Origin of the sequence: Glutamicibacter sp. (assembly GCF_050701915.1) — a bacterium.
GTDB lineage: Bacteria > Actinomycetota > Actinomycetes > Actinomycetales > Micrococcaceae > Glutamicibacter.
Window position 1 is genome coordinate 1 of sequence record NZ_JBOGEG010000031.1, and the last position, 41,632, is coordinate 41,632.

General features: G+C 59.0%; 30 protein-coding genes. 17 read left to right on the forward strand and 13 right to left on the reverse strand.

The window, feature by feature from the left end; translation table 11 throughout:
* Nucleotides 1-57: 57 nt before the first annotated feature.
* Nucleotides 58-894, reverse strand: coding sequence for a 3-methyl-2-oxobutanoate hydroxymethyltransferase (gene panB, locus ACRDT3_RS15130; RefSeq protein ID WP_431493762.1), 837 nt, complete (start codon nucleotides 892-894; stop codon nucleotides 58-60).
* Nucleotides 895-1,030: 136 nt separating this feature from the next.
* Between panB and glnA (ACRDT3_RS15135) the strand changes: the two genes are divergently transcribed.
* From glnA (ACRDT3_RS15135) to ACRDT3_RS15150, 4 genes are all read left to right on the forward strand, one after another.
* Nucleotides 1,031-2,371 carry a type I glutamate--ammonia ligase gene (gene glnA / locus ACRDT3_RS15135; RefSeq protein ID WP_431493763.1) on the forward strand — a complete coding sequence of 447 codons (1,341 nt, stop codon included), beginning with the start codon at nucleotides 1,031-1,033 and terminating at the stop codon, nucleotides 2,369-2,371.
* Between the two features lie 52 nt (nucleotides 2,372-2,423).
* Nucleotides 2,424-5,450, forward strand: a complete 3,027-nt coding sequence (locus ACRDT3_RS15140) for a bifunctional [glutamine synthetase] adenylyltransferase/[glutamine synthetase]-adenylyl-L-tyrosine phosphorylase (RefSeq protein WP_431493764.1) — start codon at nucleotides 2,424-2,426, stop codon at nucleotides 5,448-5,450.
* A gap of 9 nt (nucleotides 5,451-5,459) precedes the next feature.
* Complete coding sequence (locus tag ACRDT3_RS15145) at nucleotides 5,460-5,942, forward strand: DUF1990 family protein (protein WP_431493765.1); 483 nt, start codon at nucleotides 5,460-5,462, stop codon at nucleotides 5,940-5,942.
* Between the two features lie 104 nt (nucleotides 5,943-6,046).
* Nucleotides 6,047-6,517, forward strand: a complete 471-nt coding sequence (locus ACRDT3_RS15150; RefSeq protein WP_431493766.1) for a nucleoside deaminase — start codon at nucleotides 6,047-6,049, stop codon at nucleotides 6,515-6,517.
* Nucleotides 6,518-6,681: 164 nt separating this feature from the next.
* Here ACRDT3_RS15150 and glnA (ACRDT3_RS15155) read toward each other — a convergent pair whose 3' ends face one another.
* A complete protein-coding gene (gene glnA / locus ACRDT3_RS15155) occupies nucleotides 6,682-8,106 on the reverse strand; it encodes a type I glutamate--ammonia ligase (protein ID WP_400288257.1) in 1,425 nt (474 codons plus the stop codon).
* A 433-nt stretch (nucleotides 8,107-8,539) separates the two neighbouring features.
* On the opposite strand from glnA (ACRDT3_RS15155), the gene ACRDT3_RS15160 reads away from it, so the two are divergent.
* Nucleotides 8,540-8,818: an RDD family protein gene (locus ACRDT3_RS15160; RefSeq protein ID WP_431493767.1), complete on the forward strand. Its 279-nt coding sequence runs from the start codon at nucleotides 8,540-8,542 to the stop codon at nucleotides 8,816-8,818.
* A gap of 70 nt (nucleotides 8,819-8,888) precedes the next feature.
* Here ACRDT3_RS15160 and ACRDT3_RS15165 read toward each other — a convergent pair whose 3' ends face one another.
* The 3 genes from ACRDT3_RS15165 to lipB all read right to left on the reverse strand — a co-directional run bounded on the left by ACRDT3_RS15165 (nucleotide 8,889) and on the right by lipB (nucleotide 11,515).
* Nucleotides 8,889-9,638: a DUF4191 domain-containing protein gene (locus ACRDT3_RS15165; RefSeq protein WP_431493768.1), complete on the reverse strand. Its 750-nt coding sequence runs from the start codon at nucleotides 9,636-9,638 to the stop codon at nucleotides 8,889-8,891.
* A 169-nt stretch (nucleotides 9,639-9,807) separates the two neighbouring features.
* On the reverse strand, nucleotides 9,808-10,806 hold the full coding sequence (gene lipA, locus ACRDT3_RS15170; protein ID WP_431493769.1) for a lipoyl synthase: 999 nt from the start codon (nucleotides 10,804-10,806) through the stop codon (nucleotides 9,808-9,810).
* A 34-nt stretch (nucleotides 10,807-10,840) separates the two neighbouring features.
* Nucleotides 10,841-11,515, reverse strand: a complete 675-nt coding sequence (gene lipB / locus ACRDT3_RS15175; RefSeq protein WP_431493789.1) for a lipoyl(octanoyl) transferase LipB — start codon at nucleotides 11,513-11,515, stop codon at nucleotides 10,841-10,843.
* Between the two features lie 195 nt (nucleotides 11,516-11,710).
* Here lipB and ACRDT3_RS15180 point away from each other — a divergent pair, with 195 nt between their 5' ends.
* A complete protein-coding gene (locus tag ACRDT3_RS15180; protein WP_431493770.1) occupies nucleotides 11,711-13,105 on the forward strand; it encodes a serine/threonine protein kinase in 1,395 nt (464 codons plus the stop codon).
* Nucleotides 13,106-13,183: 78 nt separating this feature from the next.
* Here ACRDT3_RS15180 and ACRDT3_RS15185 read toward each other — a convergent pair whose 3' ends face one another.
* From ACRDT3_RS15185 to ACRDT3_RS15200, 4 genes are all read right to left on the reverse strand, one after another.
* Nucleotides 13,184-13,534 carry a hypothetical protein gene (locus ACRDT3_RS15185; protein ID WP_431493771.1) on the reverse strand — a complete coding sequence of 117 codons (351 nt, stop codon included), beginning with the start codon at nucleotides 13,532-13,534 and terminating at the stop codon, nucleotides 13,184-13,186.
* Between the two features lie 111 nt (nucleotides 13,535-13,645).
* Complete coding sequence (gene sucB, locus ACRDT3_RS15190; protein WP_431493772.1) at nucleotides 13,646-15,355, reverse strand: 2-oxoglutarate dehydrogenase, E2 component, dihydrolipoamide succinyltransferase; 1,710 nt, start codon at nucleotides 15,353-15,355, stop codon at nucleotides 13,646-13,648.
* A gap of 117 nt (nucleotides 15,356-15,472) precedes the next feature.
* Nucleotides 15,473-16,852, reverse strand: a complete 1,380-nt coding sequence (lpdA, locus tag ACRDT3_RS15195) for a dihydrolipoyl dehydrogenase (protein WP_431493773.1) — start codon at nucleotides 16,850-16,852, stop codon at nucleotides 15,473-15,475.
* 281 nt (nucleotides 16,853-17,133) lie between these two features.
* The gene (locus ACRDT3_RS15200; protein WP_431493774.1) at nucleotides 17,134-18,648 is read right to left on the reverse strand and encodes a leucyl aminopeptidase; all 1,515 of its coding nucleotides are present in this window, start codon (nucleotides 18,646-18,648) and stop codon (nucleotides 17,134-17,136) included.
* 255 nt (nucleotides 18,649-18,903) lie between these two features.
* Here ACRDT3_RS15200 and ACRDT3_RS15205 point away from each other — a divergent pair, with 255 nt between their 5' ends.
* The 4 genes from ACRDT3_RS15205 (at nucleotide 18,904) to ACRDT3_RS15220 (ending at nucleotide 23,780) form a co-directional block, all read left to right on the forward strand.
* Complete coding sequence (locus ACRDT3_RS15205) at nucleotides 18,904-19,866, forward strand: proteasome assembly chaperone family protein (protein WP_431493775.1); 963 nt, start codon at nucleotides 18,904-18,906, stop codon at nucleotides 19,864-19,866.
* Nucleotides 19,863-21,125, forward strand: coding sequence for an MFS transporter (locus ACRDT3_RS15210; protein ID WP_431493776.1), 1,263 nt, complete (start codon nucleotides 19,863-19,865; stop codon nucleotides 21,123-21,125). Before ACRDT3_RS15205 ends, ACRDT3_RS15210 begins: the two co-directional genes overlap by 4 nt.
* An 85-nt stretch (nucleotides 21,126-21,210) precedes the next feature.
* Complete coding sequence (locus tag ACRDT3_RS15215) at nucleotides 21,211-22,314, forward strand: DUF4192 family protein (protein WP_431493777.1); 1,104 nt, start codon at nucleotides 21,211-21,213, stop codon at nucleotides 22,312-22,314.
* A 254-nt stretch (nucleotides 22,315-22,568) separates the two neighbouring features.
* Nucleotides 22,569-23,780, forward strand: a complete 1,212-nt coding sequence (locus ACRDT3_RS15220) for an RNA polymerase sigma factor (protein ID WP_431493778.1) — start codon at nucleotides 22,569-22,571, stop codon at nucleotides 23,778-23,780.
* 125 nt (nucleotides 23,781-23,905) lie between these two features.
* Here the strand turns inward: ACRDT3_RS15220 and ACRDT3_RS15225 are convergent, their stop codons facing one another.
* Complete coding sequence (locus tag ACRDT3_RS15225; protein WP_431493779.1) at nucleotides 23,906-24,130, reverse strand: DUF7455 domain-containing protein; 225 nt, start codon at nucleotides 24,128-24,130, stop codon at nucleotides 23,906-23,908.
* A 221-nt stretch (nucleotides 24,131-24,351) separates the two neighbouring features.
* On the opposite strand from ACRDT3_RS15225, the gene ACRDT3_RS15230 reads away from it, so the two are divergent.
* Nucleotides 24,352-26,460, forward strand: a complete 2,109-nt coding sequence (locus ACRDT3_RS15230) for a DNA gyrase/topoisomerase IV subunit B (protein WP_431493780.1) — start codon at nucleotides 24,352-24,354, stop codon at nucleotides 26,458-26,460.
* Nucleotides 26,461-26,531: 71 nt separating this feature from the next.
* Here the strand turns inward: ACRDT3_RS15230 and ACRDT3_RS15235 are convergent, their stop codons facing one another.
* A complete protein-coding gene (locus tag ACRDT3_RS15235) occupies nucleotides 26,532-27,494 on the reverse strand; it encodes a M56 family metallopeptidase (RefSeq protein WP_431493781.1) in 963 nt (320 codons plus the stop codon).
* Nucleotides 27,495-27,517: 23 nt separating this feature from the next.
* Nucleotides 27,518-27,889 carry a BlaI/MecI/CopY family transcriptional regulator gene (locus ACRDT3_RS15240; protein ID WP_066144398.1) on the reverse strand — a complete coding sequence of 124 codons (372 nt, stop codon included), beginning with the start codon at nucleotides 27,887-27,889 and terminating at the stop codon, nucleotides 27,518-27,520.
* Between the two features lie 398 nt (nucleotides 27,890-28,287).
* Here ACRDT3_RS15240 and ACRDT3_RS15245 point away from each other — a divergent pair, with 398 nt between their 5' ends.
* From ACRDT3_RS15245 to cydC, 3 genes are read left to right on the forward strand one after another with little or no spacing between them, the layout of a single operon-like run.
* Complete coding sequence (locus ACRDT3_RS15245; RefSeq protein ID WP_431493782.1) at nucleotides 28,288-29,886, forward strand: cytochrome ubiquinol oxidase subunit I; 1,599 nt, start codon at nucleotides 28,288-28,290, stop codon at nucleotides 29,884-29,886.
* Nucleotides 29,887-29,910: 24 nt separating this feature from the next.
* Entirely contained in the window at nucleotides 29,911-30,936 is a 1,026-nt protein-coding gene (gene cydB, locus ACRDT3_RS15250) for a cytochrome d ubiquinol oxidase subunit II (RefSeq protein ID WP_431493783.1), read from the forward strand.
* Nucleotides 30,937-30,962: 26 nt separating this feature from the next.
* Entirely contained in the window at nucleotides 30,963-34,292 is a 3,330-nt protein-coding gene (gene cydC, locus ACRDT3_RS15255; RefSeq protein WP_431493784.1) for a thiol reductant ABC exporter subunit CydC, read from the forward strand.
* A gap of 71 nt (nucleotides 34,293-34,363) precedes the next feature.
* Here the strand turns inward: cydC and ACRDT3_RS15260 are convergent, their stop codons facing one another.
* Nucleotides 34,364-36,997 carry a DNA gyrase/topoisomerase IV subunit A gene (locus ACRDT3_RS15260; RefSeq protein WP_431493785.1) on the reverse strand — a complete coding sequence of 878 codons (2,634 nt, stop codon included), beginning with the start codon at nucleotides 36,995-36,997 and terminating at the stop codon, nucleotides 34,364-34,366.
* A 98-nt stretch (nucleotides 36,998-37,095) separates the two neighbouring features.
* On the opposite strand from ACRDT3_RS15260, the gene ACRDT3_RS15265 reads away from it, so the two are divergent.
* From ACRDT3_RS15265 to ACRDT3_RS15275, 3 genes are read left to right on the forward strand one after another with little or no spacing between them, the layout of a single operon-like run.
* Nucleotides 37,096-39,756 (forward strand): GNAT family N-acetyltransferase, encoded by a 2,661-nt coding sequence (locus tag ACRDT3_RS15265; RefSeq protein ID WP_431493786.1) that lies wholly within the window; start codon nucleotides 37,096-37,098, stop codon nucleotides 39,754-39,756.
* A 51-nt stretch (nucleotides 39,757-39,807) separates the two neighbouring features.
* A complete protein-coding gene (locus ACRDT3_RS15270; RefSeq protein WP_431493787.1) occupies nucleotides 39,808-40,395 on the forward strand; it encodes a DUF5998 family protein in 588 nt (195 codons plus the stop codon).
* Nucleotides 40,396-40,397: 2 nt separating this feature from the next.
* Complete coding sequence (locus ACRDT3_RS15275) at nucleotides 40,398-41,582, forward strand: alkaline phosphatase family protein (protein WP_431493788.1); 1,185 nt, start codon at nucleotides 40,398-40,400, stop codon at nucleotides 41,580-41,582.
* The last annotated feature ends 50 nt before the right edge of the window (nucleotides 41,583-41,632 follow it).

A 41,632-nucleotide genomic window follows, 5' to 3' on the forward strand; every position in this document is an offset into this window, starting at 1 on the left:
GCCTAGATGGACAACATCGAGGCAGCGCACCACTTTGCTATATGGCGTTAGTCGGCTTCATTCCTTGAATTCGTACTCTGCCGACGGGAACGTACCGGCAACCACGTCATGGTGGTACTCGCGTACAGCGTTGCCGACAACTTCACGCAGATCCGCGTACTTCTTCACGAAGCGCGGGGTGCGGCCCCCTCCAAGGCCCAGCATGTCCTGCCAGACAAGTACCTGTCCGGTGGTGGAGTTGCCAGCTCCGATGCCGATGGTCGGGACCTTCAGCGCGGCATCGATTTCGGCAGCGACCGGGCTCGGCACCATTTCCATCAGGATGCAGAAAGCGCCTGCTTCCTGCAATGCCTCAGCGTCGTGCTTCATCTGCGCAACTGCGTCGCCACGGCCCTGCACGCGGTACCCGCCCAATGCATGCTCGGACTGCGGGGTGAAGCCGATGTGCCCGATGACGGGAACTCCGGCAAGCACCATGGCGCGAACATGCTCGGCGTACTGCGCGGTGCCTTCCATCTTGACCGCGTGGGCATGGCCTTCCTTCATCAGGCGCACCGCGGTGGCAACGGCCTGGGCAGGGGACTGCTCGTAGCTGCCAAATGGCAGGTCGGCGACGACCATGGCGCGCTTGGCCCCGTTGGCGACAGCTTTGGTGAACATGATCATTTCGTCGAGGGTGATCGGCAGCGTGGACTCGTAGCCGAGTACGGTATTGGCAGCAGAGTCGCCAACCAACAGCATCTCGATCCCGGCCGAATCAAAAATTTCGGCCATCATTACGTCATATGCAGTTAACATCGCGAATTTTTCGCCATTGTCCTTGGCCTGCTGCAAATGATGAAGTCGGATACGGGACGGGCCTTTTTCAGGGTTCCCTAGGTATGGTTGTGGCATGAATCGACTTTATCGCACTTGGACAGGGCGATGCTGATCGTTGGGACGGTTCTGAACCGATATAGTGTTGCCACAGGTCAATTTTCTTACCGGTTGTGATCAGCGCCGGATATCAGAATCCCAAAGGTGGTGGAAAATGGATCGTCAGCAGGAATTTGTACTGCGCACCATTGAAGAACGCGACGTTCGATTTGTGCGAATGTGGTTTACCGACGTCGTTGGTTCGCTTAAGTCCGTGGCGTTGGCTCCTGCTGAAGTTGAAGATGCTTTCGAAGAAGGTCTGGGCTTTGATGGTTCCTCCATTGATGGACTGTCCCGGATCTCCGAGTCTGACATGTTGCTTCAGCCAGATCCTGCCACCTTCCAGATCCTTCCGTGGCGCGGCGAGGTTGAACCGACCTCCCGCATGTTCTGCGACATCCTGACCCCTGAGGGCCAGCCGTCCAGTGCCGATCCGCGCCAGGTGCTCAAGCGCCAGCTGGCCGAAGCCTCGAATATGGGCTTCACTTGCTACACCCACCCGGAGATCGAATTCTATTTGCTCGAGAACGATCAGCTGGATGCCAATGGCCGTCCCCAGCCGATCGACAACGGTGGCTACTTCGACCACGTGCCAGATGGCGTGGGCCAGGACTTCCGCCGTGCCTCGGTAACCACGCTGGAAGCCCTGGGCATTTCGGTGGAGTTCTCCCACCACGAAACAGGTCCAGGCCAGAACGAAATCGATTTGCGCTACGCAGATGCGTTGCAGACCGCCGACAACATCATGACCTTCCGTACCGTCATCAAGGAGATGGCGATGCAGAAGGGCATCCACGCAACGTTCATGCCCAAGCCTTTTGCTGACCATCCGGGCAGCGGCATGCATACCCACTTCTCATTGTTTGAAGGTGACGCGAACGCGTTCTTCGAAGCCGGCCGTGAATACCAGCTCTCCGACGTGGCTCGCTCCTTCATCGCCGGCATCTTGCACCATGCGCCGGAAATGACCGCCATCACCAACCAGTACGTGAACTCGTACAAGCGCTTGTGGGGTGGCGGCGAAGCGCCGAGCCACCGTTCGTGGGGGCACAACAACCGTTCGGCACTGGTCCGCGTACCGCTGTACAAGCCGGGCAAGGGCCAGTCCGCCCGCGTGGAATACCGCGGGATCGACTCGGCAGCCAACCCGTACCTCGCCTACGCAGTATTGCTGGGCGCTGGCCTGAAGGGCATCCGCGAAGGGTATGAGCTGGAAGAGCCAACCGAGGACGATGTCTGGAGCCTGTCCACGGCAGAACGCCGCGCTTCGGGCCACGTTCCGCTGCCTGGCAGCCTGCACGATGCATTGCGCGCCATGGAAGAGTCGGAACTGATGGCCGAGATCCTTGGCGAGCAGGTATTCAACTCGTTCCTGTCGAACAAGCGCACCGAATGGGAAGAGTACCGCCAGGTCATCACCCCATACGAACTGAACAAGTATTTGGGAATCCTCTAGAGACATCGCCGCGTGAAGCTGCGCGGCGAAATGCGGGAGAACACGAGACACCATGCCGGAAGTACCCTCGCGAGCATTGATCAACGCTGGCTTCAGCGACATCGAACGGGCCAAGAATTTCCTTCAATCCAAGGAACTGTCCAAGATTGATCCCAGCCTGATCGTGAGCAAGATGGCGCATGCGCCAGATCCGGACCAGGCACTGCTGCTGGCCCTGCGATTGGTTGATCGGCACCCGGAAGTCATCGATATCTTCATGGAGCCGGACAGCTGCCAGGGGCTAGTCAGGCTCCTGGGCAGCTCTTCTGCGTTGGGCGAGTTCCTCATACGTTGTCCCCAGGCCCTGGGTATTGTCCGCCAAGCCCCACCTGGTGAATTCGTTTCCGTGCCCGCGGAACAGCTTGTCCAGGACCTGCTGGCTTCCATCGAGGCCAAGGAATCAGACGGCGGACACTGGATCTCTTCCTATACCGGTGCTGAAGCACGCCAGCGTTTGCGCACCGCCTACCGCAAAGCGTTGCTCTCACTGGCTCACCGGGACTTGGGTTCCACCCAGCCGCAACGCATTTTGCCCAAGGTCGCCGCCGAACTGGCCGACATGGCTGGAGCCGCGCTGGAAGGGGCACTGGCCATTGCCCGGGCCGAAGCCGCAGAACAATATGATGCCGCCGATGTCGATCGGGTAAAGATCACCATCATTGGCATGGGCAAGTGCGGTGCACGTGAACTGAACTACATTTCAGACGTCGATGTCATTTACGTTCACGATTCGGCCTTGGGTATTGATGAAGATCTGGCAGCTGCGATCGCGACGGTGATCTGCGGCAACACCGCGCGTGCACTGATGGTGACAGGTCCTGAGCCAATGCTCTGGGAAGTAGACGCGAATCTGCGCCCCGAGGGCAAGGACGGGGCCTTGACCCGTACGCTCTCTTCCCATGAAGCGTACTACCGGCGGTGGGCCCACTCATGGGAATTCCAAGCCCTGCTCAAGGCCCGTGCCATTGCCGGCGACAAGGAACTGGGACGCTCTTATGAGCGCATGGTCTCGCCAATGGTGTGGTCCAGTTCCGAACGTGAAGGGTTTGTCGAATCCGTTCAGGCCATGCGCCGACGCGTCAGCGACAACATCGATAAGCAAGATGTTGTGTGGCAGATCAAGCTGGGTCCCGGTGGGCTGCGCGATGTCGAGTTCACCGTCCAGCTGCTCCAACTCGTCCATGGACGTGTTGACCCCGCCATCCAGGTGCCAACCACCACCCTGGCCATCCAGGCGATGAGCGACATCGGATACATTGGCCGCGATGATGCGACGAACTTCGATGACTCCTACCGTTTCCTGCGCTTGCTGGAGCACCGGATCCAGCTCAGCCAGTTGCGCCGAACCCACCTGATGCCCCGTGTCGAAAGCGCCCAGCGCGTGCTTGCACGCTCGATCCGTGGTGCTGGAGACCTACAGCTCAGCAGCCTGGAGAAGCTGATGCGCCGCTGGAATGAAACCAAGCGCATGGTGCGTTCGCTGCACGAGCGTATTTTCTACCGTCCACTCTTGGTCAGTAGCTCCAACCTCTCAGCCGATGACGTCAAGCTCACCGCTGAATCCGCGCAAGCCCGCCTGCGCGCCCTGGGCTATCTCGATCCGAAGGCCGCAATGCGGCACATTGAAGCCTTGACCGGTGGGGTCTCCCGCAGTGCGTCATTGCAACGGCAGTTGCTGCCGGTGCTCTTGGACTGGTTTGCCCGCGGGGTGGATCCGGATGCTGGATTGCTGGGCTTCCGCCGACTCAGCGAAGCACTGGGCAAGTCCCATTGGTTCCTTGGCATGCTGCGCGATACCAACGCCGCTGCCGAGCGACTGAGCCACTTGCTCTCCAATACGCGCTTCCTGACCGACCTGCTGGCCAATGAGCCGGCCGCCGCCGCCTGGCTGGGCTCTGATGCGTCCTTGTCGCCGCAGACATTCGAGAACCTGCTTCAGCAGAACACGTCCATCATCCATCGCACCAAACAGCCAGAAGCTGCCATCCGCATGATCCGCATGGTGCGCCGCCGCGAGTTCTTGCGTGTCGCGCTTGCCGACGGTGCTGGCCTGCTGACCGTTGATGAAGTCGGTGAGGCCCTCTCGAATATCGACGCCGCCATGGTTGACGGGGTGCTGAAGGTCCTCCTGGCTGCCGACCAAGCCAAGCATGGGGAACATGCCGTGGTTTCGGTCATTGCCATGGGCCGCCAAGGCGGTCGGGAAATCGGTTACGGCTCTGATGCAGACGTCCTGTTTGTGCAGCGCCCGGTTCCTGGTGCCGCGGCTCAAGCCGCTCAAGAACAAGCGCTTCGAGTAGTTACCGACTTGGTGTCGTGGACCGCCAAACCGTTGAAACCGGCAATTCCAGCTGAAGTGAAATTGAAAGTGGACTCGGATCTTCGCCCCGAGGGCCGCCAGGGCATGCTGGTCCGATCTATCGACGCCTACGCCACCTACTACCGGCGATGGGTGGAAATCTGGGAACGCCAAGCATTGCAGCGTGCGCGCCCGTTTGCCGGCGATGACCAGTTGGCTGAAGACTTCATGGAATTGATTAAGCCGGTGCGCTACGGCAAGGGACTGGACGAGACGGAAATCCGGGACATCCGCAAGATCAAGGCCCGCGTGGAATCGGAACGGCTCCCGCGAGGTGCGGACCCCAACCGCCATTTGAAGCTGGGACGCGGCTCGCTCTCGGACATCGAGTGGCTGGTGCAGTTCTACCAGTTGCAATACGCCTGGAAGCACGAATCCCTGCGCACCACCTCGACGCTCAAGGCGTTGGAAGAGCTGGCAAAATTGGAGCTCATTGCCGACGACGATAGCGAACAGCTGTCGATTGCTTGGCGGCTGGCTACACAGATTCGCAGTGCTGAAATCATAACCTCCGGACGTTCCAGCGATGTGTTGCCGAGCTCGGCGCGCGATATGGAAGCCGTAGCTCGTTGGTGCGGCTATGAGCCGCACTTCGGCGTGGAGCTTGAAGAGGACTACCTGCGCGCAACCCGGCACGCGCGAGGCATTTTTGAATTGCTGTTCTACGGCTTTGAAGACTAAGGTGCCGTGATGGCCGTTGGAGCGTTGCTCGAGCGTTCCTGGAGCCCGCTGGCTGCTTCATCCAGGCCGTGGCAACGCCGCGTGCTGTTGGGCGAGGGAGCAGCCCTGTGGAACGATGCGAGCGCTGCCTTGCTGCGTTGGGAAGTCAAGACACGCAGCGGGTTCAGGCTCAAGCCGCAGTTGCCGGTAGCTGCGGGCCAGCAACCTAGTATCACCATCGGTGTTGGACCGCTGCGCATCCATGAACCCGTGGAAGTCGTTGACGTCATTGCGGAAAATGATTGGGTGGGTTTTTCCTACCGTACGCTGCCGGGGCACCCGGTTCAGGGCATGGAAGCTTTCATTCTTGAACGCGAGGAGGAGCAGGTTTTCCTGCTGATCAGATCAGTGACCGAACCTTCTGATGCCCCTGCCTGGCGTCGAGCTTTCAGCCTGCTTCTTCTGGCGCAGTGGGTGACCCGTCAGCGTTACCTTCGAGCGCTGAAACCTTAATCCGCAACCGATAATTTCCTGCCCTACCTGACGGAGTACGACGTGGGGGACTAGGGTGGGGTTGTAATCTCTACGCGAACGATGAGTGCAGGGGAGCCTCGAAAATGTTGGACCCAGTGATGCTGCAGGCTGCCATTGAACAGTCCTTGTTGGCTCTAGAATCCAATGACAGCGGACCATTTGGTGCGGTGGTTGTCCTCGACGGCAAGGTCATTTCCGCTGGCTACAACTCGGTGGTGGGTTCCCACGATCCGACGGCGCACGCAGAAGTCAATGCCATCCGCGCCGCGGGCCAAGCCTTGGGAACTTTCGATCTGTCGCAATGCGAGCTCTACACCAGCTGCGAACCTTGCCCCATGTGCCTGGGGGCCATCTATTGGTCCCGCTTCAAGCATGTCTACTACGCGAATACTCGCGAGGAGGCCGCTAGGATCGGCTTCGACGATGATTTCATCTACAAAGAGCTCGAGCTTCCCATGAGCGAGCGGAAAATTCCCTTTACCAGAGTTGAAGATTCCGGTGCGCTCAGGGCGTTTGAACTCTGGGAAGCGAAGAGCGACAAGCAGGAATACTAGTCCTAGTTTTCGGGGCGTCCCCTGGCCGGAGCACGCTGGCAGCCCATTTGCGGGGCACGCACCAACGCTTAACAGAAGGGTCCGCACAAATTGCCAAGAACATTGTTCTCGCGCTTTGTGCGGACCCTTCGGCAACCTACACGGGGCGGTGCCCCGTCAGCTGATTAGCAACCGTAGTAGAGCTCGAACTCGTATGGGTTCGGGCGCAGGCTCAGTGGCTTGATTTCGTTTTCACGCTTGTACTCGACCCAAGTCTGGATCAGGTCCTCGGTGAAGACGCCGCCTTCGAGCAGGAACTCGTGGTCAGCTTCCAGAGCCTTCAGCGCCTCTTCGAGGCTTTCAGGTGCGCGCTGGATTTCCTTGGCCTCTTCGGCAGGAAGCTCGTAGAGGTCCTTGTCGATTGGCTCTGCTGGTTCGATGCGGTTCTTGATGCCGTCCAGGCCAGCCATCAGCTGAGCTGCGAACGCCAGGTATGGGTTCGAGGAAGCATCCGGAGCGCGGAACTCGATGCGCTTGGCCTTAGGGTTCGAGCCGGTGATTGGGATACGGATACCGGCAGAGCGGTTGCCCTGCGAGTAAACCATGTTCACTGGAGCTTCATAGCCCTTGACCAGGCGACGGTAGGAGTTCACGGTTGGGTTGGTGAACGCGAGCACGGCGTCTGCGTGCTTCAGCAGGCCGCCGATGTACCAGCGAGCGGTATCGGACAGGCCAGCGTAGCCCTTTTCGTCGTAGAACAGCGGTTCGCCGTTGGACCACAGCGACTGGTGCACGTGCATGCCCGAGCCGTTGTCGCCGAAGACTGGCTTCGGCATGAAGGTAGCGGACTTGCCCCAAGCGTCAGCGACGTTCTTCACGATGTACTTGAAGAGCATCAATTCATCGGCGGAGTGAACCATGGTGTTGAACTTGTAGTTGATTTCAGCCTGGCCGGCCGCGCCAACTTCGTGGTGGCTGCGCTCAACTTCAAGGCCAGCCTTGTCCAGCTCAACGCAGATCGCGTCGCGCAGGTCAGCCTGCTTGTCGGTTGGCGCAACTGGGAAGTAGCCGCCCTTGTACGGGGTCTTGTAACCCTGGTTGCCGCCTTCTTCCTTGCGGCCGGTGTTCCAAGGTGCCTCGTCGGAATCGATCGAGTAGAACGCGCCCTGTGGCTTGGATTCGTAGCGAACGTCCTCGAAGATGAAGAATTCTGCTTCTGGAGCGAAGAACGCGGTGTCAGCGATACCGGTGGATTCCAGGTATGCCTCAGCACGTTCTGCAACACCACGTGGGTCGCGGTGGTAAGGCTCACCGGTGCGTGGGTTGATGATCGAGAAGTTGAATGCCAGGGTCTTTTCCAGGCGGAACGGATCGATGAAGCCGGTGGTGACGTCTGGGATCAGCTGCATGTCGGAATCAGAGATACCGGCGAAGCCGCGGATGGAAGAACCATCGAAGAGCTGGCCGTTGACGAAGAAGTCGGCATCCACGGACTTGGCAGGCACGTTGAAGTGCTGCTGTACACCTGGTAGGTCGGTGAAACGGATATCGACGAACTTGATGTCCTCTTCGGCAATATATGCCAAGACTTCTTCTGGACTGGTAAACATGTGCAGGTGACTCCCTGGTGAGATATAAGGTTTGGTAAACGGAACCCGTAGCCAGAATTATCTGTCTGGTCCTCTTGCTTACGTATCAAGCTTACCTATAATCCATTTCTGAATGGTGTCTCTATTGTTTCCAACCTGTTACAAGGGGAGAATCCGGGCGTGTCGTATCGAGCTGATCTGCGCTGATTGCCTGCTGTAACAATCTGACTTGGATACTTGCCAGCTACTTATCGCCTTCTAACTGGCGCACAGAATCGCTGGATAGACTGTACTGGTGGAAAGAAAAGACTTCAGCTCGTGGCTTGACGGGCCGCCGCAGCACAATACGCAAGAATGGCCCGGGCAGGATATGGGACGCCCCGAAAAGGGCCCCGGCTCCATTGCCAGGTTCCCACGACGGGTCGGTGCGCTGCTCTTAGACTGGGGACTTTCAATGCTGCTTAGCTGGTGGCTGTTTGATAGCCACGACTTGGCGACGTTGAGCCTGTTCTGCGCCGGACAAATCATCGGTGTTGGGTTCACCGGGCACACGATCGGTCACCGTACCTTTGGCATGCAGGTGCAGTCGCTGGATGGCACCGCGATCAAGCCGTTGCAAGGCTTGATTCGTTCGTTGCTGCTTTGCCTGGCTATCCCGGCCTTCGTCACCGACAAAGACCAGCGTGGACTGCATGATCGTTTGCCGAAGACCATCCTGGTGAATATCTCCTAGCAACAAATCCGGAAAACAAGAAAGAAGCCGCAACAGGAGATTCCTGTTGCGGCTTCTTTAGTGTTTGTCTTTAGCGTCCACGCGTAGCGCGGCGGTTTGGACGGACGCGGTTTGGGTCTACACCCTTGGGGATAGGCAGACGGTTCGCGGTCAACGTGCTCAATCGCTTGTCGATTGCGCTGACTTCCAGCTTCGTAATTGACTTTGGAAGCTTCTTCATTGCCTTGCCAACTTCAGCCAAAGGAGTCTGGCCTTCTTCGGAACCAGCGTTGACAATATGCACAGGAACGTTGGGCAAAACGCGGGCAATGCGCTTGCGCTCGGAAGCGGCAAGCTCACGAACCCGGCTCTTTGGACCCTCGGTGACCAGAACGATGCCTGGGCGACCGATACCGAGGAACACCAGATCCTGGTGACGGTTGTAGGCAACTGGTTCCTGCTTCAGGATCCAGCCGCGACGCAGCACGCTCATCGCAGCGCCAGCAGCACCTGGGCGGCCCTCAAGCTGCGAGAACGCGGCTTTCTCGGCGCGGCGGGACATAACGAACATTGCAGCAAGAAGCGCCAGCGGGATTGCGATGATCAACATCGTGATCCAGTTTTTGATCAAGAAGCCGATGACCAAGCAGACAGCAATGACGGCCAAGGCAGCCAATGCCATCCACCACACGACCATCGGGTCATTGCGGCGAGTCATCTGGAAGACCTGGCCAATTTGCTTCAGGCGGCCCGGTTCTTTGTTCTTCTTCTCAGCTTTTGGTTTACGCGAAAACAAGCCACGCTTAGGCGCGGCTGCGTCGTTGTCGGAGTTTTTGGCCATAGTGCCTTAATTCTACGCGATGAAGTTGATAGTTCTAAGCCGAACGGGATCGAACATGACATTTTCAGCTGAATTGGCCATGAACGGGTAGCGGAAAGGCCCCGGAACCACCGATGATTTCCATCAAAAGTTCCGGGGCCTAAGCGCTAGCTGGTCCTACTGGATCGGGCTACTTGATCAGCGATGCTGCTTCCTGGCGGGTGTTGCCGGAGGATTCGATGTGTGCCAGCGCCTCAGGGATTTCCCGACCCTTCTTGCGCATGGCGCCGGCCCACAGGCGACCAGCACGATAGGAAGAACGGACCAGCGGGCCGGCCATGACACCGGCAAAGCCGAGTTCTTCGGCCTCCTGCTGGAGTTCCAGGAACTCCTGCGGGGTGACCCAGCGGTCAACTGGCAGATGCAAGTCGGTGGGGCGCAGGTACTGGGTCAGGGTGAGCAGGTCGCAGCCTGCCTCATGGAGATCACGCATGGCCTCGGAAATCTCTTCGCGAGTTTCGCCCATGCCCAGAATCAGGTTGGACTTGGTGATCAAGCCACGCTTGTGGCCATGGGTGATCACATCCATGGAACGCTCGTAGCGGAAGGCCGGACGAATGCGCTTGAACAGGCGAGGCACGGTCTCAACGTTGTGGGCGTAGACTTCTGGCTCCGAATCGCAGATGGCATCCAGATTTTCTGGCTTGCCGCTGAAGTCGGGGATCAGCAGCTCTACGCCAGTGCTTGGATTCATCTTGTGGATCTGGCGCACGGTCTCGGCGTACAGCCAGGTGCCCTCATCTTCGAGGTCATCACGGGCAACGCCGGTGACTGTGGCGTAGCGCAGATCCATCTTCTTCACGCTCATGGCCACCTTGAATGGCTCCGAGCGGTCAATTGCTACGGGCTTGCCGGTGGCGATCTGGCAGAAGTCGCAACGGCGGGTGCACTCGGAACCGCCGATGAGGAAGGAAGCCTCGCGGTCTTCCCAGCACTCGAAGATATTCGGGCAGCCTGCTTCTTCGCAGACCGTGTGCAGGCCTTCGCTCTGTACGAGATTCTTCAGGCCTACGTATTCAGGGCCAATGCTCAACTTGGCCTTGATCCATTCTGGCTTACGCTCCACAGGTACGGCAGCGTTGCGCTTTTCTACGCGCAGCATACGGCGGCCTTCTGGTTCGACGCTCATTAAACAGCTCTTTCTTTGGGGAGGGCGTGACTGTCTAGACGACTTGAGGGGTGAGCAGACGCTCTATTTCGGCTTGTACGCGATCAACGACGTCTTCAGGGGTGACGGTACGGCCAAGTTCTTCGGAAATGGTGGTGACACCTGCATCGGAGATGCCGCAGGGGATGATCTGATCGTAGGCAGAAAGCGCGTTCGAGCAGTTCAATGCGAAACCGTGCATGGTGACGCCGTGGTTGATGCGGATACCAATGGCTGCGATTTTGCGGTCCTGCGCACCATCCTTGCCCGGTACCCATACCCCGGAGCGGCCCTTGATCTGTGCCGTCGGGATGCCTAGCTCGCTCACCACGTTAATCAGGGCTTCTTCCAAAGTCTCCACGTAGAGACGGATTGCGCTGATTTTGCGTAGCTTGACGATGGGATAGCCAATGAGCTGTCCCGGGCCATGCCAGGTCAACTTACCACCGCGATCCACATCCACCACGGGGGTCCCATCCAGCGGGAGGTCTTCGGGTTCAGTTCGCTTGCCTGCGGTATAAACCGCTTCGTGCTCCAGGAACAGGACTTTTGGGGTTTGCGTGTCCGCGGCTACCGCATCATGCAGTTGGATTTGGTAATCCCAAGCTTCCATGTAGGGCACAAATTTTGAGCCTAGTCCGACTCGTTCGAATTCGATCGCCATGACGGCTAGCCTACGCTCTTGAACGATCGGTCGCTAATTCAGTTCCGTCGAGCCCACCTGTGGATATCCAGCTTGCAATTTTCGATTGTGGGATACAACGGAAACATGGATGAATCAACGAATGTTCTAGCGTGGCCGATAAGCCCCGGGCATGTAACGGTTAAGCCGCTTAGTGCCAAGTCACCGTGCAAAGTTTGGCTAATACGGAGGGAAAGCGACCAGTTGTATCTGACGCTAAAACTTAGCCTGACTATGGAAAACATCGCTTCGCTGCGCCAGGAGCAGGTAACGCAGTCAAGGAAATATGTCGTTGATTTTTACGGGACCCTGCCGACACAATTAGGCGAAGGGCTGATTATGGAATATTGCCCCGGTGGCAGTTTGGCTGATCTAGTGGCAAGCCGAAGTGCCTTTGGTCTAGGGGAGTGCGTTACCGCCCTGGCCCCCATTGCGCAGACGCTATCGGTGATGCACGCTCAGGGGCAACACCATGGGGATTTATCGCCGGCCAACATATTGCTCACTGCCAAGGGAATGCCAAAGATCATTGACTTTCAAGAGGCAGGTTCGGCACGGCAAGTACTCACCGGCTCCGGCACACCAGGATTCATGGCACCTGAAACGCAGGCCGGGGCCCGGGAAAGCCAAGCCGGAGAGCAGGACGTATTTTCGTTGGGCGCCTGTTTGTGGTTTCTCCTATCCGGACGCGTTCCCGAAGAAGAACTGATGCGTCCACCGGCTAGCGTGATGTTTCCCGGAATCCCTGCAATCATTCATGAACTGTTGATCGATTCGCTGAATCCAGTGCCGCAAGCAAGGCCGACCGCCGATCAGTTTGCTCGAACGCTGTTCGCAAGCTGTCCGGCAGAGCCCATCCGCTGGGAAGGGCATGTAGCTCCTGAAGCTACGCATTTGATGGAAACCATCCACCCGTCTACGGATCAGGATGCGGGGCACAGTCGTTTCAAGCGCAAGACCGAAACCACAAGCAGGCAACGCAGTGCTGGCCAGGATGGATCCTGGCATAGCCGTCGGTTGCGCCGGACTCCCGGGGCGGTAAAGCTGGCCGGTGCTGCCGTCCTGGGCTTCTTGGTTATTCTCGGGAGCCTGGTCGGCGTCAATCATTTCCGTGCGGCTGTGGCTACCGAAACGACCGCGACAACGGAAGTACCGTCAGCAGAGCAAAGCTGCAGAATTAGAGATGGTGGGCAAGTTCCGGCCTGTGCCTTGAACCGAGACACGGTGATCTCTGCATTCCTGGCACTCTCACGAGAACGCGATGAAGCGATGGGACAGCTGGCGGGAGACAGACTCAAGGGGCTCTACGTCGCAGAAGCGGAGCAGCTGCAACGTGATCTTGAATCAATCGATCAGCTTCGGAAAATGGATTTGGGTTTTGAGGGATTGCGCACGAAGCTCACTGACGTGACGGTATCCGCGCGCGGGCAGGGGAACTCTGTCATCCTCGCTGCGACCTCGGCCCAAGAAGAATACCGCTATGTCGATGCCCACGGGGCAACGGTTCACACTGTCCAGGCCGCCGAGCCGCAGCGCATTGAGGTGGAACTAGTGCTGGCAGAGGAGCGCTGGAAAATCGGCAAGGTATTGCGCCGTTAAAAGCGAAACAGCGGAAGGCGCAACCTCAGCTTGCTCAAAGCAGTTGGTTGCGGCTCCCGCCGTCAAGGCTAATGCGGATTAGTTCCAGAGTACCGCGATGGCGATGTTGATCAAGGCCATGCCGCCCACTGCGTGAGCGATGCCGGTAGGAACTTCCTCGCCGTTCTTAATCTTCTTGCGGCCAAGGAAAGCTGCCACCAAGATAATGATTGCAATAAGCGACTTGATTCCAATCTTCATGTGGTTTGGCGAACCGTCGGCAGCCTCGAGAATGCCGACCATGGCCAGACCCGTTACCACCTGCACGATGGCTCCATACCACTGCCATACGGAGACGGTGGGAGTCTTGAAATTAGCCAGCCAGCCACCGAAGATGGCTGCTGCACCCAAGATATGCACGAGAATCAGAATTGAAAGAAGAATAGTCATGACACTAGCCTAATCTATTTTCGACTGATCGTAGAAAACGCAGAATCGCCCCTGTCGAATCAACGACAGAGGCGATTACCTACCTAGGCTACGAAAGCTAAAGCTGGATCTTTACAGCCCCAGTTCGCCTTCGAAAGCGCCACCTTCAAGGCGAGCCTTGACGGTCTGCAGGAAGCGGCCTGCATCGGCGCCGTCAACCAGACGGTGATCATAGGTCAGGCACAGGTACATCATGTGGCGGATGGCAATCGAATCGTTGCCCTCTGCATCGGTAACGACCATTGGACGCTTCACGATCGCACCGGTGCCCAGGATAGCTACCTGTGGCTGGTTGATGATCGGGGTGTCGAACAGTGCGCCAACCGAACCGATGTTGGTGATCGAGAAGGTGCCGCCGGACAGCTCGTCTGGACCGATCTTGTTGCTGCGGGTGCGTGCAGCAACATCAGCGATACGCGAAGCCATGCCAGCCAGATTCAGATCGCCAGCATTCGATACAACAGGAACCAGCAGGCCCTTGTCGGTATCGACTGCGAATGCCAGGTGCTCGGCATTGTGGTAGGTGATCTTCTGGGTCTCTTCGTTGTACTCGGCGTTCAGCTTAGGGTGTGCCTTCAGGCCCTCGGCAACAGCCTTGGCAATGAATGGCAGGTAAGTGAGGTTCACGCCGTTGGTGGCCTTGAAGTTGGCCTTTGCCGAAGCGCGCAGCTTCACGATGCGGGTCATATCGATCTCGTGGACCTGGGTCAGCTGAGTCGATACGTCCAGGGACTCGCGCATGCGGCGAGCGATGACCTGGCGGATACGTGGAGCCTTCTCCTCGGTGCCGCGCAGCGAGGAAACCTCTACTGCAGGGGCAGCTGGCTTCGCGGCGGCAGGAGCAGCGGCAGCAACAGGTGCAGCAGCTTCCTGGGCGGCAACAGCGTCCAGGACATCCTGCTTGCGGATGCGACCGCCGACGCCGGTACCCTTCACCGAAGCGATGTCGATGTTGTGCTGGTTAGCCAAGCGGCGTACCAGTGGGGTGACGTAGCCGGACTCGTTGTTTGCCTCAGCAGCAGGTGCAGCCGGCGCGGCAGGAGCGGCAGGAGCCTCTTCCTTTGCAGGAGCTGGAGCAGCAGGTGCGGCTGGAGCGGCAGGAGCCTCTTCCTTTGCAGGAGCTGGAGCAGCAGCTGGTGCTTCTTCCTTGGCCGGGGCGGCAGCTGGAGCAGCGCCAGCGGCACCGATAACAGCCAGTACAGCGCCGACTTCAGCGGTCTCATCTTCTGGAACACGAATTTCCAGCAGGGTACCTGCAACCGGGGAAGGTACTTCGGTGTCTACCTTGTCGGTGGAAACCTCAAGCAGTGGCTCGTCGACGGAGACTTCCTCGCCAACTTCCTTCAGCCAGCGGGTGACGGTACCTTCGGTAACCGACTCGCCCAGAGCTGGAAGGGTAACTTCGGTGCCCGACGCAGCGCCAGCGGCTGGTGCAGCTGCAGGAGCTTCTTCGGCTGCCGGTGCAGCTGGTGCTTCTTCAGCGGCTGGTGCGGCAGGTGCTTCTTCAGCAGCTGGAGCTGCAGGTGCAGCTTCGCCAGCGCCAGAGCCATCGCCAATGCGAACCAGCGGGGCGCCAACTTCAGCGTCCTCGTCTTCGGCCACGAAGATTTCCTCGATGATGCCAGCAACCGGCGAAGGAACTTCAGTGTCTACCTTGTCGGTGGAAACTTCCACCAACGGCTCGTCTACCTCTACACGGTCGCCGACCTGCTTCAGCCAGCGGGTTACCGTACCTTCGGTAACGCTTTCACCCAGTGCGGGTAGGTTTACGGTTTCAGACATCGTCCCGTATCTCCTTGTTTTATAAAGCTTGAAAAGTGGTGGGAGGCGTTGCCTCCGAGCCTAGTGCATTCAGGCAGCGCGTTGACGTAACGCGCTGCCTGGATGACCAAAGCGTGATTAACCGTGCAGCGGTGCACCGGCCAAAGCCATTGCGGCTTCGCCCAGGGACTCGTTCTGGGTTGGGTGTGCGTGGATCAGCTGCGATACGTCCTCTGGGTATGCTTCCCAGTTCACGATCAGCTGCGCTTCACCGATCTGCTCGCCAATGCGACCGCCGATGCCGTGAACGCCAACGATTGGGCCGTTCTTGACACGAACCATCTTGATGATGCCGCTGGTGCCCAGGATCGAGGACTTGCCGTTGCCAGCCAGGTTGTACTCGGTGGTTTCGATCTGGTCTGCACCGAACTTCTCCTTTGCCTTTGGCTCGGAGTAGCCCACCGATGCGATCTCTGGCTCGCAGAAGGTCACCTTCGGGATGTTGATGTCCTCGACGATGGTTGGCTTCATGCCGTGGATTTCCTCGGCTACGAAGCGGCCATGCTGGTAACCACGGTGTGCAAGCTGTACGCCTGGGACGATGTCGCCGATTGCGTAGATGTTGCCAACGCCGGTGTGCAGGCGCTCGTCGGTGATCACGAAGCCGCGATCAATGGTGATGCCCTGCTCTTCGAAGCCAAGACCCTCGGTGACTGGGCCGCGGCCCACTGCAACCAGAACGATCTCTGCTTCCAGAACCTTGCCGTCAGCCAGCGAGACCTTGGCGCCGTTGGCGTCCTGCTCGACCTTCTCGAAGAAGACGCCGGTGTTGAACTTGATGCCGCGCTTCTTGAAAGCGCGCTCCAGGTTCTTGATGATGGCTGGGTCCTCGTTTGGAACCAGCGAAGGCAGGCCCTCAACGATGGTGACATCGACGCCGAAGGACTTCCATACGGAGGCGAATTCGACACCGATAACGCCGCCACCGAGCACGATTGCGCTCTTTGGCAGGTCTTCCATGTTCAGTGCTTCGGTGCTGGTCAGTACGCGGCCGCCGATTTCCAGACCCATGGTCTTGGAGGTGGAGCCGGTAGCCAAGATGATGTACTTGCCCTTGTAGACGGTGCCATCAACATCGATGGAATCCTGGGAGACCAGTCGGCCGTTACCGGTGATAACGTTGACCTTTTTCATCTTCAGCAAGCCCTGGAGGCCCTTGTGCTTGCCAGCAACAATGCCTTCCTTGTACTTGCGAACGCCAGCCAGGTCGATCGACTCCAGCGAGGAGTTGATGCCGTACTTGGCACCCTCGCGAGCGTTCTCGGCCAGCTCTGCTGCGTGCAGGTAAGCCTTGGTTGGGATGCAGCCGGTGTGCAGGCAGGTGCCGCCCAGCTTTTCCTTCTCGATCAATCCAACGGTGTAGCCCAGCTGGATGGCGCGCAATGCTGCCGAGTATCCAGCGGATCCGCCGCCGAGGATGAGGACATCAAATTCTTGCGTTGCTGCCGAATCGGCCACGTGAACGCTCCCTCGTATTCGCTTAGTGAGGCCGGCTTAGGCCGACCAGGGGATCGGGTGTGGACTTTCTGGAGCGTGACACATGCGGGCGCGCACCATTGATCCACGGTGATGTTTCAAAACTTACCTTAGTACCGTCGAATGGTTGCAGTCACCTTCGGGGCATTAAAAGTCAGGTATGTCTCTTATTTTGAACTCATCCCGGCATCGTGCAGATGATTCTGGCGATACCGGGATGAGTCTCAGTACACAGGAACTGCCATTAGTCCTGCATTTTGTGGCTAATTCGATGCAGCGAGCTGCTCTGCATACGCGACCAGCGTGCGTACCTGGGAGCCGGTGCCATTCTTCGGAGTGTAGCCCCACGCGCTGCCTTCGTTGAACGCAGGACCAGCGAAGTCGATGTGGGCCCAAGGGATCTTCTTGCCATCGACTTCACCGACGAACTCTTCGAGGAACACGGCAGCAGTCATCATGCCGCCCATACGCTCACCGATGTTCGCCAGATCGGCAACCTGCGACTCGATGGATGGGCGCAGTTCCTCCGGCAGCGGCATGGCCCAAGCCAATTCGCCCACCTTGTCCGAGACGGCAACCAGGTCGTTGGTGACCTGCTCGTCGCCCATGACACCAGCGGTGCGCAGGCCCAATGCCAGCATCTGCGCGCCGGTCAGCGTAGCGATGTCGATCATGACATCCGGCTTCTCCAGGCTGGCAGCTGCCAGTCCATCGGCCATGACCAAGCGGCCTTCGGCATCGGTGTTCAGCACCTCAACGGTCTTGCCGCCGAACATGGTCAGCACATCGCCCGGGCGGGTCGATGCGCCGCCTGGCATGTTCTCCGCCAGGCACAGCCATGCGGTGAGCTTGACATTCAGGCCAAGCTCGGCGACGGCGGCGATGGTCTGGAAGACTGCAGCAGCACCGGACATGTCGGACTTCATGGCATGCATGCCGGCAGCAGGCTTCAGCGAGGTGCCACCGGTATCGAAGGTGATGCCCTTGCCGATCAAGGCGATGTGCTTGGCGGCTTTCGAAGGCGCGTACTCGACCTTGACCATGCGCGGCTGGCGAACCGAACCGCCGCCAACACCGATCAGGCCGCCGAAGCCGTCCTTGGCCAGGCGCTTCTCATCGAAGATGGTGACCTTCAGCGGCAGGGACTTGGAGTAGTCCTTGACTGCTGCGGCGAAGGACTCCGGGTACAGCACGTTGGCTGGGGCATTGATCAGATCGCGGGTGCCGCGTACTGCGCGACCCAGGACTGCAGCGCGCTTGAGTACTGCTGGCAGGTCCTTGGATGTCGCTACCGAGGTGACGATCTGGGCTTCGGCCAATACGGGCTTCTCGCGCTTCTTCGAACGGTGGTTCTCGTAGCGGTAGCTGCCCAGAGCGATGCCTTCTGCGATGGCAGCAACGCGCTGAACGCTGTCAGCGGGCAGAGCGAAAATGGCGCTCTTGGCGTTGCTCAGCTGGCGGGCAGCCGAACCGGCGGCGCGGCGCAGCTTCTCTTCGGTCAGATCAGCCAGCTCGTCAACACCAAGGCCGATGAACTGCAGGACCTTGGTCTTGGCACCGTCTACGCCTGGCAGCGCGGTGATTTCGTCAGCCTTCCCGACAACGCCCAAAGCAGCAAGCGACTGCTCCAGGGAAGTGGTGGTTTCGGCGGTGAACGGGGATGCCGCGATGGACACCTTGTCGCCGTTCTTGAGTACGCCCAGGATGAGGGCGTCAGCGCTCTTGCGCTTGATGTCAGTGCCAATGGCGCTCAGAGTGAGATCACTGGAGTTGATCACAAAATCATTCCTTCTATGCCTTTGTAGGGTCTAAGGTCGCGACAGTCCAATTGGTTTTCCGGAACAGATCATGCCGGTGGGCTGCGCGTCTCCTACCCCTAGGTTATCCGAGGTTCTGCGTCATCGTGCGTTACTTCACAGCGAGCGAAAGCCAAGTAGCGATAAGATAGACCATTGATCTGTTGCTTAATGTGCAGTCTTAGCCGATGGTTGCCGCGCCAGCTTTGCCGGATGCCGACCCTGAATGAGGAGAAAATGTCCAAGGAATCGTTGATGACGCTGGTCGCAGACGACTTGGATGACTCGCGCCTTCAGGGCCTTGGCATGTTCGTCTCGCTGAAGAGCATCAGCGATGCCGGGCATAATCATTCACAGGTCTCCAACGAGCTTTTCGGCCGCCTCGAATCAGAGCTCTTCGCCACTTTCGACGCCGATGAGCTGATTGCCTACACGTCCCAGCGCCCGCGGGTCTCTTTCCTGGGTGATCACTTCGCTGGATACCAGGCTCCACGCATGGAGATTTACCTGATGACCGATGAGATGGACCGCAAGTTCTGGTTCCTCACCGGTGTTGAACCGGATTTGAAGTGGGAACGCGTGGTCGCGGAACTGCATTCCTTCATTGAAGCCTTCAATGTATCGCTGGTTGTGGGGACCGCGTCATTGCCGATGCCGGTGCCGCATACCCGTCCAGTAGGCGTGACCGCACATGGAAACCGCAAGGATCTGATCGAGAACATCTCGACGTGGAGCCCAACAGTTGAATCGCCAGCAGGTTTGGCCTCGTTGCTGGAAATTCGCCTGAGCGAAGCTGGCCGCGACGTCGTGGGATACTCGCTGCACACCCCGCACTACCTCGCCGAATCCGAGTACCCGGCCGTTGCCGTTGCGACGCTGGAGTACGTAGGAGCGGCGCTGAAGCTGGCTTTGCCAACGGACAAGCTGCGCGAGGCAGGTCGATTGGTGGACCAGCAGCTCGCCGAACAGCTTGAATCCAATAGCGATGTTCGCCAGATGGTCGACGGATTTGAAGAACGTTTCGATGCCCACGCCAAGGAACATGAGCCACGCTCGCTGTTGCTGGATGAAGATGAGCAGATGGCGAATGCCGAGGAATTGGGCGCTAGCGCCGAGCATTTCCTAGCCGCCATCGAGAACACTGAAGATTGGTTGAAAAACGGTCACATCGAACCGTTGCCAGGTGATCACGACCAGTGAGCCAGGCCCATCTGAATTCGTCGAAGTCGTGGGTCGTCTTCGGCTTCGCAATTCTTGCCTACATTTCTGCAATTTCGCAGCGCACCAGCTTCGGCGTCGCTGGCATCCAAGCCACCGAGCGATTCGATGCCAGTGCGCAGATCCTGGCGACGTTTTCCGTCGTGCAGCTGGTTGTTTATGCCGGCGCGCAGGTGCCCGTGGGGCTGCTGCTGGATAGGCTCGGTCCGCGTATCCTGATTACCTGCGGCGCCCTGCTGATGGCCGCTGGCCAGGCGTTCCTTGCGATTTCGGTCAACGTGCCCATGGGATTGGCCGGGCGTGTCATGGTTGGCATGGGTGATGCGATGGTCTTCGTATCGGTGCTCAAGCTCCTGCCCCTATGGTTCTCCGGCTCGCGTATCCCGGTACTCACCCAGCTCACCGGTACCTTCGGCCAGCTCGGACAGCTGATCAGCCTCTTTCCTTTCCACATGATCTTGCTGGGCGTTGGCTGGTCCGCGGCGTTCTCGGTCATGTCCGGTTTCGCTTTTGCCACCTTCATCACCACGATCGCTTTCGTGCGCAATGGCAAGACCTGGGAAGGATCCGGCCAGGGGGAGCCGGAGACCGGCTCCCGGATCGCCCGGGCCTGGAAGCAGCCAGGGACCCGTTTGGGGTTCTGGACCCACTTCTCCACGGCATTCATGATCAACACCTTCATGATGACCTGGGGCTACCCATTCCTCGTTGAAGGCCAAGGCATAGATGGCGCGCTGGCATCGGGCCTGATGGCTGTGTTCGTCGTCGTTTCCATCGTGGTGGGACCGCTCCTCGGTGCATTGACCTCGCGTCACGCCAGCCAGCGTTCCAATTTTGCCCTGGGCATCGTCGGTTCGATCCTGGTGATGTGGGCAGTTGTCCTGTTCTGGCCAGGACAGGCGCCGCTATGGATTCTGGTGCTCTTGATGATCGCCATTGCCGCCGGTGGCCCGGCCTCCGTGATTGGCTTCGACTTCGCACGTACGTTCAACCCGCCACAGGTGCTGGGAACGGCTACCGGCCTGGTGAACACCGGCGGATTCATAGGTGCCTTTGTCACTATCTACGTCATTGGTTTCATCATGGACATGTTGTACAAGGCCAACGGTTCGGTCGGTGAGCTCTACAATCTTCCGGCCTTCCGTGTCGCCTTGTCCTTCCAGTTCGCCATGGCATTACTCGGCATGGCGTTCATGGTCATTGAACGCCGCAAGGCCCGCCGCTTCCTCGCCGATCAGTAGGCTGGCCCCGGGGCGGTCCAAAGGGTTCTCCACAGCTCGCACGCGCTGACCTCATGCACCAAGCGCAGCGGTGCACCGTGGATCTATGACAACTACACCGGAACGCCACCCTCTCTCGCTGTCCAATTGCGAGGACATTTTGGCCTATGTGCCCCATGCCCTAGGTTTCTATCCTCAGGATTCGGCCGTGCTGATGCTGATAGACGAGGACCATCTAGAAGCTACCTTGCGCGTCGACTTGCCCGGCCAAGACAATGCAGCAGAACGCGGGAGGTGGACCGCGCAGGTGCTGCGCCTGCTAGCGCGAATGCCCCATATCCAGGGGGTAGTTCTGGTGATCTATGCGCCCGAGGAATCGTCGGCTGAATCAGGTATTCCCTACGCGGATCTGGTCTCGCAATTAGAGCATGGGCTGGCAAGTAAAAAGGTCTTGCTGCGTCACAGCTGGTGCCGGCTGGATCGTGTGGTCTGGAATTACGAGACCGATGACTACGCAGAGCCGACCCCGGTACGTCCGTTGGAAACAAATGAAACTCATTTGTCATTGGTCTTTGCCGGGTCGGCACCGTTGGACGTTCCATGGGACGGTAGCGGAATCCCGCAGTGGCCTCAGGCTGCTGAGATCTTGAAGATCATTTCAAACCAGCAGCACAACGTCGTGAACTGCCTGGAAGCGTGGATTCAGACCATGGACCTGGCTGATGACGAAGCCCGGGCATGGATCCACGATGAGCATGAGCACGCCGCACTGCTACTGGGTTCCTTGGAAGTGAAAATTGTGCGTGACCTTCTTCCGTATCTGGCTGGCTTGGGGTTGGAAGCATCATTGGACGTGCTGTTCGGCGTGATGCGCGGAGATCGCGAAGCTGCCGCCACGCCGCTGACCAACTATTTGCTGGGTCGTGGTTGGCATGCTCCGGACTGGAAGCGGATTGACCGGTTGTGGCTGGTCGCCAGAGACCTGCTCGGCGTCGCTGAAGGCAACGCCCGGCAGGCCCTGCTGTGCATTCTTGCGTGGATCGAGTGGGCGCGGGGCCGGGGGACAATGGCGTTGTGCCTGTTGGGGCGAGCGGTTGAAGAAAACCCGAACTATGAGCTGGCCCGTCTGCTGCAGAAGCTGATGTCCCATGGAATCATGCCTGAATGGGCGACCGACCAATTGCGGGCATGGCGTGCTAATTTCAGCTGAGCAACAGCAGCCGGAGTGTCTCAAGTGGTGTCCCGGTGGTAATTCATGGATAATGGGACAACAGACCCGGTTAGGTTCGAATTGCCTATGTCTTGAAATCTGCGGATTTCGGGAACATTAGGCGGGCTTGATGCGTTGATATCAATGTGCCAGCCCTCGGTGTTTAGTCAGTGATTAAACGCCATCGGACTTGACAGGGTCATAGTGGTGTTACCGGCAGGTGCATCCGGAACGCATCGTTAGAAAGGTTATTCGTGTCATCTTCTGAGACGAACGCTAATCGTAAAGCAACTGAGGCCGAGGTTGACGCGGCTGAGGTCGAGGCAGCCGCCCCTGCAGCGAAAAAGCGCGCTACCAAGGCCAAGCCTCGGACTAAAAAGGTCGCTGCTGAAACTGCAGCGCAAGACGAATCAACCGGAGCGTCGGCTGACGCCGATGACGATGCTGAGCAAAGCACCGATTCGAAGGACTCGAAGTCTGACGATGATTCAAAGGGCTTCACCCTTTCAACCGGTGATGATGACGCTCCACAGCAGCAGGTCATGGTCGCAGGCGCGACCGCTGACCCAGTCAAGGACTACCTGAAGCAGATCGGCAAGGTCGCGCTGCTGAACGCTGAGCAGGAAGTTGACTTGGCTCTGCGTATCGAAGCGGGCCTGTTCGCAACTGACAAGTTGGAGAAGGATGACGGCTCGATGGACCAGCGCCTGCGCTGGGACTACGAGCAGATCATCCACGACGGCAAAATCGCCAAGAACCACTTGCTCGAAGCCAACCTCCGCCTGGTAGTTTCGCTGGCCAAGCGCTATACCGGTCGCGGCATGCTGTTCCTGGACCTGATCCAGGAAGGCAACCTGGGCCTGATCCGAGCAGTGGAGAAGTTCGACTACACCAAGGGCTTCAAGTTCTCGACCTACGCTACCTGGTGGATCCGTCAGGCAATTACCCGTGCCATGGCTGACCAGGCACGTACCATTCGTATTCCTGTGCACATGGTTGAAGTCATCAACAAGCTGGCACGCGTCCAGCGCCAGATGCTTCAGGACCTGGGCCGCGAACCAACCCCAGAAGAGTTGGCTAAGGAATTGGACATGACCCCTGAAAAGGTTGTCGAAGTCCAGAAGTATGGTCGCGAACCAATTTCCTTGCATACCCCACTGGGTGAAGACGGCGACTCCGAATTCGGTGACCTCATCGAAGACTCTGAAGCAGTTGTCCCAGCCGATGCTGTTTCGTTCACCTTGTTGCAGGAACAGCTCCACTCGGTACTCGACACGCTCTCCGAGCGTGAAGCTGGCGTTGTGGCAATGCGCTTCGGCCTGACCGATGGACAGCCTAAGACCTTGGATGAAATCGGCAAGGTCTACGGCGTGACTCGTGAACGCATTCGCCAGATCGAGTCCAAGACGATGTCTAAGCTTCGTCACCCATCGCGTTCCCAGGTGCTGCGCGATTACCTAGACTAAGAATCTGAGGATGCGGCCAGCAGTTCATTCATTGAACTGCTGGCCGCATTTTTATTTGCTGTTAATGCAAGAAGAAGGTGACCCAAAATTGGGTCACCTTCTCGCATTAGTGGTTGGCCACGAGTTTAGTCGTTGGCATCCACCTTGGGCCTTTCGTAGAGTCGCGAGGACTCATCCTGCCACACTGAAGTCTGCGGACGCAGTTTTGGTTCTACATCGCGGGCATGGTGAGCGCAGAAAAGCAGCTCACCGCCTGTCGAAGCCAGCACGGCTCGCACGTAGGCCTGTGCGCCGCAGCGGTCGCACCGGTCGAGGGCGTTAAGTTCACGACTAGCGGTCGTAGTAGTCATTGCCAGCCTCCTAAAGTTGATGGTTACTCTATACAACCAGCTTGGGCTCCGACTTTATCCCGATTTGCCTGTTCTTTCGCTCACCGCGTAGCGCATGTGGATAAGCTCATATCAGTCCGACGTGCTCGGCAGCACCGGAAAATAGCGGGTATTCGAACACATTAACGATTAGAATATGAATTAAGACGTACTTTCTCATGCAAGTAGGAGACAACAGCTCAGTGGCTTCATCCGACAATTACAGCGCCCGGCACCTCTCGGTCTTGGAAGGCCTGGAAGCGGTTCGCAAGCGCCCAGGCATGTACATCGGCTCCACCGATTCCCGTGGCTTGATGCATTGCCTCTGGGAGATCATCGATAACTCTGTTGACGAGGCGCTGGGCGGTTTCGGCCAGGCAATTGACGTCATCTTGCACTCTGACGGATCGGTTGAAGTCCAGGATGACGGCCGCGGCATCCCTGTCGATGTTGAACCCAAGACAGGCTTGAGCGGTTTGGAAGTCGTCTTCACCAAGCTGCACGCCGGCGGCAAATTCGGTGGTGGCTCCTATAGTGCTTCCGGCGGTCTGCACGGCGTGGGTGCCTCGGTCGTCAACGCGCTGTCGGCCCGTTTGGACGTTGAAGTTGACCGCGGCGGCAAGACGTACGGCCTGCAGTTCCGTCGTGGTGAGCCGGGCAAATTTACCGATAAGGGACGCAAGAAAGCGGACGCTTCCTTCAAGGCTCATGAGACTGCGACGGCGCCGGGTGTTATCGGCAAAGCCAAGCGTGGCGTGACCGGAACGCGCATTCGCTACTGGGCAGATAACCATATCTTCACCCCGGATGCGAAATTCTCCTATAAGGATTTGCAGGATCGCGCGCGCCAGACTTCCTTCTTGGTTCCTGGGCTGCGCATCACCCTGCGTGATGAACGTGGATTGCCGGATACCCCGGGTGCGGACGGGCCTCATGAGGAAGTGTTCCAGCATGATGGTGGCATTAGCGAGTTCGTCGACTATCTGAGCAGCGACTCGTCGGTCACGGACATCTGGCGTTTCCATGGCAGCGGATCCTTTCATGAAAAGGTTCCGGTCATCGATGGCAGTGGCCGCAGCCATATTGAAGATGTGCAGCGCGTCTGTGAAGTAGATGTCGCGGTGCGTTGGGGAATCGGCTACGAAACCTCGCTGCGCAGCTTCGTGAATATCATCGCGACTCCCAAAGGTGGTACGCATACTGCTGGCTTCGAACAGGCCATGCTCAAGTCCTTCCGCAAGAACGTCGAGGCCAATGCGCGGAAGCTAAAGTTCGGCCAGAAGGACAAGCTGGAGAAGGACGACGTGTTGGCAGGCATGACCGCTGTGCTGACCGTCCGACTGGCAGAGCCGCAGTTCGAAGGGCAGACCAAGGAAATTTTGGGTACCCCGCAGGTGCGCCAGATCGTTTCCAAGGTGCTGGAAAAGGCACTCAATGATCGGCTGGGCTCCAATAAGCGCAACGAGAAGGCTGAAGCTTCCACGCTGCTGGAGAAGGTCGTCAACGAGATGAAATCTCGCGTGTCGGCACGTATGCACAAGGAAACTCAGCGTCGCAAGACTGCCTTGGAATCTTCGTCGCTACCAACCAAACTGCTCGATTGCCGCAGCAAGGAAGTTGGGAAGTCTGAACTGTTCATCGTCGAGGGAGACAGCGCATTGGGCACTGCCCGTCTCGCGCGCTCCAGCGAGTACCAGGCGCTGCTGCCAATTCGAGGCAAGATCCTCAACGTGCAGAAGGCCTCGATCTCGGACATGCTCTCGAATGCAGAGTGCGCAGCGATGATCCAGGTGATTGGTGCCGGTTCGGGGCGCAGCTTCGATATCGAGCAAGCGCGATACGGCAAGATCATCTTGATGACCGATGCTGACGTTGACGGTGCGCACATTCGTACCTTGTTGCTGACGTTGTTCTACCGCTACATGCGTCCGATGATCGAGCACGGTCGCGTCTATGCAGCGGTTCCGCCGCTGCACCGCATCGAGGTGATCAATCCGGGCTCCAAGCAGAATGAGGTTATTTACACCTACTCGGAGGCGGAAATGACCAAGCTGCTGGCCAACCTGGAAAAGGAAGGCCGACGCTACAAGGAGCCGATCCAGCGCTATAAGGGCTTGGGTGAGATGGATGCAGACCAGCTGGCTGAAACCACCATGGATCTGCGCCATCGTATGCTGCGCCGTGTTGGCATCGAGCATGCGCAGGCAGCCGAGGAGGTCTTTGATCTGCTGATGGGCTCGGATGTAGCGCCTCGCAAGAAGTTCATTATCGACGGCGCCGACGATCTGGAACGAGATCGTATCGACGTCTAGAGCAATACAAACAGCGAAGTCCTTGAATCCCAACAGGGTTCAAGGACTTCGCTGTTTGCGCTAAACGTGTGCTACCAGTCCAGCAACCGCGGTGCGATGAGCAGGACTGTCGGGCAGATCAACAGCATGATGGTGCTCAGCAGCACCAGCGCGCGTTGTGAGCGGCCCAGCGGATCCTGCGGGGAGAGCAAACGTTGTAGCCGGCGGGATGAGACTTCACCATCCGGCATGCCGACTAGGCCCGCACTGGACGAATGATTCTTTGAAGAGGAATCATCCATTGCTGCCGCAGTGGCGACCGTGACGATGGCTTTGAGCAACGTGTGCCTATTGACCTTTTCCAGTGCTTTGTCGTCGGCGAGCATTTCAATTAGTTGGCGCACTGCATCGAGCGCAAGGCGTGAGGTCGGTAGCCAAGGCAAGGCTTCGTGCCACGCTGTGAATGCCAGGATCAGCAGATCATGTCGTTGATCCAAATGGGATCGTTCATGGGCAATAACCGCCTGCTGTTCTTCGGCAGAAAGCTGGGTGAGCAATCCGCGCGATAGCACAGTCACCGATTGCGAGATGCCCGGAACACAGTATGCCACTGGCATGTCATGATCAATCACTAAAGTGTTTGGTCGCGTCTGGGACGGGTTGCTCAACAAGCGAAGCAGGTGCCGGTGCTTGGCTCGTTGGCGGGAGGTGCGCCAAGCAGCCCGTATAAGGGTCAATACCAGATGAAGTCCGAAGAGCAGCGCCGTGCTCAGAGCGAAGAGGTGCACTTCGCCGGGGTCCGGCACGCTGGGGTCTCCAGTTAGCAGGAGCCAGCCTCCATGCAGCGCGGAGATGAGGTCATCACCCAGGGGAGCCAAGCCCCAGACGAGCATTGAGCCGATCATGGAAAGGCCACCGCCTAAAGCGATGGCTTGCCAAAGGAGTACCGCCTGCACTGGTGAGCGTGCGGTCCATTTTGCCTTGGATAAAGCCAACGGCGTCGGCCACGCCAATGCGATAGCCAACGCCGCTAGGAAATATGAGGTGAGAAGCACTCAGTCCCCGAAGTTCATCTAAATTATGCGGACTTTACTGAGTCCAAGATAGCACGCAGGGATGCTGCTTCGTCGGGGGAGATGCCTCCGATGAATCGTGCCAGAACTGCTTCGCGGTCCTGGGCGGTGCCCAGGGCGTCGTTGAGCAGTCCGACGGTGTGATCCTCACGGGAGGATGAAGCTGCGTATCGGTGAGGGCGGGTAGTGCGCTCGCGCTCTACCAAACCCTTCTTTTCGAGACGGGCTAGCACGGTTAGCACCGTAGTTACTGCGAGTTCTTTCGCGTCGGTGCCAAGCGCCGCCAAATCATCACGAAGGTCATTCGCGGTGAGTGGTTCTGCAGAATCCCACAGAAGATCCATGACGGAGCGTTCCAGATCGCCAAGGCTGGCCACTAGGTCGTACCTCACTTGCATTAGTTTTGACGCGGTTGCTTGACTCGTGGAGTGCAAGCACACTGCTTGGATTCTCAATTGTAGCCATCTTTCGACAATATTTCTACGGCACGTAAAAGAGATGGGTGAGTACATGCTTTACCTGTTTCACCGCAAGTTGCGAGAATGTCCCGGAGGAAAGTTGTTGACTTGGGTTTTTTAAGAAACGTAGACACAACCCTGTCAATAGGCTTAGTATTCGCACTCGCGTGCGCCGCAGCGATGTTTCGAGTTGTGAAAAACTGCTCATTGGCTCGATTTCTACAAGCTGTCGAAATCATCTATGGTGGCCTTGGAGAACTTTTCTACGGAACGTAGAAAAGTGGTTAAACTTCGATCCCACGATAGTTGAGGAATCCATGGATGCTCTAGAGATTGCCCGCTGGCAATTCGGCATTACGACGGTCTACCACTTCCTGATGGTGCCCCTGACCATTGGGCTGGGCCTGACCGTGGCCACGCTACAAACCATGTGGCATCGCACCGGCAACGAGCACTGGCTGCGAATGACAAAATTCTGGGGCAAGCTTTTCCTGATCAACTTCATCATGGGCGTCGCCACGGGCATCGTCCAAGAATTCCAATTCGGCATGGCATGGAGCGAGTACAGCCGCTATGTAGGGGACGTATTCGGTGCACCGTTGGCCATGGAAGCCTTACTGGCCTTTTTCGTGGAATCCACATTCCTGGGGCTCTGGATCTTCGGCTGGAAGAAACTTCCCAAACGCGTCCACCTGGCAACCATCTGGTGCGCTTCCTTGGCAACGGTCCTTTCGGCCTACTTCATCCTGGTTGCGAACTCATGGATGCAGCACCCGGTTGGAACGAAAATCGTTGACGGACGAGCCGTGATGACCGACGCATGGGCAGTGTTCACCAACAACACCGCACTAGTGACTTTCCCGCATACTATTTTCGGAGCCTTTGCCGTTGCTGGCGGCTTTCTACTGGGCATCTCATGGTTCCACCTCTACCGCCGACGCCAAGAAGGCATCGACACCGTAGATGCCAACGGGCATGTTGTCGTGGGCGAAGATCCCAGCCGCGGTAAAAGCCGTGACAAGGTGGACTACCAGGTTTGGATCAAGTCCCTGCGCATCGGCGCCGCGGTAGCAATGGTCGCGTTCCTCGGCGTGGCACTGAGCGGGCACGAACAAGCAAAACTCATGTTCGAACAGCAACCGATGAAAATGGCTGCCGCGGAGGCAGCCTGCCACGACGGAACCGGCTTCTCGGTGCTGTCCTTGGGGGATATCACCGCCAAGGGTTCTACCAACTGCGACAACGTCGTAGCGGTCTTCGAAATCCCGGGCATTCTCTCGTACCTGGCCAATGGAGACTTCACCACCGAAATCAAGGGCGTGAACACCCTGATTCCGGAATACCAAGAAAAATACGGCAAGTACTATCCGAACGATGAATCCTTCGGCAAGTACGCAGGCCAGGAAATCAATTACCTGCCCGTGATGGAAGTGACCTACTGGGGCTTCCGCTTGATGATCACCCTCGGCGGGCTCTCGGCGCTTGCTGCTGGCGTTGCGCTATGGATTACCCGCAAGGGCACCGTCCCAGCGAACAAATGGTTCTCGCGCATCGCCCTGCTAGGCATTGCCGCGCCTTTCGGCGCAAACGCCACTGGCTGGATCTTCACCGAAATGGGCCGGCAGCCGTTCACCGTTGTCCCCAATCCGCAGATGGGCGGCGTGGACCAGGTGTTCATGTACACCGCAGCATCGGTCTCTCCGACAGTCAGCGCAGGAGAACTGCTGTTCTCGCTGATCGCGCTCACGGCAATCTACGGTGTGCTGCTGGTCGTGGAACTGGTACTGCTTACTCGCTACATTCGCGGCGGAGTGGCATCGGCAATGCCAGAGCTCGAAACAGCAGAAAATTCATCAGCCAACGGCCCAACGGACCCAGGCAACGATGACGACGACGTACTGGCCTTCGCCTACTAGCGGCACGGACTAAGGAGAATATCAATGGATTGGCTTCCAACACTTTGGTTCATCGTGATCGCGCTGCTCTGGTGCGGCTATCTCTTCCTCGAAGGCTTTGACCTCGGGGTCGGCATGCTCATCGGTCTTGGCCGATCCACCGAGAAGCGCAAGCGGCTCTTGCTGAACACGATCGGCCCGGTCTGGGACGGCAACGAAGTATGGCTGCTGACCGCCGGTGGCGCGACCTTCGCCGCCTTTCCGCACTGGTACGCCTCGCTGTTCTCGGCCCTCTACATTCCGCTGACCTTTGTCCTGGTGGCATTGATCTTCCGTGCCGTGGCCATTGAGTACCGCGGCAAGGCGATCACCGCAGCAACCCGGAAAGCCTGGGACCTCGCCTTGGGGATCGGCTCCTTGGTGGCCGCCTTCGGAGTCGGTGCCATGCTGGCATTGACCACCTTGGGACTGCCTTTGAACGAGAACGGGGACCGAATCGGCGGTGCCTTCGCGTGGCTGAACTGGCAAGCCGTTCTCGGCGGCGCAGCAGTGGTAGCGTTCTGCTGGATCCATGCGTTGGCATTCCTGCGGTTGAAAACCGACGGCAAGGTCCGCCAAGAAGCAGGAAAGCTCGTTGGACGTTGGCTACCGGTAGCAATCCTGCCCTTAGTCGCATGGGTCCTGCTGGTGTTGCTGGATAACGATTCAACCATGGCGTGGGCCGTGATGGGCCTGGCAGTGATCTCCCTGGCCGTTTCGATGATCAGCGGCCGCGCTGGACGCGAAGGACTCTCCTTCATCGCCCTGGGAGTCACCTTGCTAGCAGGGGTCGCCGCGATCTTCACCGCCGCCTACCCGGTAGTGCTGCCATCGAGCATCGACCCGGCCTTCGACCTGACCGTCGCCAACGCCTCGAGCACTGCCTACACCCTGAAGCTCATGAGTGTCGTGGCCGCCTTCGGCGTGCCAATGGTCTTGGCGTACCAAGCCTGGAGCTACTGGGTCTTCCGCAAGCGCTTGCGCGAAGAGCATATCCCAGAAACTCATCGAGTCGTCTCGATCATCAAGTAACCGCGTTTTCGACGGAAAGAGTAGCGATGCCAGCCCCGAGATTCCTGCCGCGTGAACTGATCACGCCACGACAGTTCCTGGTCTTGGCGCTGTTTTCCGTGCTCAAAGTCGTGGGGCTGGTATTCGTCGCCTACGCCCTGGGCCAATGGATCGCCACCATGGCCGCAGGAGGCGCCAATGAATCGCAACTGCTGGTCCTTGCCCTGGCCGGTGCCGCACTTCGAGCGCTCAGCGCATGGGGATTGAACGCTGGAGCCCGGCGCATGGGCCTGGGCGCAAAGGAACGGCTGCGGCTGAACCTGGTGCGCAAGCAAGCCTCGCAACCAACTATTGTCCCCGCAGCCGAACAACATTCCATACCGGTCACCGCGACCTTGGCCAGCCATGGCCTTGAGAAGCTCGATGACTACTTCACCAAATTCATTCCTGCGCTCATCGGCGCCTTGGCAGTACCGCTGCTGCTCGGCCTCTACATTCTCCAGCTGGACTGGATCAGCGCAGTGGTGCTGATCCTGACTATCCCGCTGGTCCCGGTGTTCATGGCACTGATCGGCATGCACACCCAAGACACCCTCAACGAATCCCAAGCCACCTTGGATCGGCTGGCCCACCAGCTCTACGAACTCGCCCAGGGCCTGCCCGCACTCCTGGGTTTGGGCCGTGCCAGGGCCCACGGCAGCGCCATCGCCGCCGTCAGCAACAAGTACCGGGCTGCCACCATGGCCAACCTGAAGACCGTATTCATGTCCAGCTTCTGGCTGGAATTGATCGCGACCCTTTCGGTGGCGGTACTCGCGGTGATGATCGGCGTGAGACTGGTCAGCGGAAATATGGATCTCGCCGCCGGGCTGATAATCCTGATCCTGGCACCCGAGCTGTTCTCGGCACTGCGCGAAGTGGGCTCTGCCTACCATGCGGCCGATGACGGGCTGGCTGCCTACCAAAAGTACATTGCCATCACCGCGGCCACCCCGGTCCATCAGCTACGTGCCAACACTGCCGCAAATGCAAAGAACGTTCTGGAAGTCGCGGACCTGCAGATCAGCTACGATGGCGTGCATCCAATCCACCGAGCCGTGAATATTGCGTTGCGTGCGGGGGAACACCTGGTACTGTCCACCGCCAGCGGAACGGGCAAGAGCACGCTGCTCAAGCTGATCGCCGAGGCGCACAGCAGCGACAACACCTTCGACCCGGCCTTGGCCAGCGGGCGGATCTTCGTTGCCGGCCAGCTTGCCGTGATTAGCCAGCATCCGCAGTTCAACGCAACGACCGGCAGCGAGCAGCTGGACCAGGACGCCCCGGCGGCATCGGCTGAACTGCGCCAAGAGCTCAGCACCCGGCTCTCGATGCAGGCCATGCTCGAGCGCCCGATCGGAGAATATTCACCCGGCGAGCTACGCCGCCTGGAAGTGCTGCGCGCGCTGCTGCGGATTCACAGCGACGACCACTGCACCGTGCTGCTCGCCGATGAACCTACCGCGCACCTCGATGAGCGCAACGCCCGGCAAGTGCGCGAACTGCTTAGTGAGCTTCCAGCCCGCTGCGCATTGCTGGTCGCCAGCCACGACCCCGCCTTTGGCCAGAACCGGCTTGCAGGCAAAACCGCTTATGGTGCTGGCACTGCCCACGCTGAGGAAACCGAGGGCAACCGGCCGCGAGCCACCGGGGCAACGCAGCCTGGCGCAACTGGCCAACCGCTGCTGCGGTCCAAGTTCACCCCGATGCGCGACTTGCTCCTCGGGTACAAGGCCGCCCCCAAGGGCGTGCTCTGGGGGACGGCGAGCGTGCTGTGCGCCGTTGCGCTCGCGGCCCTGAGCGGTTGGCTGATCGTTGAATCCAGCTACCAGCCGGCCATCTTGCACCTGACCGTAGCGTTCGTCATGGTCCGTGCCCTCGGCATCGGACGAGCGGTCTTCCGCTACCTGGAACAACTAGCGATCCACGACGCGGTCCTGGCCTACGCCTCGGATTTGCGCGAGAAGATGTGGAACGCGATGGTGGCCAACCCTGCACGGTGGGGGCTGCTGAGCCGTTCCTCGGTAATCCTGCGATTCTTGCTTGCCGAGGTAGATGAACTGCGCGACCTATTGGCCCGCGTGCTGTTCCCGCCGCTGCAGGCAATCGTACTGTGGGTTGCAGCTGCAACGGCCTTGTACCTTATCCAGCCAGAATTCGGATACCTGGCCCTTGGCGCGATCCTGGTGCTGGTCTTCCCGGTGCGTTGGCTTGTCCAGCGCATTGAAGGCGAACACCTCGTGCATCAGCTCAGCCACCGAATGCAGATGAACCAAAGCGTGCTGGGCATCTTGCGGCACAAGTCCGCGCTGCGCAGCAACCAAGCCCTGGAACGAACCATTGGCCACTTCCAAGACGCCGAAACACGCAATACGCAGCGCGCTCGCCGGCATGCCCTGGGCCAAGGCAGCGCCACCGCCCTGGCCACGTTGACCAGCGTATTGCTTGCCATTGCCATCACCGCACTATCGCACAGCAGCGCATCGTTTACGGCGCTCGCCGTGCTCTTGAGCCTGGCCCTGGGGGAGAGCGCTGGCAACGCACTGCTGGCGGTACAGCAGGGGCGGGCGCTGAAGGAACTGTCTTCGAAGCTGGCAGCACGTGGCATGCAAAGCCGCGCCGCACGAGCGACGGAGAGCAACCCGCCGGTCAAGCAAAGCAAGATTGTGGGCTTCGATGCGCAAGCGCTTAGCCTCGGCTACGAGTCCGGCCCGTTGGTTCTGAAGAATCTCAGCGCCCGCATTCCGGCGGGGCAGTGGACGGCCATTACCGGGCCATCGGGCTCCGGCAAATCGACGCTGCTCACCGCGTTGCTTGGCGCGTTGCCAGCCCAGTCGGGCACGTTGAAGGGAATCGATGCCCGCGGGAACCTGCTGGATCTGAAGCAGGCAGACCTGTCATCGATTGCGTGGTGCCCGCAAGAAGCGCACCTCTTCGACTCCTCGATTCGCCGGAACCTGATGCTGGGAGTCGCTGAAGACCAGCATCGCAGCGATGCGCAGCTGGAAGAAGCGCTGGAACAAGTTGGGCTGTCCCAGTGGTTGTCAACACAGCCAGAAGGCCTTGAAGCACGCATCGGTTCCGGCGGGCATCAGCTCTCCGGTGGACAGCGGTGCAAGCTCGCCGTGGCCCGTGCCATGGTTGGCGGCCACCAGATCATCTTGCTTGATGAACCGACTGCCCACCTGGGCGTAGATGAAGCACAAGACCTGCTTTCCACCTTGCGGCATGCCCTTGCCGGACGAACCGTCGTTTTGATCACCCATGACCAGATGCTCGCCGAACAATGCACCCACCGCATCGAACTGGGAAGCCAGAAGCCCACGGTCAGTGCATAGAACTGCGGCGTCGCTCCCACCAACGACTACGAGGTGGAAACGACGCCGCGTTCAATCCTGGCGCTGCTGGACTAGAGGATTACTCCGCCGTCATCGAAAGGCAGCGCATCTTCGCCCGGAGTGATGGCGGGGACAGCTTTTGCCTTGGTGGGCTCGGGAATCAATGCTTCCTGCTGCGCGGTTGCCTGGAGGTCCTGGGCAACAGGTGCTGCAGGATCATCGTTTCCGCCGGCAATGGTTCCGCCAATGATGTTCACGGACTGGGCCAATGGAGCCCCCGAACCATCGCGCTTGCCATATTCGGTAGGCAAGGCACGCACCACACCTGCCGTGGAGCTGGCACGCGCTGGGCCCTGGCCGGCATAGCCTAGTTGCAGGTGGTCCTCGCCCTTGACGAAACGGTGCGCGCGCACGCCCGCGGTGGCACGGCCCTTGGCCGGGAACTCTGAGAAGTCGGTGAGCTTCACCGACTGGCCCGACGTGCCGGGAAGGGTCTGCGAACCGGCAGCGATCGTGGCTACCACTGTGTCGCCGGCACCGGCAGGAACCACCCCGAAGAAGATGGCCTGGTCATCGGCTGCGAGCTTGATTCCGGCCATGCCTTGTCCGGTGCGGCCCTGGGCACGCACTGCCGAAGCGCTGAAACGCAACAGCTGAGCCTGCTTGGTCATGAAGACCAGCTCGTCCGCATCCTCGGCCGGCGCCGCGGCAATCACCACGTCCTTGTCCTTGAGCGTAATCGCCTCGAACTCGTCGCGGTTCAGCGGGTAGTCCGGGGTGACGCGCTTGACTACGCCGTTCTGCGTGCCAACGGCAATGACCTGGTTCAGCGGAACCAGGGCCACCGCGCTTTCGCCCTTGCCCAGCTTGAGGAACTCAGAGATCGGCACGCCATGGGCCAGCTGCGGGAAGCCATGGGATTCGGGAAGCACCGGGACATCAATCAGCGAGATGCGAATAATGCGGCCGGTACTCGTTAGCGCACCGATCTCACCGCGGGCGCTGGAGGCAACCTGCGAGGTGAGCACGTCGTGCTTGATGCGCGCCGCGGAGTAATCCAAGACCTCTCGATCAGGAGTCCGGGCGATCTGGCCAGTGGCCGAGAGCAATACCCAGCAAGGGCTGTCGGAGACTTCCATGGCCAACTTGGCCTTCTTGCCGGTCCCGACTTCTTCAGGCAACGCGGTGCCCTTCAGCGGCGCCAGCTGAGCAGACTTCAGCAGCTTGGTCCGGCGCGGGGTGCCGAAGGTGTCGGCCATCTCACCGAGTTCATCGGAAACCAGGGTGCGCAACCGCTCATCGGATTCCAAGATGGCGCGCAGTTCCTCGATTTCGTTGCGCAGCTGCTCGGCTTCGGTCTCCAACTCCAGTTTGGAGTACTTGGTCAACTGGCGCAGGCGCAGTTCCAGGATGTGGCTGGCCTGCGGCTCGCTCAGGTCAAAGACCGTCATCAAGCGTTCGCGTGCTTCAGCGGTCTGTTCAGAGGAACGGATAATGGCAATGACATCGTCAATATCAACAATGGCAATCAGCAGGCCCTCAACCAGGTGCAAACGGTCTTCGCGCTTGGCAAGGCGATGCGCGGTGCGACGACGTACGACATCCAGGCGGTGGTCCACGTACACGGTGAGCAGCTCGCGCAGCCCCATGGTGCGTGGCTGGCCGTCGACCAGGGCAACGTTGTTGATGCCGAAGGAGTCTTCCATCGGGGTGTACTTGTACAGGCTGGCCAGAACAGCGTTCGGGTTGAAACCGTTCTTCAGCTCGATAACCAGCTTCAGGCCGTGATGCCGGTCGGTCAGGTCAACTACATCGGAGATGCCGGAGATCTTCTTGCTGTTGACGCCATCCTTGATCTTCTCGATGACCTTTTCCGGGCCCACGCCATAAGGCAGCTCGGTGACTACCAGGCCCGACTTGCGTGCCGAGATCTTTTCCAGGGCCACGGTAGCTCGGGTGCGGAACAAGCCGCGACCGGTGCGGTAGGCATCCTTGATGCCGTCCAAACCGGTAATGCTGCCACCCGAGGGCAGATCCGGGCCCGGAATGAACTTCATGAGTTCTTCGACGGTGGCGTCAGGTTCCTTCAGCAGGTGCTGCGCAGCGGCTACAACTTCGCCCAAATTGTGGGGAGCCATGTTGGTGGCCATGCCCACGGCAATGCCGGTGGTGCCATTGACCAGCAGGTTGGGGAACGCAGCTGGCAGCACTTCTGGCTGCATGAACTGGTTGTCGTAGTTCGGGACGAAGTTCACGACGTCTTCATCCAGGTTCGCGGTCATGGCAACAGCGGATGCTGCCAGACGGGCCTCGGTGTAACGCGGGGCTGCCGGGCCGTCATCGAGCGAACCGAAGTTTCCGTGGCCATCGATCAGCGGTAGCCGAAGGGAGAAGTCCTGGGCCAGGCGGACCATGGCGTCGTAGATCGCGGTGTCGCCATGCGGGTGCAGCTTGCCCATCACCTCGCCGACCACACGGGCGGACTTGACGTGGCCCTTTTCTGGGCGCAAGCCCATCTGCGCCATCTGGAAGAGGATGCGGCGCTGCACTGGCTTCAGGCCGTCGCGGGCATCGGGAAGCGCGCGGGAGTAGATAACCGAGTAGGCGTACTCCAAGAAGGATGATTCCATTTCATTGGTGACGTCTATATCGACGATATTTTCAACGAAATCCGCTGGAATCTCTTCAGACTTCTTACGAGCCATTACTCTGTTCGTCCTTCATTTACTGTCTTAGGGCCGGAACTGCCGAATCTTCGTGTTGCATCTGGGCGCAACGCCAAACTGCCGACTATCCTAAGCCTATGGTGGATCGTAAACTTTCGGCGGCATATCCGGCGCATTGGGAAGCAGATGTTGTGCTTCGCGACGGGACAACTGCACACCTGCGGCCAATTACTCCGCAGGATGCTCAGGCACTCCAGGAGATGCACAAGCAGCAGTCTGAGACGTCAGTCTACCTACGCTATTTTACGTATAAGTCGTCACTGACCCCTAAAGAGCTCGAACGGTTCACCAATGTCGACCATGTGAATCGCGTCGCCTTCACCGTGGTTCGTGGCGCAAGGATCATCGGGGTTGGCCGCTACGACCGCTTGGATGACCCGCGCGAGGCGGAAGTCGCCTTCAACGTCTCGGACGAATACCAAGGCACCGGTATCGGCTCGATCCTCTTGGAGCACCTGGCTGCGGCAGCCCGTGAAAACGACATTGAGAAGTTCTCAGCCGAGGTACTTCCAGAAAACCGCAAGATGCTCACCGTCTTTTCCGATGCCGGGTACGCCGTCGCCCGCCACTTTGAAGATGGCGTGGTCATGCTCGAATTTTCAATTAGTCCTACCGAGAAATCCCGCGAAGTGACCGAGGCGCGTGAACATCGCGCCGAGGCAAGCAGTGTTGCCGCTCTGCTGGCGCCTAAGTCCGTTGCCGTCATCGGTGCCAGCCGCACCTGGGGCAAACTGGGGCACGACGTGCTGGAACAGATTGTCGAATCCGGATACACCGGTGCGGTCTATGCGGTGAACGATGCGGCCTTGGAAGTTGGCGGCATGGTCGCCTACGGGAAGATCACCGAAATCCCCGGACCGGTGGATGTCGCCTTCCTATGCATTCCGCGTGAAGGGGTCAAGGAAGCCATCGAGGACTGCGCCTCCCACGGGGTCAAATCCCTGGTCATCATGACCACCGGCTACGAAACTCCAGAAGGGTTGAGTGCCCAGCGCGAACTTGTGTCACTGGCTCGTGCCAACGGCATGCGTGTGGTCGGGCCGGGATCTGCCGGTCTGATGAATACCGACCCGCTGGTGAAGTTGTTCGCCACCGGAAGCCAACATATTCCGCCATCCGGAAACGTCGGATTCTTCACCCAATCGGCAGCCATGGGCACAATCATCCAGGGTGTTGCCTTGCTGCAGGGTGTTGGCCCCAGCAGCGCCATTTCCGCCGGCCTGCGTGCTGATGTTTCCGGTAACGACGCGATGCAGTTCTTTGAGGACGACCCGCGTACCCATGTAGTTGCGTTGTACCTGGAATCCTTTGGCAACCCACGCAAGTTTGCACGCATCGCTCGGCGCCTGGCCCGCAGCAAACCGGTGATCGTGGCTAAATCCGATGTGATTGGCCGTCGACTTCCACCGGGCCACTCGGTGCGCGTAGGGCAAGCACCACCAGGTGCAATGAACGCAATTCTTCGCCAGTCTGGCGTGATTCGCGTGCGTTCATCCGAAGAGCTCCTGGATGTCGCGGCCCTGCTTTCGGTCTTCCCGCCGCCCAAGGGCCCGAACGTTGCGATCCTGTCCAACTCCGCGACCATCGCAGAGGTGGTGTGCGACGTCGCTGAGGACAGGAACCTGAACACCGCCGTGCAGGGCGAAGAGCTGGACTACAGCATGGGCCAGTCCAAGGCCCTTCCGGTGCTGCGCGCCCGGATCAAGGAACTGGTCGAAGACCCGCAGGTTCACGGCATCTTGTTGGCGCACCTGCCATACTCCGAGCTGGATACCAGCGCGGTTCTGAAGGTCGCTAAGGAGTTCATTGGCCAGCCAAAACCCGTGGTGGCATTGGTTCCAGGCCTGGCGGATACGAAAATTACCGGCGGGCTGAAGCAGGGGATTCCGGTATACACCTCGCCAACCACCGTCATCGGCGCCTTGGCCAAGGCCTATGGATACCAGCAGTGGATCGACGTTCCCTACGAGCCGATGCGCGACCCAGATGGAATCGACGTCGACGGCGCTGCGGAGTACTTGGATGAATTGGTGCAGACCATCTCAGGGACGAACCTGCTGGAACTGAACGACGCGCAGGTAGAAAAGCTGCTGGACTTCTACGGGATTAAGTTCTTGTCCCATCGGGTGGTGCACACCGCAGAAGAAGCCGTCGCGGCGTCCGAAGAATTTGGCTGGCCTGTAGCGCTGAAGGCCAACGACCCTGATCTGCGGCAACGACTGGACTTGGGCGGCGTGCGTCTGAGCATCCCGGACAAAAAGAGCCTGGAAGCGAATTTCACGCATATGAAGTCGCTGATGGCTGTTTACGGTGTGGACTCCCTGGAAGTGCAGAGCATGGCTCCAGCTGGGCAGGCTTGCGTGGTCAAGGCCGTGGAGGACCCGTTGCTTGGCCCTGTCATTTCCTTCGGGCTCAGCGGCGATCCGGTAAATCTGCTCGATGACTGGGCCCACGGCGTGGCCCCGTTCTCCACCCATGACCTGGAACAGCTCATCCGCCGCCCGCGCAGCAGCGTGCGGCTCTTTGGCTATCAGGGATTGCCTGCCGTGGATCTTGATGCCTTGAAGGACTTCATCACCCGTGTCTCGCTCTTCAAGGACAACCATCCTGAAGTGACCGTTGCTAAATTCGCGCCGATCACAGTTGCCACCGATTCGTTGAGCGTGCTGGCGGTGAACATTCAAATCAGCAACGCTGAGCAACGCACCGATAGCGTCCGTCGAGCCTTGCGTAATTGAGTGCAATCGCCGAAACGTGAATTGCCTGTGGCGACTGAGTAGAATTGGGGCATGAGTTCTCCAACGTATTCGACCACTCCTGGCGCTGAGCTTCAGCATGATTTGGTCCGTGCGGGTTTTTATCCGCAGATGGTCCAGGATGTACTGGCTGAAGCCATGATGAGCCAACCAGTGCTTGACCACTATGTGCATCTGGAAACTCACTTCGACCATACCGAAGTGCACCGCCACATCACCGTTATGGTGATGAGTGAAAAGGTGCTTTTCATCGTGCACGTCGATGATCAGCAGCTTGATGACCACGGTAAGGACGTCATGGCGCAGGTCTCTGTCGAAATGATTTCCCTGGCCCGCATCGAATCGGTTGCCACCAGTTACGTCTACCACCAGCCGCAGCATTACTCGGCCGCTGACCCAGTCAAGGAATTGACCTTTGGGCTGTCCTGGGACGGAACCAAGCGGATTGATCTGGCCCCTGCTGCCTGCGGCGATCCGCAGTGCGATGCCGACCATGGGCTGAACGGCACCTCGCAGCCTGAGGATTTGGTCATCCGCGTCAGCGCCGAGGCCGACGGCCAGCAGGCCGTGAACAAGGCCCGAGAATTTGCTGTCCGCCTGCGCCTGGCCACGATCGCCTGAGCATGATCGAGGAACAGAAGCGCAGCAACCTGCCTGTCCCGGCACAGAAAATCCCGGACGCACCTAAATACGGCCAAGCTACGCTGTCGGAGATTCTTCCGTCGGCAGCAGCCGCAATGGGCGTACCGGGCTACGAGAATGCTTTGGGCTTTGCCCCAACAAAACGTGTGGCACTGATTATGGTTGACGGACTGGGCTGGAACCAGCTCAAAAGCCATCTCGGGCATGCACCCTTCCTGCGCGGCCTCTTTGAAAAGGGCCAGAAACTGGGAACAGGGTTCCCCTCCACCACCGCGACTTCCTTGAGCAGCCTGTCCACGGGCCTGGCTCCTGGCGAGCATGGCATGGTTGGCTATGACGTTATCGATCCGGCCAAGCGCCGTGTGGTTAACCAGCTGGGTGGCTGGCCAGGGGACTTGGACCCCGAAGCGTGGCAGACCCGCCCGACTGTTTTCCAGAAAGTCGCCGAGCACGGCATTCACGTGGCTACCGTGTCTATTCCGATGTTTGCCAAGTCGGCCTTGACTCGCGCGTCATTGCGCGGCCCCAAGTTCGTTCCGGCGAACCAGCCTGCGGCACGCGCGCGGGCAACCCGGACCATCTTCGAGTCGAACCGCAATTCGCTGGTCTACACGTACTTTAATGAATTGGACAAGGCCGGCCACAAATTTGGAGTTGACTCCAGCCAGTGGCGAGACACCCTCGAAGAGCTGGACTACGTTATTAAAAACCTGGTGTCCAAGTTGCCGGAAGAAACCACGGTGCTGATCACCGGTGATCATGGCATGGTGGATATTCCTGCATCCCAGCGCATCGACTACAGCCAGCAGGCGGAGCTTGTTGAGGGCGTCGAGCTGACCAGTGGCGAACCTCGCGGGGTCCAATTGACCTTCGCCACGCAGACCGACGCAGCCGGCCGGTTACGCGTACGCGAGGCCTGGCAGCAGGCCTACGGCACCAAAGCCTGGGTGATGACGCGCGAGGAGGCCATTGAACGTGGCTACTTCGGCGACATCACGGAAGAACACGCGGCACGGCTGGGAGATCTGATGATCCTGGCAGCGGAAGCTATCGCTTTCTATGACGGTCGACGCGTCGCGCCGATGGCCTTTGACATGGTGGGACAGCACGGATCGCTCACCGCGGGGGAGCGGTTCATCCCGCTGCTGGTGCACCGCACCAAATAACCCTCAATGCAACAAGCGCATAAGGGTGCGGGAGCAACATTGAACCAATG

Excerpts from the sequence above, each read along its gene's own strand:
- panB (WP_431493762.1), bottom strand. The coding sequence starts at position 894 with ATGCCACAACCATACCTAGGGAACCCTGAAAAAGGCCCGTCCCGTATC.
- glnA (WP_431493763.1), top strand. The coding sequence starts at position 1,031 with ATGGATCGTCAGCAGGAATTTGTACTGCGCACCATTGAAGAACGCGAC.
- ACRDT3_RS15140 (WP_431493764.1), top strand. The coding sequence starts at position 2,424 with ATGCCGGAAGTACCCTCGCGAGCATTGATCAACGCTGGCTTCAGCGAC.
- ACRDT3_RS15145 (WP_431493765.1), top strand. The coding sequence starts at position 5,460 with ATGGCCGTTGGAGCGTTGCTCGAGCGTTCCTGGAGCCCGCTGGCTGCT.
- ACRDT3_RS15150 (WP_431493766.1), top strand. The coding sequence starts at position 6,047 with ATGTTGGACCCAGTGATGCTGCAGGCTGCCATTGAACAGTCCTTGTTG.
- glnA (WP_400288257.1), bottom strand. The coding sequence starts at position 8,106 with ATGTTTACCAGTCCAGAAGAAGTCTTGGCATATATTGCCGAAGAGGAC.
- ACRDT3_RS15160 (WP_431493767.1), top strand. The coding sequence starts at position 8,540 with ATGCTGCTTAGCTGGTGGCTGTTTGATAGCCACGACTTGGCGACGTTG.
- ACRDT3_RS15165 (WP_431493768.1), bottom strand. The coding sequence starts at position 9,638 with ATGGCCAAAAACTCCGACAACGACGCAGCCGCGCCTAAGCGTGGCTTG.
- lipA (WP_431493769.1), bottom strand. The coding sequence starts at position 10,806 with ATGAGCGTCGAACCAGAAGGCCGCCGTATGCTGCGCGTAGAAAAGCGC.
- ACRDT3_RS15185 (WP_431493771.1), bottom strand. The coding sequence starts at position 13,534 with ATGACTATTCTTCTTTCAATTCTGATTCTCGTGCATATCTTGGGTGCA.
- sucB (WP_431493772.1), bottom strand. The coding sequence starts at position 15,355 with ATGTCTGAAACCGTAAACCTACCCGCACTGGGTGAAAGCGTTACCGAA.
- ACRDT3_RS15205 (WP_431493775.1), top strand. The coding sequence starts at position 18,904 with ATGTCCAAGGAATCGTTGATGACGCTGGTCGCAGACGACTTGGATGAC.
- ACRDT3_RS15215 (WP_431493777.1), top strand. The coding sequence starts at position 21,211 with ATGACAACTACACCGGAACGCCACCCTCTCTCGCTGTCCAATTGCGAG.
- ACRDT3_RS15225 (WP_431493779.1), bottom strand. The coding sequence starts at position 24,130 with ATGACTACTACGACCGCTAGTCGTGAACTTAACGCCCTCGACCGGTGC.
- ACRDT3_RS15245 (WP_431493782.1), top strand. The coding sequence starts at position 28,288 with ATGGATGCTCTAGAGATTGCCCGCTGGCAATTCGGCATTACGACGGTC.
- cydB (WP_431493783.1), top strand. The coding sequence starts at position 29,911 with ATGGATTGGCTTCCAACACTTTGGTTCATCGTGATCGCGCTGCTCTGG.
- cydC (WP_431493784.1), top strand. The coding sequence starts at position 30,963 with ATGCCAGCCCCGAGATTCCTGCCGCGTGAACTGATCACGCCACGACAG.
- ACRDT3_RS15260 (WP_431493785.1), bottom strand. The coding sequence starts at position 36,997 with ATGGCTCGTAAGAAGTCTGAAGAGATTCCAGCGGATTTCGTTGAAAAT.
- ACRDT3_RS15265 (WP_431493786.1), top strand. The coding sequence starts at position 37,096 with ATGGTGGATCGTAAACTTTCGGCGGCATATCCGGCGCATTGGGAAGCA.
- ACRDT3_RS15270 (WP_431493787.1), top strand. The coding sequence starts at position 39,808 with ATGAGTTCTCCAACGTATTCGACCACTCCTGGCGCTGAGCTTCAGCAT.
- ACRDT3_RS15275 (WP_431493788.1), top strand. The coding sequence starts at position 40,398 with ATGATCGAGGAACAGAAGCGCAGCAACCTGCCTGTCCCGGCACAGAAA.